This window comes from Pseudomonas sp. A-B-19 (genome assembly GCF_019947515.1).
Taxonomy (GTDB): domain Bacteria; phylum Pseudomonadota; class Gammaproteobacteria; order Pseudomonadales; family Pseudomonadaceae; genus Aquipseudomonas.
This window is the reverse complement of the sequence record NZ_JAGYGN010000040.1, coordinates 1-43,928: the sequence shown is the minus strand read 5'-3', so window position 1 is coordinate 43,928 and position 43,928 is coordinate 1. Positions and strand designations below refer to the sequence as shown.

Annotated in this window: 45 protein-coding genes; 28 read left to right on the top strand and 17 right to left on the bottom strand. The window is 59.9% G+C overall.

The annotated features are described in order from the left end of the window. The first annotated feature begins 104 nt into the window (after positions 1-104). The 7 genes from KGA81_RS28175 to KGA81_RS28145 all read left to right on the top strand — a co-directional run bounded on the left by KGA81_RS28175 (position 105) and on the right by KGA81_RS28145 (position 7,782). On the top strand, positions 105-1,031 hold the full coding sequence (locus tag KGA81_RS28175) for a carbohydrate ABC transporter permease (RefSeq protein WP_411736579.1): 927 nt from the start codon (positions 105-107) through the stop codon (positions 1,029-1,031). Positions 1,032-1,039: 8 nt separating this feature from the next. Next, the gene (locus KGA81_RS28170) at positions 1,040-1,870 is read left to right on the top strand and encodes a carbohydrate ABC transporter permease (RefSeq protein ID WP_223550631.1); all 831 of its coding nucleotides are present in this window, start codon (positions 1,040-1,042) and stop codon (positions 1,868-1,870) included. 124 nt (positions 1,871-1,994) lie between these two features. After that, entirely contained in the window at positions 1,995-3,098 is a 1,104-nt protein-coding gene (locus KGA81_RS28165; protein ID WP_223550629.1) for an ABC transporter ATP-binding protein, read from the top strand. A gap of 16 nt (positions 3,099-3,114) precedes the next feature. After that, complete coding sequence (locus tag KGA81_RS28160) at positions 3,115-4,587, top strand: mannitol dehydrogenase family protein (RefSeq protein WP_223550627.1); 1,473 nt, start codon at positions 3,115-3,117, stop codon at positions 4,585-4,587. A gap of 184 nt (positions 4,588-4,771) precedes the next feature. Continuing rightward, positions 4,772-6,268, top strand: coding sequence for a xylulokinase (xylB, locus tag KGA81_RS28155; protein ID WP_223550625.1), 1,497 nt, complete (start codon positions 4,772-4,774; stop codon positions 6,266-6,268). Between the two features lie 13 nt (positions 6,269-6,281). Further along, positions 6,282-7,226 (top strand): carbohydrate kinase family protein, encoded by a 945-nt coding sequence (locus KGA81_RS28150; protein WP_223550623.1) that lies wholly within the window; start codon positions 6,282-6,284, stop codon positions 7,224-7,226. A 289-nt stretch (positions 7,227-7,515) separates the two neighbouring features. Beyond that, on the top strand, positions 7,516-7,782 hold the full coding sequence (locus tag KGA81_RS28145) for a DUF2790 domain-containing protein (RefSeq protein WP_223550621.1): 267 nt from the start codon (positions 7,516-7,518) through the stop codon (positions 7,780-7,782). A 97-nt stretch (positions 7,783-7,879) separates the two neighbouring features. Here KGA81_RS28145 and KGA81_RS28140 read toward each other — a convergent pair whose 3' ends face one another. Then, positions 7,880-8,146 (bottom strand): DUF1652 domain-containing protein, encoded by a 267-nt coding sequence (locus tag KGA81_RS28140; RefSeq protein ID WP_223550619.1) that lies wholly within the window; start codon positions 8,144-8,146, stop codon positions 7,880-7,882. 281 nt (positions 8,147-8,427) lie between these two features. On the opposite strand from KGA81_RS28140, the gene eco reads away from it, so the two are divergent. After that, entirely contained in the window at positions 8,428-8,910 is a 483-nt protein-coding gene (gene eco, locus KGA81_RS28135) for a serine protease inhibitor ecotin (protein WP_223550617.1), read from the top strand. Between the two features lie 51 nt (positions 8,911-8,961). Here eco and ilvA read toward each other — a convergent pair whose 3' ends face one another. The 4 genes from ilvA to lpxO form a co-directional block, all read right to left on the bottom strand. Beyond that, the gene (gene ilvA, locus KGA81_RS28130) at positions 8,962-9,975 is read right to left on the bottom strand and encodes a threonine ammonia-lyase, biosynthetic (RefSeq protein WP_223550615.1); all 1,014 of its coding nucleotides are present in this window, start codon (positions 9,973-9,975) and stop codon (positions 8,962-8,964) included. A gap of 207 nt (positions 9,976-10,182) precedes the next feature. Beyond that, positions 10,183-11,346, bottom strand: coding sequence for a PQQ-dependent sugar dehydrogenase (locus tag KGA81_RS28125; RefSeq protein WP_223550612.1), 1,164 nt, complete (start codon positions 11,344-11,346; stop codon positions 10,183-10,185). Positions 11,347-11,415: 69 nt separating this feature from the next. Continuing rightward, entirely contained in the window at positions 11,416-11,763 is a 348-nt protein-coding gene (locus KGA81_RS28120; RefSeq protein ID WP_223550610.1) for a hypothetical protein, read from the bottom strand. Positions 11,764-11,908: 145 nt separating this feature from the next. Further along, on the bottom strand, positions 11,909-12,808 hold the full coding sequence (gene lpxO, locus KGA81_RS28115) for a lipid A hydroxylase LpxO (protein WP_223550608.1): 900 nt from the start codon (positions 12,806-12,808) through the stop codon (positions 11,909-11,911). Between the two features lie 376 nt (positions 12,809-13,184). On the opposite strand from lpxO, the gene KGA81_RS28110 reads away from it, so the two are divergent. Together KGA81_RS28110 and KGA81_RS28105 are read left to right on the top strand one after the other, a co-directional pair. After that, positions 13,185-14,771, top strand: a complete 1,587-nt coding sequence (locus tag KGA81_RS28110) for an ABC-F family ATPase (RefSeq protein WP_223550606.1) — start codon at positions 13,185-13,187, stop codon at positions 14,769-14,771. Between the two features lie 296 nt (positions 14,772-15,067). Then, the gene (locus tag KGA81_RS28105; RefSeq protein WP_223550603.1) at positions 15,068-16,255 is read left to right on the top strand and encodes an MFS transporter; all 1,188 of its coding nucleotides are present in this window, start codon (positions 15,068-15,070) and stop codon (positions 16,253-16,255) included. Positions 16,256-16,264: 9 nt separating this feature from the next. On the opposite strand, the gene KGA81_RS28100 is transcribed toward KGA81_RS28105, so the two are convergent. Continuing rightward, positions 16,265-17,302, bottom strand: a complete 1,038-nt coding sequence (locus KGA81_RS28100) for an alpha/beta hydrolase family protein (protein ID WP_223550601.1) — start codon at positions 17,300-17,302, stop codon at positions 16,265-16,267. 167 nt (positions 17,303-17,469) lie between these two features. Next, a complete protein-coding gene (locus tag KGA81_RS28095) occupies positions 17,470-18,081 on the bottom strand; it encodes an FMN-dependent NADH-azoreductase (protein WP_223550599.1) in 612 nt (203 codons plus the stop codon). Between the two features lie 131 nt (positions 18,082-18,212). Between KGA81_RS28095 and KGA81_RS28090 the strand changes: the two genes are divergently transcribed. Next, positions 18,213-19,121, top strand: a complete 909-nt coding sequence (locus KGA81_RS28090; RefSeq protein ID WP_223550597.1) for a LysR substrate-binding domain-containing protein — start codon at positions 18,213-18,215, stop codon at positions 19,119-19,121. After that, complete coding sequence (locus KGA81_RS28085) at positions 19,118-19,477, top strand: MmcQ/YjbR family DNA-binding protein (RefSeq protein ID WP_102700747.1); 360 nt, start codon at positions 19,118-19,120, stop codon at positions 19,475-19,477. The genes KGA81_RS28090 and KGA81_RS28085 overlap by 4 nt, the downstream gene beginning before the upstream one ends. Before the next feature lie 11 nt (positions 19,478-19,488). Here the strand turns inward: KGA81_RS28085 and KGA81_RS28080 are convergent, their stop codons facing one another. Both KGA81_RS28080 and KGA81_RS28075 read right to left on the bottom strand, forming a co-directional pair. Beyond that, a complete protein-coding gene (locus KGA81_RS28080; RefSeq protein ID WP_223550594.1) occupies positions 19,489-19,917 on the bottom strand; it encodes a DUF1294 domain-containing protein in 429 nt (142 codons plus the stop codon). Then, a complete protein-coding gene (locus KGA81_RS28075; protein WP_108217505.1) occupies positions 19,914-20,744 on the bottom strand; it encodes an undecaprenyl-diphosphate phosphatase in 831 nt (276 codons plus the stop codon). The genes KGA81_RS28080 and KGA81_RS28075 overlap by 4 nt, the downstream gene beginning before the upstream one ends. 295 nt (positions 20,745-21,039) lie before the next feature. On the opposite strand from KGA81_RS28075, the gene pnuC reads away from it, so the two are divergent. The 8 genes from pnuC (at position 21,040) to KGA81_RS28035 (ending at position 27,295) form a co-directional block, all read left to right on the top strand. Continuing rightward, positions 21,040-21,603: a nicotinamide riboside transporter PnuC gene (gene pnuC / locus KGA81_RS28070; RefSeq protein WP_223550591.1), complete on the top strand. Its 564-nt coding sequence runs from the start codon at positions 21,040-21,042 to the stop codon at positions 21,601-21,603. Then, the gene (locus KGA81_RS28065; RefSeq protein ID WP_223550589.1) at positions 21,600-22,124 is read left to right on the top strand and encodes an AAA family ATPase; all 525 of its coding nucleotides are present in this window, start codon (positions 21,600-21,602) and stop codon (positions 22,122-22,124) included. Before pnuC ends, KGA81_RS28065 begins: the two co-directional genes overlap by 4 nt. Before the next feature lie 356 nt (positions 22,125-22,480). Further along, positions 22,481-22,918, top strand: a complete 438-nt coding sequence (locus KGA81_RS28060; protein ID WP_223550587.1) for a hypothetical protein — start codon at positions 22,481-22,483, stop codon at positions 22,916-22,918. A gap of 1 nt (position 22,919) precedes the next feature. Next, positions 22,920-23,498 (top strand): adhesin, encoded by a 579-nt coding sequence (locus tag KGA81_RS28055; protein ID WP_223550585.1) that lies wholly within the window; start codon positions 22,920-22,922, stop codon positions 23,496-23,498. A gap of 64 nt (positions 23,499-23,562) precedes the next feature. Then, positions 23,563-24,417: a heme utilization protein gene (locus tag KGA81_RS28050; RefSeq protein ID WP_223550583.1), complete on the top strand. Its 855-nt coding sequence runs from the start codon at positions 23,563-23,565 to the stop codon at positions 24,415-24,417. Positions 24,418-24,478: 61 nt separating this feature from the next. Then, entirely contained in the window at positions 24,479-25,159 is a 681-nt protein-coding gene (locus KGA81_RS28045) for a C39 family peptidase (protein WP_223550581.1), read from the top strand. A gap of 26 nt (positions 25,160-25,185) precedes the next feature. After that, the gene (locus KGA81_RS28040; RefSeq protein WP_223550579.1) at positions 25,186-25,953 is read left to right on the top strand and encodes a hypothetical protein; all 768 of its coding nucleotides are present in this window, start codon (positions 25,186-25,188) and stop codon (positions 25,951-25,953) included. Positions 25,954-25,999: 46 nt separating this feature from the next. Next, the gene (locus KGA81_RS28035; RefSeq protein WP_223550577.1) at positions 26,000-27,295 is read left to right on the top strand and encodes a hypothetical protein; all 1,296 of its coding nucleotides are present in this window, start codon (positions 26,000-26,002) and stop codon (positions 27,293-27,295) included. A gap of 56 nt (positions 27,296-27,351) precedes the next feature. Here the strand turns inward: KGA81_RS28035 and KGA81_RS28030 are convergent, their stop codons facing one another. Further along, the gene (locus tag KGA81_RS28030; RefSeq protein ID WP_223550574.1) at positions 27,352-28,677 is read right to left on the bottom strand and encodes a sigma-54 dependent transcriptional regulator; all 1,326 of its coding nucleotides are present in this window, start codon (positions 28,675-28,677) and stop codon (positions 27,352-27,354) included. Between the two features lie 342 nt (positions 28,678-29,019). Here KGA81_RS28030 and KGA81_RS28025 point away from each other — a divergent pair, with 342 nt between their 5' ends. The 3 genes from KGA81_RS28025 (at position 29,020) to nhaB (ending at position 32,444) form a co-directional block, all read left to right on the top strand. After that, the gene (locus KGA81_RS28025) at positions 29,020-29,286 is read left to right on the top strand and encodes a hypothetical protein (protein WP_108217494.1); all 267 of its coding nucleotides are present in this window, start codon (positions 29,020-29,022) and stop codon (positions 29,284-29,286) included. A 287-nt stretch (positions 29,287-29,573) separates the two neighbouring features. Beyond that, positions 29,574-30,863 (top strand): hypothetical protein, encoded by a 1,290-nt coding sequence (locus KGA81_RS28020; protein ID WP_223550572.1) that lies wholly within the window; start codon positions 29,574-29,576, stop codon positions 30,861-30,863. A 78-nt stretch (positions 30,864-30,941) separates the two neighbouring features. Then, positions 30,942-32,444 carry a sodium/proton antiporter NhaB gene (gene nhaB / locus KGA81_RS28015; RefSeq protein WP_223550570.1) on the top strand — a complete coding sequence of 501 codons (1,503 nt, stop codon included), beginning with the start codon at positions 30,942-30,944 and terminating at the stop codon, positions 32,442-32,444. Positions 32,445-32,596: 152 nt separating this feature from the next. Here the strand turns inward: nhaB and zwf are convergent, their stop codons facing one another. Next, complete coding sequence (gene zwf / locus KGA81_RS28010; protein WP_223550567.1) at positions 32,597-34,111, bottom strand: glucose-6-phosphate dehydrogenase; 1,515 nt, start codon at positions 34,109-34,111, stop codon at positions 32,597-32,599. Next, positions 34,108-35,088 carry a phosphogluconate dehydrogenase (NAD(+)-dependent, decarboxylating) gene (gnd, locus tag KGA81_RS28005; RefSeq protein WP_223550565.1) on the bottom strand — a complete coding sequence of 327 codons (981 nt, stop codon included), beginning with the start codon at positions 35,086-35,088 and terminating at the stop codon, positions 34,108-34,110. The genes zwf and gnd overlap by 4 nt, the downstream gene beginning before the upstream one ends. Before the next feature lie 272 nt (positions 35,089-35,360). Between gnd and KGA81_RS28000 the strand changes: the two genes are divergently transcribed. Both KGA81_RS28000 and KGA81_RS27995 read left to right on the top strand, forming a co-directional pair. Beyond that, entirely contained in the window at positions 35,361-35,543 is a 183-nt protein-coding gene (locus KGA81_RS28000) for a DUF6026 family protein (protein WP_223458176.1), read from the top strand. 186 nt (positions 35,544-35,729) lie between these two features. After that, the gene (locus KGA81_RS27995) at positions 35,730-35,939 is read left to right on the top strand and encodes a hypothetical protein (protein ID WP_223550563.1); all 210 of its coding nucleotides are present in this window, start codon (positions 35,730-35,732) and stop codon (positions 35,937-35,939) included. An 82-nt stretch (positions 35,940-36,021) separates the two neighbouring features. Here KGA81_RS27995 and KGA81_RS27990 read toward each other — a convergent pair whose 3' ends face one another. The 3 genes from KGA81_RS27990 to zapE all read right to left on the bottom strand — a co-directional run bounded on the left by KGA81_RS27990 (position 36,022) and on the right by zapE (position 38,346). Further along, the gene (locus tag KGA81_RS27990; RefSeq protein WP_223550561.1) at positions 36,022-36,513 is read right to left on the bottom strand and encodes a GNAT family N-acetyltransferase; all 492 of its coding nucleotides are present in this window, start codon (positions 36,511-36,513) and stop codon (positions 36,022-36,024) included. 117 nt (positions 36,514-36,630) lie between these two features. After that, positions 36,631-37,212 carry a DinB family protein gene (locus KGA81_RS27985; RefSeq protein WP_223550559.1) on the bottom strand — a complete coding sequence of 194 codons (582 nt, stop codon included), beginning with the start codon at positions 37,210-37,212 and terminating at the stop codon, positions 36,631-36,633. Positions 37,213-37,227: 15 nt separating this feature from the next. Continuing rightward, on the bottom strand, positions 37,228-38,346 hold the full coding sequence (gene zapE, locus KGA81_RS27980) for a cell division protein ZapE (protein WP_223550556.1): 1,119 nt from the start codon (positions 38,344-38,346) through the stop codon (positions 37,228-37,230). 159 nt (positions 38,347-38,505) lie between these two features. Here zapE and KGA81_RS27975 point away from each other — a divergent pair, with 159 nt between their 5' ends. Then, positions 38,506-39,558: an aldo/keto reductase gene (locus tag KGA81_RS27975; RefSeq protein WP_223550555.1), complete on the top strand. Its 1,053-nt coding sequence runs from the start codon at positions 38,506-38,508 to the stop codon at positions 39,556-39,558. Between the two features lie 114 nt (positions 39,559-39,672). Here the strand turns inward: KGA81_RS27975 and speB are convergent, their stop codons facing one another. Next, the gene (speB, locus tag KGA81_RS27970; protein WP_223550553.1) at positions 39,673-40,632 is read right to left on the bottom strand and encodes an agmatinase; all 960 of its coding nucleotides are present in this window, start codon (positions 40,630-40,632) and stop codon (positions 39,673-39,675) included. Between the two features lie 21 nt (positions 40,633-40,653). Further along, positions 40,654-41,745, bottom strand: coding sequence for a polyamine ABC transporter substrate-binding protein (locus KGA81_RS27965; protein WP_223550551.1), 1,092 nt, complete (start codon positions 41,743-41,745; stop codon positions 40,654-40,656). Positions 41,746-41,846: 101 nt separating this feature from the next. Between KGA81_RS27965 and KGA81_RS27960 the strand changes: the two genes are divergently transcribed. Both KGA81_RS27960 and KGA81_RS27955 read left to right on the top strand, forming a co-directional pair. Further along, complete coding sequence (locus tag KGA81_RS27960; protein ID WP_223550549.1) at positions 41,847-42,740, top strand: LysR family transcriptional regulator; 894 nt, start codon at positions 41,847-41,849, stop codon at positions 42,738-42,740. Between the two features lie 164 nt (positions 42,741-42,904). After that, positions 42,905-43,928: enoyl-CoA hydratase/isomerase family protein (locus KGA81_RS27955; RefSeq protein ID WP_223550547.1), on the top strand; the 1,024-nt coding region annotated here is incomplete at its 3' end.

Below are 43,928 nucleotides of genomic sequence, written 5' to 3'. Positions count from 1 at the left end.
GAGACAGATGGAGTGTCAGTTGACACCGTCGTGCCTGGCACTCCATCGCGAGCAAGCTCGCTCCTACAGGGATCTTCATTATTCGTTCCAATCGGTTTAACACCATGAATACATCAACTGCCAAAGCTCACATGGACATTGCCCAACCGCTGCGCAAAAGCCGCGTGAGCAATCCCGGCTGGTTTCTGGTCAGCCCTTCGGTAGCGCTGCTGCTGTTGTGGATGATCGTGCCGCTGGGCATGACCCTCTACTTCTCGATGATCCGCTACAACCTGCTCAATCCGGGTGAAAACGAATTTGTCGGGCTGGAGAACTTCTCTTATTTCCTGACGGACTCGGGCTTCCTGCCCGGCGCCAGCAACACGCTGTTGCTGGTGGGCAGCGTGCTGCTGATCAGCGTGGTGTTCGGCGTGCTGATCAGTGCGTTGCTGGAGGCCAGTGAGTTTTTCGGTCGCGGCATCGTGCGGGTGCTGCTGATTTCGCCGTTTTTCATCATGCCCACGGTGGGCGCGCTGATCTGGAAGAACCTGATTTTCCATCCGGTGTCGGGGATTCTCGCCTACGTCTGGAAGCTGTTCGGCGCGCAACCGGTGGACTGGCTGGCGCACTACCCGCTGCTGTCGATCATCATCATTGTCTCGTGGCAATGGCTGCCGTTCGCCATCCTGATCCTGATGACCGCCATGCAGTCCCTCGACCAGGAACAGAAAGAAGCCGCGCGCCTGGACGGCGCCGGGCCCATCGCGATTTTCTGGCACCTGACATTGCCACACCTGGCGCGGCCGATTGCGGTGGTGGTGATGATCGAAACCATCTTCCTGCTCTCGGTCTTCGCCGAGATCTTCACCACCACCAACGGCGGCCCCGGCTACGCCTCGACCAACCTCGCCTACCTGATCTACAACCAGGCGCTGGTGCAGTTCGACGTCGGCATGGCCTCGGCGGGCGGCTTGATCGCCGTGGTCATCGCCAACATCGCCGCGATCATTCTGGTGCGAATGATCGGCAAAAACCTGACCGACAAAGCCTGAGGCCTGCCATGACTCTTCAACAATCCCGTCGTTTGCAAAGCCTTCTGCTCGGTACGTTGGCCTGGGCCATCGCGATCCTGATTTTCTTTCCGATCTTCTGGATGGTACTGACCAGTTTCAAAACCGAAATCGGTGCCTTTGCCACGCCGCCGCAGTTCATCTTCACACCGACGCTTGCGAACTACCTGCACATCAACGAACGCAGCGATTACTTCAGCTTTGCCTGGAACTCGGTGGTGATTTCCTTCAGCGCCACGGCCCTGTGCCTGCTGATCGCGGTGCCGGCGGCCTACTCCATGGCGTTCTACGAAACCCAACGCACCCGAGGCACGTTGCTGTGGATGCTCTCGACCAAGATGTTGCCGCCGGTGGGCGTGCTGATGCCGATCTACCTGCTGGCCAAGAGTTTCGGGCTGCTCGATACGCGCATTGCACTGATCGTCATCTACACCCTGATCAATCTGCCGATCGTGGTCTGGATGATTTACACCTACTTCAAGGACATCCCCAAGGACATACTCGAAGCCGCGCGCCTGGACGGCGCAACGCTGGCCCAGGAAATGCTCCGGGTGTTGCTGCCCATCGCCAAGGGTGGCCTGGCCTCCACGGTGCTGCTGTCGCTGATCCTGTGCTGGAACGAGGCCTTCTGGTCGCTGAACCTGACCTCATCGAAAGCCGCACCGCTGACCGCGTTGATCGCCTCGTACTCAAGCCCCGAAGGGTTGTTCTGGGCCAAGTTGTCGGCGGTGTCGACCCTGGCCTGCGCGCCGATCCTGATCTTCGGCTGGATCAGCCAGAAACAACTGGTACGCGGCCTGTCGTTCGGCGCCGTGAAATGAATCGAAAGCAAAAGATCGCAGCCTGCGGCAGCTCCTACACAGGACGGCCGGCGGTCCCCCTGTAGGAGCTGCCGCAGGCTGCGATCTTTTGATCTTAAAAAACAACAAACGGAGGCCCATGATCATGGCCAACCTGAAAATCAGGAATCTGCAAAAAGGCTTCGAAGGCTTTTCCATCATCAAGGGCATTGACCTGGAAGTGAATGACAAGGAATTCGTGGTCTTCGTCGGCCCGTCGGGCTGCGGCAAATCCACGTTGCTGCGGCTGATCGCAGGGCTGGAAGAAGTCAGCGGCGGCACCATCGAACTCGATGGCCGCGACATCACCGAAGTGAGCCCGGCCAAGCGCGACCTGGCGATGGTGTTCCAGACCTACGCCCTGTACCCGCACATGAGCGTGCGCAAGAACATGTCGTTCGCCCTCGACCTCGCCGGCGTGGCGAAAGCCGAAGTGGAGAAAAAGGTCAGCGAAGCGGCGCGCATCCTCGAACTGGGGCCGATGCTGGAGCGCAAACCCAAGCAACTGTCCGGTGGCCAGCGCCAGCGCGTGGCAATTGGCCGCGCCATCGTGCGCAACCCGAAAATCTTCCTGTTCGACGAACCGTTGTCCAACCTCGATGCCGCCCTGCGCGTGCAGATGCGCCTGGAGCTGTTGCGCCTGCACAAGGAACTGCAAGCCACGATGATCTACGTGACCCACGATCAGGTCGAAGCGATGACCATGGCCGACAAAGTTGTCGTACTCAATGGTGGGAAAATCGAGCAAGTCGGCTCGCCGCTGGACCTCTATCACCAGCCGGCCAACCTGTTTGTCGCGGGGTTTCTGGGCACGCCGAAAATGGGCTTTCTCAAAGGCAAGGTCACACGCACCGACAGCCAGAGCTGCGAAGTACAACTGGACGCCGGTACCCGCATCAGCCTGCCCTTGAGCGGCCGGCATCTGAGCGTCGGGAGTGCGGTAACGCTGGGCATCCGCCCCGAGCATCTGGAACTGGCCAAACCCGGCGACTGCACCTTGCAGGTCACCGCCGATGTCAGCGAGCGCCTGGGCAGCGACACCTTCTGCCACGTCCTGACGTCGTCCGGCGAAGCCCTGACCATGCGTGTTCGCGGCGATCTGGCCAGCCGTTATGGCGAAACCCTGGGCCTGCACCTGGATGCGCAACACTGCCATTTATTCGATGCCGATGGCGTGGCACTGACCCGCCCGTTGCGCGTTGCTGCCTGATTTCAGAGAGCCTGCGATGAAACTGAACAAACTGAACCTCAACCGCCTCGCGCCTGAAGTGGTCCTGCCCGCCTACGCGTTGGGCGATACCCGCCAAGGCATCGCGCACATCGGCGTCGGCGGTTTCCATCGCGCCCATCAGGCGTTTTACACCGATGCCCTGATGAACACCGGAGAAGCGCTGGACTGGGCAATCTGTGGTGTCGGCCTGCGCGCCGAGGACCGCCGCGCCCGTGACGATCTCAAGGAGCAGGACTACCTGTTCACCTTGTTCGAACTTGGTGATAACGACGACACCGAGGTGCGGGTGATCGGCGCCATTCGCGACATGTTGCTGGCTGAAGACGACGCCCAGGCGCTGATCGATAAACTGGCGAGTCCCGAGATCCGTATCGTCTCGCTGACCATCACCGAAGGCGGTTACTGCATCGACGACAGCACCGGCGAGTTCATGGCGCACTTGCCGCAGATCCAGCATGACCTGGCGCACCCGAATGCGCCGAAAACCGTGTTCGGTTTCCTCTGTGCCGCACTGGCCAGGCGTCGCGCCGCCGGCACAGCAGCTTTCACCCTGATGTCCTGCGATAACCTGCCGCACAACGGTGCCGTCACCCGTAAGGCCCTGCTTGCCTTCGCCGCCTTGCACGACGGCGAACTGCGCGACTGGATCGACGCCAACGTCAGTTTCCCCAACGCCATGGTCGACCGCATTACACCGATGACCAGCACTCGGCATCGCCTGCAACTGGCCGACCAGCATGGGCTGGACGATGCCTGGCCGGTGGTCTGCGAACCCTTTGTGCAATGGGTGCTGGAAGACAAGTTCGTCAACGGTCGCCCGGCCTGGGAAAAGGTTGGCGTGCAGTTCACCGACGACGTCACGCCCTACGAAGAAATGAAGATCAAGCTGCTCAACGGCAGTCATCTGGCGCTGACGTACCTGGGATTCCTGAAGGGTTACCGCTTTGTCCATGAGGTCATGAACGACCCGCTGTTCGTGCGCTACATGCGCGCCTACATGGACCTGGATGTGACGCCGCAGTTGCCGGCGGTGCCGGGAATCGACCTGACCGAGTACAAGGACACCCTGGTGACGCGCTTCTCCAATCAGGCGATTGCCGATCAACTCGAACGGGTGTGTTCGGACGGCTCGTCGAAGTTTCCGAAATTCACCGTGCCGACCATCAACCGCTTGATCGCCGATGGCTGCGAGACCAAACGCGCAGCGTTGGTGGTGGCGGCGTGGGCGCTATACCTCAAGGGAGTGGATGAACATGGCGAGACCTATTCGATACCGGACCCGCGCGCGGCGTTCTGCCAGGCGCTGGTGACCGATGACGCGCTGATTACCCAGCGTTTGCTGGCGGTCGAGGAGATTTTTGGTACGGCGATTCCCCGCTCGCCGGAGTTTGTCGCGGCGTTCGAGTGGTGCTGCAACAGTTTGCGCGAGCTGGGGGTGTCGCGGACTCTGGAACGAGTTTTGGCGTAAGTCCTGCGGTGGAGCTGCTGCCGTCTTCGCGGGCAAGCCCGCTCCCACAGGGGGCTTCAGCGGACGCAAGTTTTGTGTTCAACAACAAACCCTGTGGGAGCGAGCTTGCTCGCGATGGCGGCTGGACAGTCAGTAGAGATACTCAATGCTCAACGATATCGACCCGACGATCCAAGGATCCTGCATGACAACCCGACAACTCTTCCTCGGCATCGACTGTGGCACCCAGGGCACCAAGGCCATCATCCTCGACGCAGCCAGCGGTGCGGTGCTCGGCCAGGGCGCCGCCAGCCACAGCCTGATCAGCGGCGCCAATGGCCGCCGTGAACAGGACACCCAGCAGTGGCTGGAAGCCTTCGCCACGTCCACCCGCCGCGCGTTGCTCGCGGCCAGGGTCGATGGCCAGGCGATCCTCGGCATTGGCGTGTCCGGCCAGCAACATGGCCTGGTGCTGCTCGACGATCAGGGCAAGGTGCTGCGTGCGGCCAAGCTCTGGTGCGACACCGAAACCACCCCGGAAAATGACCGCCTGCTGGCCCATCTGGGCGGCGAAAAGGCTTCGCTGGAACGCCTCGGCGTAGTCATCGCGCCGGGCTACACCCTGTCCAAACTGCTATGGACCAAAGAGCAGCATCCGGAGGTGTTTTCCCGCATCGCCCGCATCCTGCTGCCCCACGACTACCTCAACCATTGGCTCACCGGTCGCAGCTGCAGCGAGTACGGCGATGCCTCGGGCACCGGGTATTTCAATGTGCGTACGCGCCAGTGGGATTTGCAATTGTTGCGTGACATCGACCCGAGCGGACGCCTGCAAGCCGCCCTGCCGGAGTTGATCGATGCCCACCAGGCAGTCGGCACGATTCTGCCGGGGATCGCCGAACACCTGGGCATCAACCCGCGGGCACTGGTGTCCAGTGGTGGCGGCGACAACATGATGGGTGCCATTGGCACCGGCAACATCCAGCCCGGGGTAATCACCATGAGCCTCGGTTCGTCGGGTACGGTGTACGCCTATGCCGATCAACCGAACGTCGCCCCGCAAGCGGCGGTTGCCACGTTCTGTTCTTCGAGCGGTGGCTGGCTGCCTTTGATCTGCACCATGAACCTGACCAATGCCACCGGCCTGATTCGCGACCTGCTGGACCTCGACATCGATCAGTTCAATGAGCTCGTTGCCCAGGCGCCGATCGGTACCGAAGGCGTTTGCATGCTGCCGTTTTTCAACGGCGAGCGGGTGCCTGCCCTGCCCCATGCCAGCGGCAGCCTGTCAGGCCTGACCATGTCCAACCTGACCCGGGCCAATCTGTGCCGTGCGGTGGTCGAAGGCACGACGTTCGGTTTGCGTTACGGACTGGACCTGCTACGCAGCAATGGCTTGCAAAGCCGCAGCATTCGGCTGATCGGCGGTGGTTCCAAAAGCGCGGTGTGGCGGCAGATCGTCGCCGACACCATGAACACCCCGGTGATCTGCACCGAACAAAGTGAGGCCGCGGCCCTCGGTGCGGCGATCCAGGCGGCCTGGTGCGTATCCCGGGCAAACGGGCACGACGGCAGCCTGGCGGACTTGTGCGAGCGCTGCGTCAAACTCGACCCGGCCAGTGAAACCCTGCCGGGCGCCAACAATGTGCAAGCCTGCCAACAGGCGTATGAACGCTATCGACAGCATGTCGTAACCCTTTGAAGAGTGAACAACTATGTACCTGGTGTGTGGCGAAGCGCTGTTCGATTTTTTCAGTGAAAACGACGCCAGCGGTCTGGCGTCCAAAGTGAACTTCAAAGCCATTGCCGGTGGTTCGCCGTTCAATGTGGCGGTGGGCTTGCGCCGATTGGGCGTTGACGCGGCGCTGTTGGCCGGGTTGTCCACCGACTACCTGGGCCGTCGCCTGCTGCAAGTGTTGCAGGATGAAGGCGTGCGCCAGGACTTCCTGGTGGATTTCTCCGCGCCAACCACCCTGGCGATGGTCGCGGTCGGGGCCAATGGCTCGCCGCAGTACAGCTTCCGTGGCGAGGGCTGCGCGGACCGACAATTGCAACCGGAGCACCTGCCGGCACTCGGGCCAGAGGTACGCGGCCTGCATATCGGCTCGTTTTCCCTGGTGGTGCAGCCGATTGCCGACACCCTATTGGCCCTGGTGCGCCGGGAAAGCGGCCAGCGCCTGATCAGCCTCGATCCGAACGTGCGCCTGAATCCGCAGCCGGACATTGACCTGTGGCGTAACCGGGTCGCGACGCTGGTGGAGCTGGCTGACCTGATCAAGGTCAGCGACGAGGACCTGCATCTGCTGTATCCCGACCAGGATCCGGCGCGGGTGATCGAAGGCTGGTTGCAGCACCGTTGTCAGCTGGTGTTCCTGACCCGGGGTGGCGAAGGCGCCAGCGTATTCAGCCGGGCTCACGGTTCGTGGTCGGCTCCCGCCTGTGCGGTAAAAATCGCCGACACCGTGGGCGCGGGCGATACTTTTCAGGCCGCGCTGATCACTTGGCTATCCGAACAGCAACTGGATTCGGTAGAGGGTGTGAAGCAACTTGGCCGCGAGCAGATCGACCGCATGCTGAAGTTCGCGGTCCAGGCGGCGGCGCTGACGTGCAGCAAGACCGGGCCGGATTTGCCTTATCGGCAGCAACTGGATTTGCGCTGAATTCGAGGGTCTCATCGCGAGCACGCTCGCTCCCACAGGGTTTCGGGTCGTTCACAACATTTGTGTCGACGCTCCGGCATTGTGGGAGCGAGCTGGCTCGCGATGGTCTTAACTGATACACAGGATCGCGCGTCCGCGACAGACGGCGTTCAGCCGGGTTAACCCTCGTTTAACCGTGCGGTCCAACACTTCACTGGACCGCACGCCCTCAGACTGTTCTGACGCCCAGTGCGGCAGGTTCGACAAGCCACACATCGAACTGACTTTCCGTCCGCACCGGAGATCGCTGATGAACACTCGCACCCTGCTGGTTACCGCCGCCCTCGCCTGCACCGCGTTTGCCGGTCTGGCTCAGGCCAATGACACCACTGACTCTCAAGCCGTGCCCTATCACTACGGCATGCCATTGCATGTCAGCAAAGTGATTTCACTGACCGAGCCGGACACCCTGGAGTGCAAAGTGGTAGATGCCGAGATGAAGTACATCGATGACACGGGAAAACCCGCAGAAATTACCTACCGCAAACTGTCCGACGCCTGCGAAAACCAGAGCTGACCGAAAAGTCTGATTTTCTGGCGGTTGCCGTTGAACTGGCGCTGGGCCTGGCGCTCTTCCAGACCCGGCGCCTGTCCGTGGAACTCGAAACCGCAGGTTAAAGCGCTTTGCCCAGCATCGAGTGTGGCTCGACCTCTACGTGCTGCTGTCTGGCGCGCAGTTGGGCAATCAACTCGTTTATTTCCCGACAGCCATTGAGCCCGGAGGCATCGATGCCAGTGACCAATAGATCGAGCTGATCGGTTTGCCCGTCTGCATAGACCTTGACGGTCATCGACAGATCCGGTGACAAGGTGCACTGGCAGCGCTTGGGTAGAAAACTGCTTTCGATGATGTTGCGAAGTTCCAAGGCAGAAAGAAACATGGCGACCTTCTCCTTTGTGAGACTGCCAATGATGGTCAATGCTCGCTCATGTGAAATCCCGGCAAGCTTCAAGACAGCTACAGCATAAAACATGCCCTGGATTTCGCTGCGCAGCTCATCGGCAATTCAAGGGTTTAGGCAAGTCACCCGTGAAACCTGTCATGCAGTTTGCAAAAAGCCCCCTTTGTGACCGTGCAATTTGCAGGCTGGGCGCTGCGGGTTTGCTTTCACTGCACACGGCAGTGAGAATGCCGCCCTTCACTTCAGGCAAGGAGGCAACCATGAGATCTTTGACTACGCACGCGACACTCGGACTATTCGCGCTCGGACTGACGGGCCTGGCACACGCAGCCAAACTCGAAGACATCGCGCCCTATCCGAAGGCCGAAAGCGGGTTTACCCGCCAGGTGATCCACCTCGTGCCACAGGCCCGGGAAAAAGACTTCCAGGTCGAGATCCTGGCCGGCAAGATGATGACCGTCGACTGCAATAACCCGCGTCTGGGCGGCATTCTCGAGGAGAAGAACCTCGAGGGCTGGGGCTACCCGTTCTATCGCCTGGAGAACGTCATTGGCCCGATGAGCACGCTGATGGCCTGCCCGGACGGCACGCGCAAACAGGATTTCGTACCGGTGGTCGGTGACGGCTTCCTGCTGCGTTACAACAGCAAGCTGCCGCTCGTGCTGTACGTACCCAAGGGCATCGAAGTGCGCTACCGGATCTGGTCGGCGTCGAACAAGGTCGAGAAAGCCGTTCAGGAATAACCCGGCCATCCGGCGGACCCTTTTAGCGCCCGCTGTCGGCCTGCCCGGGTGTCATGCCGGAGCGCCACTCAACGCAGCTCGCTCGGCCACATGCCCCAGGCTGTCGAAATTGATGTTGGCACCCGAGTCGATGGCGACCAGGGTCTGCCCCAAGGCACCGGTCTGCGCGACGTATTTCTTGATCCCGGCCACCGCCAGCGCACCGGAAGGTTCGGTGATCGAGCGGGTATCGTCGTAGATATTCTTGATCGCGGCACAAAGCTCGTCGTTGCTGACCGTCACCACCTCATCGACGCAGAACCGGCACACCTCAAACCCGTAAGCGCCGATCTGCGCCACCGCCACCCCGTCGGCAAAGGTGCCGACGCTGGGCAGGATCACTCGCTCACCAGCCAGCAACGCGGCTTGCAGGCATGCGGAATGCTCCGACTCGACGCCGATGATGCGCACCTCCGGTCGCAGGTATTTGACGTAAGCGGCGATGCCTGCGATCAGCCCCCCGCCTCCCACCGGCACGAAGATCGCATCCAGCGGCCCTTGATGCTGGCGCAGGACTTCCATGGCCACCGTGCCTTGCCCCGCGATCACCTGCGGGTCGTCGAAAGGCGAAACAAAGGTGCGACCGGATTCCTCGGCCAGGTCCAGCGCATAGGCCAGGGCAAACGGAAAACTTTCGCCATGCAATACCGCATCGGCACCGCGACTGCGCACCCCGATGACCTTCAATTGAGGTGTCGTGCAGGGCATGACGATGGTGGCATCGATTCCCAACTCCCTTGCCGCCAGCGCTACGCCCTGGGCATGATTGCCGGCAGAAGCCGTGACCACGCCACGAGCCTTTTGCGCTTCGCTCAGTTGCACCAGCTTGTTGTAGGCGCCGCGGATCTTGAAGGAGAAGGTCGGTTGCAAGTCTTCGCGCTTGAGCAGGACCTGATTGCCCAAGGCTTCAGACAAGGCCGGCGCCGCTTGCAACGGCGTGCGCACGGCCAGTTCATACACCGGCGCGGCAAGGATTTTTTTGACGTAGCGTTCAAGCAGGGCTTGCTGGTCGGTTGTAAAGCTCATGGTCGTCTCCTGACATTGATCGGGGCCCGGGAGACAGAAAGTAAGAACCCGCCTCAAGGGCGGGTTGGGTGCTGCAGTCGTGAGCTAGCCCGCCAAATGAGGAATGGCGGTAATAATGCTTGGCTGGCAGCGCGATACAGTGGAAGTCATGGCTAGAAATTAGCCGGGCGGTGGTGGCAAGTCAATGGCAAATTTTTGTAGATGCCTTTAGTCAGCCGGCAACTTCAACCCGACTTTATAAACACCACCGTTCTCCTCATCGGTCAACACATACAAATAGCCGTCCGGCCCCTGCCGCACATCGCGAATGCGTTTTTTCAACTCCCCGAGCAAGCGCTCCTCGTGCACGACCTTGTCGCCATCGAACTCCAGGCGGATCAGTTCCTGGCTGGCCAACGCGCCGATAAACACGTTGCGCTGCCAGGCCTTGAAACGTTCGGCATCGTAGAACGCCATGCCACTCAGGCCGGGGGATTTTTCCCAGACATGGTTCGGGGCAACGGTGCCTTCGACGGTATCACCCCTGGCTTCGGGAATCGGTAGACCGGAGTAGTTGATGCCATGGGTCGCCAGCGGCCAGCCGTAGTTTTTGCCACGCTCGATGATGTTGATTTCATCGCCACCCCGGGGGCCGTGTTCGTTTTCCCACAGCGTGCCGTTCCACGGGTTGAGCGCCGCGCCTTGCGGATTGCGCTGCCCGTAGGACCAGATCTCCGGGCGCACGTTGGCCTGGCCGACAAAGGGGTTGTCCTTGGGCACCGTGCCGTCCGGGTGTATCCGCACCACCTTGCCCTGCAGTTTGTCGAGGTCCTGGGCGGTCGGGCGGTCGTTGTTTTCCCCCAGGGTCACGAACAGATAGCCGTCGCGATCGAACACCAGCCGCGAGCCGAAATGGTTGCCCACCGAGAGCTTGGGCTCCTGACGCAGGATCACGTGGAAGTCCTTGAGCGCCGTCATATCGTCGGAGAGCCGGCCGCGCCCCACCGCAGTACCGGCCTTGTTGGCCTCACCACCCCCTTCGGCATAGGACAGATAGACCGTCCGGTCCTGATTGAAATCCGGTGACAACGCCACGTCCAGCAAGCCGCCCTGCCCCTTGGCCCAGACCGTTGGCACGCCATCGAGCGGTGCTGACAGCTTGCCGTCGGCGGTCACCCATCGCAGGTTGCCGGGTCGTTCGGTTACCAGCATGCCTTTACGGTCCGGCAGGAATGCCAGGGCCCATGGGTGCTCCAGCCCCGTCACGACGGGGATGACCTCGAGGGTGCCTGCTTCGCTTTTCATCGTCTGGGCGGGCGCGGCAAGCACAGGAACAGTGGCGCTGATCAATACGCTGGCGCAGAGGATTGCCAACAGTTTTTTGCGCAACATGCAGGATTCCTTTTCCGATGGACATGAGGTTTGGTGAAAAGTAGCGGGCAGAGGTGTGATGCCTGCTACTCAACGGTCGTTGGTGCCGGTGTCTCGCGGGGCAGGATTGGGAATGAATGTCGGTGGACTGGCGGGAGCGGGCCGGTCGGGATAGCGATTACCGATGCCACCGTTGTCCAGCGTCGGCGAGCGCTGGACCGGCATGGTATTGGGTCCGCGTATGGCCGGGGCGCCGGGTTGAGTGCCTTGCATGCTGTTGGGGTTGGCCCGGTGGATCGGACTGTTGTAAGGGTTGTTGTCGGTGCGGCCCGGCAGGTTCTGGGCCAATTGCCACGAAACAGAGGCATCGGCCTGGGCCAGTGGGCCCAATACGCTACTCAGGGCCAGCGCAATGGCGCCAAACACGTATCGGTTCATGGGGTGCCTCTCTACGTCGCGTGGATAAGGTCTTCGATACCACGCTACGCCCGGGGTTCGGTTTTGTTAACAAAAACCTCCCCGGCAAGATGTAACAGGCTGGATGTTTCGGCCTCATCGTCGGAACGCCGCCCGAATACACCTTTCAAATCAGAATAAAGACCACCAGCAGCCCGGCAAAGATCGACCACTTTGCAAGGTAGTAAAGCGTGCGATTGCGCTTTTTCAGTTGCTTGCCGTGCAGGCGAACCTTGTAGATCCTGCTGAACAGCCGGTTGAGCCCGCCGGTCCTGTCGCCCGCCTCGTTCGGCGCGCCTGCCGCCGACATGACCGTGCGGCTGAACCAACGATTGAATGCCGCAGCCCACCGATACTTCATCGGCCGCTCGACGTCGCAGAACAGGATGATGCGATTGTGCTGCGTGGTGTTCTCTGCGTAATGAATGTAGGTCTCATCGAACATCACCGCCTCGCCATCGCGCCAGTGGTAGTTCTGCCCATCGACATTGATGTAGCAGCCGGCAGCGTTGGGTGTTTCCAGGCCCAGGTGATAGCGGTAGGAACCGGCATACGGGTCGCGGTGGCGCACCAGCCTGGAGCCCGGTGGCAACTCGGCGAACATCGCCGCCTTGATCGAGCCAATGCCTTGCACCAGTTCCGTGGTGCGCGGGCAGAGCTTCATGGCCGATGGGTGACTATCGCCGTACCACTTGAGATAGAAGCGCTTCCAGCCGGTCTTGAAAAACGAGTTGAAACCGACGTCGTCGTATTGGTTCGAACGCTTGATTTCCCCGGCGTGAAGCAGATTCCGGCCTTCGGCACGGATTTCTTCCCAATGCGCCTGCAGCGGGCTCAGGTCGGGAAAGTCGGCCGGGTCGAGATAAGGCTTGCTGGGGATTTTCGAAAACAGATAAAGAAAGCAATTGATCGGTGCCAGAAACGTCGAGTGATCACTCAACTGGCGGCCCAGCTTGTGGCGCACCTGACCGCGCAGGTGGACATACGCAATGGAGACAACGTAGATAACGGCAATGATGAGTTTCACGGAAATAGTCACAGGTCGGAAATAAACAAACTGCACCCTCCCGGGTCTTGTGCAGCGACTGATTACGAAACAGCGGCCCGGTAGTGCCATCGAGCCTTGCCGATGGTCGGTTTTCGGCTGACGGATGGCATTTTAGCCACAGTTTGTAACCAATAGTTAACCTGCAACTGCGAAAATGTGTCCGCAAAATCCGCCAAGACGTTGCCGTGGTCTCAACGCTCTATCGCTTAAAGAGCCAGACCAGTACAATTGCCGCCAAACTTTACGTGCCTCTTTCGCTGACGACGGGAAAACCCGCTTTCAGCGCACTTTGATTCGGGTCAAGCGCGGCAATGCCGCACCCCTGGCTACTCTGAATGCTTCGCAGGAAAAACCTTTGATTTCTACAGCTAACATCACGATGCAGTTCGGCGCCAAGCCGCTCTTCGAAAACGTTTCGGTCAAGTTCAACGGTGGCAACCGTTACGGTCTGATCGGCGCCAACGGTTGCGGCAAGTCGACCTTCATGAAGATTCTCGGCAATGACCTCGAGCCGTCCGGCGGCCAGGTCATGCTGGAACCGAACGTGCGCCTGGGTAAATTGCGCCAGGACCAGTTCGCCTACGAAGAATTCACCGTGATCGACACCGTGATCATGGGTCACGAAGAGCTGTGGAAGGTCAAGGCCGAGCGCGACCGCATCTACTCGCTGCCGGAAATGAGCGAAGAAGACGGCATGGCCGTGGCCGAGCTGGAAACCGAGTTCGCCGAAATGGACGGCTACACCGCCGAATCCCGTGCCGGTGAACTGCTGCTGGGCCTGGGTATTCCTCTGGACCAGCATTTCGGCCCGATGTCCGAAGTGGCTCCGGGCTGGAAGCTGCGGGTGTTGCTGGCCCAGGCACTGTTCTCCGATCCGGAAGTGCTGTTGCTCGACGAACCGACCAACCACCTGGACATCAACACCATTCGCTGGCTGGAAACGATCCTCAAGGCGCGTAACAGCACCATGATCATCATTTCCCACGACCGTCACTTCCTCAACAGCGTCTGCACTCACATGGCCGACCTGGACTACGGTGAGTTGCGCCTGTTCCCGGGCAACTACGACGAGTACATGACCGCGGCGACCCAGTCCCGCGAGCAACTGCTGTCGGACAACGCCAAGAAGAAAGCCCAGATCTCCGAACTGCAAACGTTCGTCAGCCGCTTCTCGGCCAACGCCTCGAAAGCCAAGCAGGCCACTTCCCGCGCCAAGCAGATCGACAAGATCCAGCTGGCCGAAGTCAAGCCATCGAGCCGCGTGAGCCCGTTCATCCGCTTCGAACAGACCAAGAAACTGCACCGCCAGGCCGTGACCATCGAGCAGATGTCCAAGGGCTTCGATGGCAAGACCCTGTTCAAGAACTTCAGCTTCACCGTCGAAGCCGGCGAGCGCGTGGCGATCATCGGCCCGAACGGTATCGGCAAGACCACCCTGCTGCGCACCCTGATGGGTGAGCTGACCCCGGACGCCGGCTCCGTGAAATGGACCGAAAGCGCGGAGCTGGGCTACTACGCTCAGGACCACGCCCACGACTTCGAAGACGACGTCAGCCTGTTCGACTGGATGGGCCAGTGGACCCAGGGCGAGCAGATCATTCGCGGCACCCTGGGCCGCATGCTGTTCTCCAACGACGAGATCCTCAAGTCGGTCAAGGTCATCTCCGGTGGTGAGCAAGGCCGCATGCTGTTCGGCAAGCTGATCCTGCAAAAGCCCAACGTGCTGGTGATGGACGAACCGACCAACCACCTGGACATGGAATCCATCGAGTCGCTGAACCTGGCGCTGGAGAACTATCCGGGCACGCTGATCTTCGTCAGCCACGACCGTGAGTTCGTATCGTCCCTGGCCACCCGCATCATCGAGTTGAGCCCTAATGGCGTAACCGACTTCAGCGGCACCTACGACGACTACCTGCGTAGTCAGGGTGTGGTGTTCTAAGGCAACTACAGGCCTTTAGTTGCAAGCTTCAAATGAAAAGCCCTGTCCTGGTGACGGGGCTTTTTGCATTCCGGGCCAAGGTTTCTTGTTGGTGCATGAATAATCGCGAGCAAGCTCGCTCCCACAGGGGAGTGCATTCCAAATGTGGGAGCGACGGTGCGGCGATCCGACTTGCTCGCGATGAGGCCATGAAGAACAGCGATAATGTCACGGCAAAAAGTAGTTAGCCTGCTTTCTTTTATCCCACCGCCACGCCATGATGCAGTTCTCCCACCGCCGCCAGCGAACGAGCCCTCATGTCTGTGCAGCAAGCTGCCCCGCAAAGCGCCATGGCGATCACCCTGCAGATCGTCTCCATCGTCTTCTATACCTTCATCGCCTTCCTCTGCATCGGTTTGCCGATTGCGGTACTGCCGGGTTATGTCCACGAGCAGCTCGGGTTCAGCGCTATCGTCGCCGGGCTGACCATCGGCTCGCAATACCTCGCCACCCTGCTCAGCCGGCCCATGGCCGGGCGCATGTCCGACAACGTGGGCACCAAGCGCGCAATCATCTATGGCTTGTCGGGGATTGTGCTCAGCGGCGTGCTGACCTTGCTGTCGACCCTGCTGCAAGGCTTTCCGTTGCTCAGCCTGCTGATTCTGATCGCCGGGCGCCTGTTGCTGGGGATCGCCCAGGGATTGATCGGCGTCGGCACCATCAGTTGGTGCATGGGCCAGGTCGGCGCCGAGCATACCGCGCGGTCGATTTCCTGGAACGGCATCGCGTCCTATGGGGCGATTGCCATCGGTGCACCACTGGGCGTGGTCATGGTGCAACAACTGGGTTTCGCCAGCCTCGGCATCGCTCTGTCGCTGCTGGCCCTGGCCGCACTGTTGCTGATTCGCAACAAGCCCTCGGTGCCGGTGGTACGCGGTGAGCGTTTACCGTTTTGGGCGGTATTCGGACGCATAGCGCCGTTTGGCGCCAGCCTGAGCCTGGCGTCCATTGGCTACGGCACCCTGACGACCTTTATCACCTTGTATTACGTCAATCGTGGCTGGACCGGCGCGGCCTACTGCCTGAGCGTGTTTGGCGTGTGTTTCATTCTGTCGCGACTGCTGTTCATTCGCGCCATCAGCCGATTCGGCGGGTTCACGTCGGCCATTGCCTGCATGTGCATCGAGACGCTCGGCCTGGTGCTGCTGTGGCTGGCACCTTCGACCGCGTATGCGCTCATTGGCGCCGGCCTGACCGGGTTCGGCCTGTCCCTGGTGTACCCGGCGCTGGGTGTGGAGGCCATTAAACAGGTGCCTGACTCCAGCCGCGGTGCGGGCTTGAGTGCTTACGCGGTGTTTTTCGACCTGGCGCTGGCCATCGCCGGCCCATTGATGGGCGCAGTGGCGCTGAACCTGGGGTATGTGTGGATTTTCTTCAGTGCGGCGTTGTTGTCGATGACGGGCCTCGGGCTGACGTTACTACTCAAGCGCCGCAGCCCCCTGTAGGAGCGCCCATTACTGATCGGCAGTCTGCATCCCCGCCCGAGTCGCCCTGCCCAGGGTGCGCGAGAAGAAACTTCCAGCCTCGGAAATCAGATTGCGGTGAATGTCTTGCCGATCGACGCCGTCGGCATCGGTGCACAGCGCGGGCATGATCACGATCTGCTCGTCATTGCACGGCGCCATGAACACGAAGTGCCCTGCCCCGGCCAGCAGCTTGAAGTCAGGCGCAGTCGGCAGTTTGCGCGCCAGCGCCGCGGCGTTCTTGTCGACAGCCACCAGCTTGTCGCCATCGCCGCTGTAAAGCAGTACCGGCACATGTACATCGGCCAGGGTGTGGCGGCCGAACTTCAGGCTCAACGGCGCCATCAGCATCAAGGCGTGGACGCGAGGATCGGCCACCGGTTGCAGGTCGTCGCGGTCGACAATCAGTTCACCCTGGGTATTGCAGGCATCGCGGTCATCCGGCCGCTCCTGGCAGTAACGGCGCAGGCGATCCAGGTCCGGGGTCGCACCGGACAGAATCAATGCGGTCTCGCCACCGGCCGAGTAACCGATGACCCCCACTTGGTCGGCATTGACGAACGGCGACAGCATACGGTCGCCCAAGGTAGCGGTAATGGCTTCGGAAATCTGGATCGGCCGGCCGTAGAGGTTACTCAAGGTACCGAGTCGGCTGTGGTCCCTGGAGTTGTCACCGGGGTGAATCACCGCCACCACGACAAAACCCTTTCGCGCCAGCGACGTGGCGAGATCGTGCAAGGCCAGTGGGGTGCCGGTGTTACCGTGGGACAGCATCAGCATCGGGAACCGGCCAAGGGCGACTCTGGTGTCCTCCCCGGCTTCGACGGTGTAACCCTCGAGCTTGCTGGTGTGCTCCCAATCACTGGACGGATAGAAGGCGATGGCGCGCATCGGCTGCAGGTCCAGTGGGTCGAGAAAAGTCATCTCATGGAAGCCGACGCTCCAATGAGGATGCGGCGCAGGCGCGGCGTGCACTGAATTCAGGCTGCTGAGCAGGCAAATCAGTAAACTTGCACAAAAACGCACCATGGGATGCCCCACCTGTTACCGGACTTGAGACGTAAGCCCTGGATAGCATAAGTCAGGCCACAATCTGAAACCACCAGAAACAAAAAACTCCGTAGCTGGTACTTGCGTAACCAGAATACAGAGTTTTTTGGGGCTGTACCGGAACGGTTGAGTTCTTTACGCAAGCCTTACGCGGCGGCGAACAATTGCTCGCTGATTTGCGCATGGGCGGCACTCATGGCTTTGTTGCGCACCTCGTCACCGTAAGCCAGGCCTTCGGCACGGACGATTTCGATGTCGGTGATGCCGATGAAGCCGAACAGCACCTTCAAATACTCTTCGTGGGCAACACCGGTCGCCTGACCGGCGTGCATGCCACCGGAAGTCGAAACGATCACGATTTTCTTGCCACCGCACAGGCCTTCAGGGCCGGCTTCGGTGTAACGGAAGGTCTGACCGGCAACGGCGATGCGGTCGATCCACGCTTTCAGTTGAGTCGGGATGGTGAAGTTGTACATCGGTGCGGCAATCACCACGGCATCGGCAGCCAGGAATTCGGCCAGGGTCGAGGCGCTCAGTTCGGCTTCATGCTGTTGTGCGGCGTTGCGCAGTTCAGCGGTGGTGCCGGCGGCGACCAGGGTAGTGGCGGAGAAGTGGCTGATGGCGTCGGCGGCCAGATCGCGGTAGGTCACCACGGCAGTTGGCTCGGCGGCTTGCCAGGCCTTGACGACTTCACCGCTCAGCTGACGGGAAGCCGAGTTGTCGCCCAGGATGCTCGAATCGATATGCAGCAGTTTCATGTGGGATCTCCAAGTGAGGATCGCCCACAAGGGCGATCTGATGGGACTAATCTTACAGACGAAACCAATAGCTGATTAGACGGCAATAATGCGATAGTTCGTCTCACAGATAGAACAATCAGGCTCACATCATGCAAGACCTCAACGACCTGTATTACTTCGCCAAAGTGGTGGAAGCCGGTGGTTTCGCGGCCGCCGGGCGTTTGCTGGGCATCCCCAAGTCACGACTGTCACGGCGCATCGCCGAACTGGAAGAACGCCTTGGCGCGCGATTGCTGCAACGCACCACCCGACAGCTGAAACTGACCGCGGTGGGTGAGCGTTACCTCAGGCACTGCCAGGCGATGCTGCTGGAGGCGGAAATGGCCGACGAGGCCGTCGCCAGCATGTCCAGCGAGCCCCGCGGGCGTTTGCGGGTGTCCTGCCCGGTCGGGCTGGCCCACGAAATATTGCCGGGAGTGATCAGCGACTTTCTGGAAAACTTTCCGCAAGTCCAATTGGAGGTGATGCTGCTCAACCGGCGGGTCGACCTGGTGAACGAAGGCATTGACGTGGCCCTGCGTGTGCGCGATCTGGGCGACGAAGACCCGCTGCTGGTCACCCGCCGCCTGCGCCAGGCGCAGATGCTGATGGTCGCCAGCCCCGGCTTTCTCGTTGGCCGTGAGATCAGCCATCCCGAGGATCTGAAAAGCCTGCCGGTGCTCGGTGCCCTGGAAGCCGACCGCCTGGTGCACATCCGCCTGCTGGATCAAACGGGCAAAAGTTGTGAACTTGCCCTCGAGGCCCGGCTGGGCATCGATGACTTTATCGTGCGCAAGGCCAGCACCCTCTCCGGTCTGGGCTTTACGATGCTGCCCATGATGTATTGCGAACAGGAACTGGAAAACGGCTCGCTAGTACAACTGCTGCCCGAGTGGTCGTTGCCCGGTGGCTGGCTGCAAGCGGTGTATCCTCATCGGCGCGGGGTGATGCCGGCGGTACGCGCCTGGATCGACCATTTGGTCGAATCCTTCAATGCCTGTGGGGAACGATTGTTATGAAAGCCGGACGGATGAGCGAAGAGGATGTCGCGAAGTTTTGCCTCGCCCTGCCGGGCGCGCGGGAAGACTATAAATGGGGCGGCGTACGGGTGTTTTCGATTGCCGGGAACAAGATGTTCGCGTTGCAGGGCCTGCGGGGTGATTCCCTGGCCTTCAAGGTCGACAAGGATCTGTTTCTCGGCCATTGCGACCGCCCGGGGATTCATCCGGCGCCTTATCTGGCGCGCGCCCAGTGGATCATCATGCAAACGCCCTACCCGCTCGGTAGCGAAGAGCTACAGGGATTGCTGCAGCGTTCGCACCAGTTGGTGGTGAGCAGACTGCCAAAGCGCACTCAAGTCGGCCTGTTGCTCTAGGGCCGTCCTCATTAGAACAAGACGAACAGGTGTGCGCCGAGGAACAGGTGGTCGATCCAGAACACCTGGTGCAGTAGCACGATGATCCAGAACACCAACTGGTACGAGACTTTGCGGGTTTTGTGCCGAAACGCTTGCTGGGCCAGCAAGGCACCGGGCCAGCCGCCGGCGAACTCCAGCGCATGCAGGACATTCTCCGGCGTCCGCCATTGTTCGGCGCGGGCCTTGCGCTTGTCGCTCCAGTACAGAAAAAACGTCACGACGCTGACGATGCCGTAGGCCGCCAGGGGAATCAGCGAGACCCCGTGCAGCCATGACGACACCGAACCCGACAGCGGCAACGCGCACAGGATTGCGAACACCAGCCACTTCAGCCGTGAATGGCGGATCTGTCCCCCGGGCTCGCGCCCGGGGTTATTGCGCGCGCTTGAGTCACTCACGGCTTGACCGCGCTCCAGTCGACCCAACCGAACTGCCAGGTCGCCAGGATGATCAGGCCGAACACAATGCGATACCAGGCAAACGCCGCATAGCTGTGGTTGGCGATGAACTTGAGCAGCCCGCGGACCGCGATCATCGCGAAGACGAACGCAGTGACGAAACCGATCGCGAACACCGGGAAGTCCGCCGGGACAAACAGGTGGCGGTATTTATAGCCCGAATACACGGCTGCGCCGACCATGGTTGGCATCGCCAGGAAGAACGAGAACTCGGTAGCGGTCTTGCGCGACAGGCCGAACAGCAACCCGCCGATGATCGTCGAGCCCGAGCGCGAAGTACCCGGAATCATGGCCAGGCATTGGGCGAAGCCGACTTTCAGGGCATCTTTCCAGGTGATGTCATCCACTGTTTCGGCGTGGACTTCATGCTGACGGCGCTCGGCCCACAACATGATGATCCCGCCCACGACCAGCGCCGTCGCCACGGTGATCGGGTTGAACAGGTATTCGTGGATCAAATCGGCGAAGATCACGCCCAACACCACGGCCGGCAAGAACGCGATCAACAGGTTCGCGGTAAACCGCCGGGCACCCGGCTGGGTCGGCAGACCGATGACCACGTCGAAGATCTTGCGGCGAAACTCCCACACCACTGCCAGGATGGCACCCAGCTGAATGATGATGTTGAACGCCATCGCCCGCTCGCCCCCGAAGCCGAGCAAGTCGGCCACGATGATCTGGTGGCCGGTACTGGAAATGGGCAGGAATTCGGTCAGCCCTTCTACAACCCCAAGAATCAATGCCTGAAAGGCGGTCCAAAGATCCATCAATCCCCCAAAAGGCTATGCGCATCGGCATGCCCCGTTAGTATTTTTCAAAAGCCTTAATTGCGATCAGCGTAGCTGAAGCCCCGCGCATCAAGGATCACCACAGAACCGTAAAAATCCTGTGAAAAAACAATCCTGATTCGGGTTTATCCGCGCGGGGCCGAAATCCTACCAGACAAGTCCGATTGGCGCTGCCGCGTTATCGCGCACCAATGAAGTACACCCTGCGCCACGGGATTCTCGACGCCGATCCGGTTACAATCCGTGCCCTTTTCGATTTTCCCAAGGAGCCGCCATGTCCGGGCTTGAACTGTTTGCCGCCGCCCTCGGTGTCATTGCCGTCTGGTTGACCGTCAAACAGAACCCCTGGTGCTGGCCTATCGGCCTGGTCATGGTGCTGCTCTATAGCTGGATCTTTTTTGAGGTGAAGCTGTATTCGGACATGCTGCTGCAAGTCGTCTATGCCGCCTTGCAGCTTTACGGTTGGTGGCAGTGGACACGCAGTGGTGAAACGACCCATGGCCGCGAAGTCAGTCGGCTCGACACTCGGTCCGTGGCGTTGAGCCTTGTCATTGGCGCACTCGGCAGCCTGTTGCTGGGGGCGGCCATGGTCCGCTGGACCGACGCGGCCCAACCCTGGCTCGATGCGGCGCTGACCGGATTCAGCCTGGTGGCGCAGGTCTGGATGGCGCAAAAACGTGTCCAGTGCTGGCCGCTGTGGATCGCCCTGGATGTGATTTTCGTCGGATTGTTCATCTATAAAGGCCTGTACCTGACCGCCACCCTGTACGGGTTGTTCACCGTGATCGCCGTGCAGGGCTGGCGCGAATGGCGCACCGATCCGGCATTGCGCGCATGAAAGTCCTGGTACTCACAGGCCCCGAATCCAGCGGTAAAAGCTGGCTGGCGGCCGAGTTGCAACTGCATTTCGGCGGGGCTCTGGTCGACGAGTACGTGCGCTGGTTCATCGAGCAGAATCCGCGGGACACCACCTTGGCCGACATTCCGGACATCGCTCGCGGTCAATTGGCATGGGAAGACCAGGCGCGGGCGCAACAACCGTCCTTGCTCATCCTCGACACGCACCTGCTGAGCAATATCCTCTGGAGCCACACCCTGTTTGGCGACTGCCCCGCCTGGATTGAACAAGCGCTACTGGCCCGGCATTACGACTTGCACTTGCTGCTGTCGCCGGAACACGTCGACTGGACGGATGATGGCCAGCGTTGCCAGCCCCTGTTGAGTGAGCGCCAGGCATTTTTCGAGCAGACCCTGGCCTGGCTCGAGCGCCACGCACAACCGGTTCAAGTACTGCAGGGAGATTGGGCCGAACGCCGATTCCAGGCACTGGACGCGGTGACCCGAATGCTCAGCGCCTGACCGGCCTTTGGGGCAATTTCCCCACCATCCCCCCCTACCCCGGGGAAAAAGTGTCCGATCCTGAAACACCCTACCTGCCGCAAACCGCCCATCTCAGCGCCCCTCACCGGTTGATCATCGGGTTTGTCAAAAAATTGATACAACATCACTGAAACCCTTGTTCCAGAGCGGTCCATCCGCATTTACGGGCTGCCTGCGCGGGATTTCGTCTCAGTATTGAAACATCCTCGACAAAAGGTATCCGGGCAACATCCATAAGCCATTGAATCCCCACGAAATTCAAATACCGGCACAGCTTTCGCTCTGTCCTTCACACAGCCAACCAGAGCCAGCCTACATGAGAAGGAAAGAGCGTCGTGGGGATACTCAATAAAAAAGCCTTGACGTGCCTGCTGCTCATCGCGAGCGCTGCAGGCACGTTTTTCAGTTTCGACGCTCAAGCCGAAGGCAACGGCGTCATCGTGCTTGATCGCTCCATTCACCCGACCCCCATCGGTCGCAGCGGCGGCAGAGATCCTGACCCCAACACCCTCAATGCCAACCCATCGGCCCGCGTCACCGGCGAACTCAGCGACGCCGACATTGCCGGGGTCACCACCGGAACGGCCTTTCGCCACAGCAACGGGCAAAGCCTGGGTGGCGTGCAAGGCCTCAACGTCGTCACCAACCCCAACGGTATGCCCGGCATGTCCGTCGGCCACGGTGGTGGCAGTGGCAGCGCGATTTCCGCAACCATCAACCGCGCCATGAGCGGCGGCCTCGGCTCGCTGGGCAGAATGGCGGGAGGCCAATGAGATGAGTCGGTCCCTGCTGTTACTTGCCCTGTTCGGCTGCACCGGCGTAATGGCCGATTCGGGCGTCAGTTCGGTGAACAACGCCACCCTCCAGGATTCCGGTGCTCAATACCGCGGCAACTTCAACGTCAACCAGGCAACTGGTGATCAACAGCAGCAGGCCAACGTTCGCGCGATCGCCATAGACACCCAGGCCGGTGCGAGCACCAGCGTCCGGCAGAAAATCACCACGCCAGCCAATCCGTCGATGGATGCGACGGCCACTATCGGCGGCAGCTCTTTCAGTAATGGCAACGGAGTACTGGGCGTCAACCAGGGCGCCGGGGCCAACAACCAGATGGCCAACGCCATGCGCGTCAGCATCAGTGCTGCACCGCAAGCCATTGACGATAGCGCCCTTTCTCAACAGAACGTGGCGCTGCTACCGAACCCGGGAGCAACTGGCACCCCAAACGGCAGTCGCCAGGTCGTCACAAGCGACCAGGCCTTCACCGGCAGCCGGGGAGTGATCCAGGTGAACCAGAGTGCCGGGGTGGGGAACCGACTGGCTAACACCCTGAGCATCCGGGTCGCTGACTGACCCAAACACAGTGCGATCAGGAAAGTACCAACACTTGAGCAACCAAGAAGCACGGAGAAACACCATGAACCCGACAACGGCTCTCAGACCACTGGCTTTCGCTCTGGCAGCAGTGATGGCAATCGCAGCACAAGCCGGCGGTCTTGATGAAAATCAGGGTAATGGTCAGGGCAATGGACCTGGCAACAATCATCAGCCTGAAGGCCCGACCCTGGAACAAATCCTGCAAATTACAGCAGGCGCCGGGGCCGCCGTAATGGACTCCCAGGGCAGCAGTGACAACTCCGTATTGAACCAAGGCACCCTGAACGACGCAAAAGTCGATAGTTCCCTGAACAACTCCAACGGCAACATGGGCGCCAACGTTGCAGCCGGTGACGGCAACCAGCAAGACAACGCCGCCGCCCTTGCCACGGCTGACGAAAGCTTCATCTTCGGCACCGCCGTCGCCGTCTCCAGCGCGACTCAGAGGAGCAGCGGCAACACCGTCAAGAACCACTCCAACACCAACAACGCTACGCTCAATAACGCCGGCAATAGCGGTTCCGGCAACATTGGCATCAACGTGACCGCCGGCAACTTCAACCAACAGAAAAACAACCTGGCGATTGCCGTTTCGGGCGGACGTGTAGCACAAGCGGCGGCTGCGGCCAACCAAGGCACGTCCGGGATGAACGTCACCAACAACGGCAATACCACGACTGATTTCGTCACCGTGGGTGTATTCGGTCTGGCTGGTGTAACCACTCAACAAGTGATGACGCCAGATGGCTGGAAACCCCCTGTAACCAACAATACTTCGATAACAGGCTCGATGAATAACTTCTCCGGCAACGGCGGAGCCAACGTATCGTCCGGCGCGGGCAACCAGCAAAGCAACTCGCTGTCCATCGCCGCAGGCTGCAAGGCTTGCCAGTAATCGTGATTGCAATGAAAACACCGGCGACCGGGCTTTTCCACAGTCACAAGGCGTACCGATCATGCGTAAGACTGCCCTTTTCGCCCTGCTCTGCCTGTCTGCCCTGACCCAGGCTGCACAGATGCCGGTTGCCGCCCTGCCGGGTGGCGTGCTGGTGTACAAGCACGTGCAGAGTTTGCGTGAGCGCAAGTTCAGCGACATCGTCGAACAGAAAACCGATTTCAGCTGCGGCGCCGCCGCGTTGGCAACGATACTGCGCCAGGCCTATTGGCTCGATGTCGATGAGGAGCACATCATCAAGGGCATGCTGGTCACCGCAGACCAGGACATAGTGCGTACCCAGGGTTTTTCGATGCTGGACATGAAGCGCTACATAGAGCGCATCGGCATGCGCGCCCGGGGCTACAAGATCCCGCCGGAAAGACTCGATGCAGTGACGATTCCGGTAGTGGTGCTGATGGAAATTCGCGGTTACAAGCACTTCGTGGTGTTGCAGCGAGCGGACAAGCACTGGGTCTACATCGGCGACCCGGTACTTGGACACAAGCGCTACGCCCATGATGACTTTGTCAAAGGCTGGAATGGCATTATCTTCGCGATCGTCGGTCCCGGTTACGACAAGACCAACGCGTTACGCAGTCCACCGGAACCGCTGACAGCCAAGAACAAGATGGATAACTTCAACCCGGTCAAAGATGCCGAATTGATGGATTTTGGTTTCATACAGAGCGACTTCTTTTAATCGCCAACAAAATGATAGGGAGCAGGATGCTCCGGGAGCAGCAAATGAAAACCTCGTATTGGGTGGTCGCGGCCTGTCTGGCAGCGAACACTTCAGGTTTTGCTGATGAGTTCAGGCCCATCGAAATCAAGGACCAGGAACTGGCCGAGCTGCGTGGCCGGTATGTGATGCCGGGGCGGGTCATCAGCTTCGGTGTCGTCATGAGCAGTACCTGGCGCAATGCCAGTGGTGATCTGATCGGGGCATCCACGTCGATGCAAATTCAAGCCGCAACGGTCAAACCCCAGCTCTATGTTTCAACCATCAAGCAATCCGGTCATGGCGACTCGCCCAAGTCGGGCAGCGGTAACGTGACGGGGGGCGCTGCCCTGAGCACTTCCCGGGGCATAACCCAGGTCACACGGGCTGCAGGCGATGGCAACAGCGCAAACAACGACATCGCCATCAACGTCAAAGAGGCCGGCACGGCCCCGACACTGGTGCCGAGCCAGGGCCAGGGCCAGGCGCTGATCGCCGGTCAAACCATTACCGGCAGCAATGCCGCAGGCAGTGTCGCCGTTTCCGCGACGAGCGGCGGCGTTCAGATGGCCATTACCGCCAACAACAACCAGGGCTCAAGCCTGCAACAGGTCGCCCAGGGCGGGTTGCTGCAAAACACCCGGTTGCTGGGCAGCAGCAATGTGGTCGACAACATGACTCAACTCAACGTAGTGCTCAACAATAATGGCCCGAGCGCGAGCGTACTCGACTGCAACCTCAACCAACTCGCCGCATTACGGACCATGGGCTATTGAACTACGCTGAGTCTGAACCATTGGGCACAAATGGACGGCTTATTCCATGTACCGATCAGTATCACTGCGTGCAGTTGTCTGCTTGAGTGCCCTACTCCCCGCGGCAATGTTGCAGGCAGCACCTGACCCGGAAATGGAGGCGCTCAAACGCGAGCTTCTGGAGTTGAAACAGCGCTACGAAGTCCAGCAAAAGGCCATGGCGGTACTGGAACAGCGAATCCGCCAGGTTGAGGACCAACCCGCTGCTCCTCCCCCTAAACGCCTGGCCAAGTCTCCGGCGGACCTTAAGGGCAATCCTAACGTCGCCACCGGCACCGGTGTGGCGGCCGCATCCGGAGGCAGCGGGAGCTCGTATGGACAATCGCTGGCCGATGACTCACAACCGGCGCAAAGCGTTTCAAACCTGTATGACGAGGCCAGCGGATTCTTCGGCGGTGGCAAATTCAGCTTCGAAACCGGGATTACCTACTCCCGGTACGATACCCGCCAACTGATCCTCAACGGCTTTCTCGCCCTGGACTCGATCTTTCTGGGCGCCATCAACCTGGACCGGATCAAGGCCGACACCTGGACGCTTGACCTCACCGGCCGCTACAACTTCAACAATCGCTGGCAGTTCGACCTGAACGTGCCGGTGGTCTACCGTCAATCCACCTACCAGTCCGGTGGCGGCAATAACGGCACCGCCAACGTCACGACAGAAGATACCGTCAAAGAAGACCCGACCCTGGGTGACGTCAACTTCGGTATCGCCTACAAATTCCTCGACGAGTCGGTCAACACTCCGGATGCCGTGGTGACCTTGCGCGTCAAGGCGCCGACCGGCAAAGATCCGTTCGGCATCAAGCTGGTTCGGGTGGCCGATAACTCCAACCTGGCCGTACCTGAATCCTTGCCTACCGGTAATGGCGTCTGGTCGATTACGCCAGGGATCTCGCTGGTCAAGACGTTCGATCCGGCGGTGCTGTTCGGCAGCCTGTCCTATACGCACAATCTGGAGGAGTCTTTCGATGACATCAGCTCCAACCCGGCGGTCAAGACACCGGGCAAAGTTCGCATTGGCGACAGCTTCCAGATTGGCGCCGGTATTGCGTTCGCCCTGAACGAAAAGATGAGCATGTCGTTTTCAGTCTCTGACCTGGTACAACGCAAAAGCAGGCTCAAGGAAGATGGCGGGGATTGGCAGTCGGTGGTCTCCAGCGATGCCAACGCCGGTTACTTCAACATCGGCATGACCATTGCGGCCACCGATAACCTGACTATCGTACCCAACCTGTCCATCGGCATGACGGACGATGCCCCGGACTTTCAGTTCAGCCTGAAACTTCCTTACTACTTCTGACCCGAACAAACCCCGCAACCATTTCAATCGCAGCTTTTTTTGTTCGAGGCTGCGGTTCAGCGAATATGGTGCTTGTGCAACAACCGGTAGAAGGTCGGTCGCGACACCCCCAATACTTTGGCGGCGACACTCAGGTTATCGCTGTGGCGGCTCAATACATCGCACAATGCCTGGCGCTCGGCCCGGCTCTTGTATTCTTCGAGGGTGCCCATCGGCGCGACGATTGTATGCGCACTGATCAACCCCAGATCACGGGCCTCGATCTGCCGGCCTTCGGCCAACACCAGCCCGCGACGAACGCGGTTGGCCAGTTCGCGAACATTGCCTGGCCAGTCGTGTTTGCCCATGGCAATCAATGCGTCTTCGCTGAAGCTGCGTGGGCGGCGCCCGGTTTCACGGCTGTAGAAATGGGAGAAGTGATTGGCCAGCAACGCCAGGTCGCCATGGCGCTCGCGCAGTGGAACGGTCGCCACTTGTAGTACGTTCAAGCGGTAATACAAGTCTTCGCGAAAGCGTCTCTTCTCGATGGCGGCTTCAAGGTCGACATTCGTTGCAGCCAGAACCCGCACATCCACAGGAATCGGCTGACTGCCGCCGACCCGCTCGATGTGTTTTTCCTGGAGGAACCGCAACAGATTGGCCTGCAACTCCAGCGGCAGGTCACCGATCTCGTCGAGAAACAGAGTGCCACCGTTGGCGGCTTCTATCCGTCCGACCTTGCGTTGGTGCGCGCCGGTAAATGCGCCTTTCTCATGACCAAACAGCTCGGACTGGATCAAGTGTTCGGGGATCGCCCCGCAATTGATCGCGATAAAAGGTTTGCTGTGACGCTGGGACAGACGATGCAAGGTGCGTGCGACCAGTTCCTTGCCAGTGCCGCTTTCACCGCGAATCAACACCGGAGATTCGGTCGGAGCCAGCTTGTTCAACAGTTTTCGCAGTTCACGGACAGGTTTGCTGTCTCCCAGCAATTCATGCTCGGGCTGGTCAACATGGACCGTGCCCTGCCCGCGCAACCGCGCCATGCCAAACGCCCGGCCCAGCGTGACCTGAACCCGAGACACATCGAATGGCAAGGTATGAAAGTCAAAAAACCACTCGCAGACAAAGTCGCCGACATTTTGCAGCCGTAGCACTTCCTGATTGAGTACGGCTATCCACTCGGTGCCACTGCGGCTGATCAATTCCTTGACGGCTTCCGGGTGCTCAAGGTGAGAGGGCTGCAAGCGCAGCAAGCCCACGTCACAGGTTCGGTCAGTGGCGTTCGCCAGCGTGCAGCTATCAACGTCCCAACCGATAGCGCGCAATCCAGGAAGCAGACGATAGCAATCGTCACAGGGGTCCACCACCAATAAACGTCGTAAAGCAGGCGCATCGCTCATGACTGTTCCTTGGCGCCAAAATTAAGAAATTTTATTAAAAACAGTCATTTGGCATACCTGACTGTAACATTAGCAAGAATTTGACACGGCCTTGTACTGTTTGACTATAGAGACGCTATAAAACCGGTTATAACTTGCAATGACGTTAGCGACCTGGCGGCTCTTTCCTTTCATTGCGCTTTCAATACCAGCCTCAATCTTTAGCCTATAAAATAAAGTGGAAATTTCTTTTGATTGTGTGTGACCCAACCCCCGGTTGCGGGCATCAGTACAAGTAACCAGCCGAACGGTAAGCCCAACCGACGGCACATCACTTGATTGGGCATACAGAGAGAAGACCCTATGAACGCCCCGCTGCGTATCAACGAAGCACTTCTGATTGCCGACCGCGCATTCAAACCATTCAAATGCGTGGCCTGGGCCCCACAAGATGGCAATGGCGAACTCAGCCTGACCGTTATCGACCGCACCAGCACCAGCATTGGCCGCAAGCAGATCCCAAGCAGTGCCTACTCCGACCCGGAACAACTTGAACGTCTGCTGGAACAGGCCCGCGCCGAGTTGAGCGAGGAAGGTTACACACTGCAGTCCTGGTCGATGCCGCACTGATCGTTTTGCGGATTGCTCCGGGGTAATCCGCACCCTCTCCCCTGCCATTAGTCGGGTTGATCGCTCTCTGCGATCCGCACTGATTTTCCGCATACATTCGAACTTTTGCGCACCCGGTAGTTTGCAGGCTTGCCAATGGTACGAAAAGACACTGTTGTGGCACACAACGACGCTCCGTCTGTTAGTTCTCACCGTTGTGCATCTCATCATTCAGGGATTGAATGTTCTCCTTACATAGTCGCCGCCCAAACTTCTGGATCGGGACGACTCGCAAGGAGATGCGGTGCATGTCAAACCAGTCCGCTTTTGCCTTCTCCGCTTCCCGGAACACCCCCGGGACCCTCGATACGACGTTTGCCGCCAACGGCAAAACCCAGGTGTATTTCGTCGACAGCCTTTCCAGCCTCGCCAATGATATTGCGATCGATGCCCAGGGCCGCTTGCTGGTAGCCGCAAAAGTCGACATGGCCGATGGCAGCCGCTTTGGTCTGGCCCGCTTGCTGGAGGATGGATCGGCAGACCTTGCGTTCGGCAAGCAAGGCAGTGTCATCGGCCAATTCGAACCGGGGTTCGAAGCCATGGGCGCCAAGGTCCTGATCCTGCCCGACGGCAATATCCTGTTGGCCGGCCTGCAATACGTAAATGCACACCGCACGCTCCCGGCCCTGGCATTGCTGGATCAAGACGGTCACCTGGTTCGAAGCTTTGGCGATAATGGCCGCCGTGTCGTGCGATTGCCTGGTGGTTTGTCCCTGGGCATGCGCGATAAATGGCTCCCTCCCGGTGTGCCAGGCGCTGAAGCCTGCGATGTCGACGTACAACAAGACGGCCGGATCCTGATCCTGGCCAACCATCACTACGAACTGGCTGATCACGTCGGCCTGTTGATCCGCCTGGATGTCCAAGGCTCGCTGGACGGCTCGTTCAATGGCAGCGGCTTCGTGGTGGTCAGGCACCTGCTGATGAATACCTGGCTCAGCAGCCTGACGGTACAACGCGATGGCCGAATCCTGGTCGGTGGATCGATCAACTTTCCTGAAGAAGGCTTGCTGGCACGCTATCACGCGGACGGCCGCCTCGACGACCGTTTTGCCGTGGATGGATTCATGACCTTCAAGGCGCAAGGGCATCGCGCCCGTGTCAGTCAGGTGGTCCAGCAAAACGAAGGCGACATCCTGTGTTTTGGCAGCAGTTGCGAGCCGATGCACTGCCTGACCTTCAAAATGCGCAGCAATGGCCGACCCGACAATCATTGCAACGGCGGAAAACCACAGCGGCTGCAAATCGGTCACAGCGGATGCCAGTGGATTGCTGCGCAGTTACTGCCCGATGGCTGTGTGCTGACAGCGGGTGCAACCATCGGCGGCGTTGAAGCAGACTTCATACTCGGGCGATACCTGCCCAACGGCCATCCCGATCGCCGCTTTGGCAAAGGCTGCGGGTGTACGCGTACTCGCCTGGGCCCCAGCCCGGATACCGCCACCTGTGTCACGGTGCAGGCCGATGGAAACATCGTGGCGGGCGGCTATTCGCTGCAGGGCGGTTACAAGGCAGTCGTCGCGCGCTTTCTGGGCTGACCCGATGCGTTATTCCTGCGCTTGATCTTCTCGCCCGCTTACGGCAACTTGCGCGCTTCTTAAAACAAGGAGCAGCCGATGTCCGGTTCAATGGCCCAGGCGTTCGCGCACAACTTTCTCGGAAACTCGCCCCGTTGGTATAAGGCCTGCATCGTCGGTTTTCTGATTCTCAATGCCCTGGTGCTGTGGACCGTGGGCCCGGTGGTGGCCGGCTGGCTGCTGGTGCTCGAGTTCATCTTTACCCTGGCCATGGCGCTCAAGTGTTATCCGCTGATGCCCGGCGGCCTGTTGTTGATTGAAGCCCTGCTGCTGAAGATGACCACGCCACAGGCGCTGTACGACGAGTTGCTGCACAATTTCCCGGTGATCCTGCTGCTGATGTTCATGGTGGCCGGTATCTATTTCATGAAGGACTTGTTGCTGTACCTGTTCTCGCGCCTGCTGTTGGGGGTTCGTTCCAAGGCCCTGCTGGCCCTGATGTTCTGTTTCTTGTCGGCCTTTCTGTCGGCGTTCCTCGACGCCTTGACCGTGACCGCCGTGATCATCAGCGCCGCCGTAGGCTTTTACTCGGTGTATCACCGCGTCGCCTCGGGTAACGATCCGCGTCAGGACAGCGAGTTCAGCGACGACAAGCAACTGCCCCCCCTGCATCAGGGTGATCTCGAACAGTTCCGCGCCTTTCTGCGCAGCCTGCTGATGCACGGTGCCGTGGGCACCGCTCTGGGCGGTGTCTGCACGCTGGTCGGTGAACCGCAGAACCTGCTGATCGGTCATGAAATGGGCTGGCACTTCTCCGAGTTCTTTACTCAGGTTGCGCCGGTATCCCTACCGGTACTGGTTGCCGGACTGGTGACGTGCATTCTGCTGGAAAAGCTGCGCTGGTTCGGATACGGCACGCTGCTGCCGGATAACGTGCGCGCGGTACTGGCCAACTACGCCGCCGAAGACAATGCCGAGCGCACCACACGCCAACGTGCAGCGCTTCTGGTGCAGGGCTTTGCCGCATTGATTCTGATTGTCGGGCTGGCGTTTCACATCGCCGAAGTGGGTTTGATCGGTTTGATGGTCATCGTGTTGATCACCGCCTTTACCGGTATCACCGACGAACACCGCCTGGGCACGGCGTTCAAGGACGCCATGCCATTTACCGCATTGTTGGTGGTGTTTTTCGCCGTGGTCGCGGTGATTCACGATCAGCAACTGTTCACCCCGCTGATCCACTGGGTGCTGACGCTGCCGGCGGGCCAACAACCGGGCATGCTGTTCATTGCCAACGGCCTGCTGTCCGCCATCAGCGACAACGTATTCGTGGCAACCATCTACATCACCGAAGTGAAGCGTGCCTTCATGGCGGGTGAGATGACCCGTGAGCATTTCGAGACGCTGGCCATTGCAATCAATACCGGCACCAACCTGCCTAGCGTGGCGACGCCCAACGGTCAGGCAGCGTTTCTGTTCTTGCTGACTTCAGCGATTGCGCCGCTGGTACGCCTGTCTTACGGACGGATGGTCTGGATGGCGTTGCCGTACACCGTGGTGATGGGCCTGCTCGGGTGGTATGCGGTGAGCTACTGGCTGTAACTGCCGGAGCAGTTGATCTGTGTCGAACACGAAACCTGTGTACACCCTCGAACATTGTGGGAGCGAGCTTGCTCGCGATGAGGCCGGCACATCCAGCATTGATGTTGACTGCCCCACCGCTATCGCGAGCTCGCTCCCACAGGAGATGCGTGTTATCCGAGGCGGTGCCAGACGCGACCATCACGGGTGAGCAGCTCTTCCCCGGCCTTGGGACCGTTTTCCCCGGCGGCATAGCTCTGCACGCTGGAATCGAGCTGCCAGGCATCCAGGAACGGTTGCACCGCGCGCCAGCCGTTCTCGATGTTGTCGGCACGCTGGAACAGAGTCTGATCGCCTGTCAGGCAATCGTAGATCAGGGTTTCGTAGCCGGTGGACGGCTGCATCTCGAAGAAGTCCTTGTAGGCAAACCCCAGCTCGATGTTGTCCATCTTCAGGGCCTGACCGGGACGCTTGGCCAACAGATCGAACCACATGCCTTCGTTGGGCTGGATCTGAATGCGCAAATAGGTCGGCTGCAACTCGTCGACCTCGGTATCGCGGAACTGCGCATAGGGCGCCGGTTTGAAACAGATGACGATCTCGGTGTCACGCACGCTCATGCGTTTGCCGGTACGCAGATAGAACGGCACGCCGACCCAGCGCCAGTTGTCGATCATGACCTTGAGGGCCACATAAGTTTCGGTATTGCTGTCAGGGGCGATCTTGTCTTCCTGGCGATAGCCCGGTAGTGCCTTGCCGTCAATCTCACCTGCCGTGTATTGACCGCGTACCGAGTTGGCGCGGGCCTCCTCCACCGTCCAGGGCCTGATCGCGCCGACGACCTTGGCTTTCTCGCCGCGCACCGCATCGGCGCCAAACGCTGCAGGAGGCTCCATCGCCACCATCGCCAGCAACTGGAACAGATGATTGGGCACCATGTCCCGCAGGGCGCCGGTGTGCTCATAAAAACTGCCGCGGGTTTCCACGCCGACGGTTTCGGCGGCGGTGATCTGCACATGATCGATGTAGTGATTGTTCCAGAACGCTTCGAACAGGCTGTTGGAAAAACGGCTGACCAGAATGTTCTGCACGGTTTCCTTGCCCAGGTAATGATCGATCCGGTAGATCTGCTTTTCTGTCATCACCTTGAGCAGGCAGGCATTCAAGGCCTCGGCCGTTTGCAGGTCGGAGCCGAAGGGTTTTTCGATCACGACCCTTCTGAACGCCTCGGGAGTCTCCTCCAGCAAGCCGGCAGTACCGAGGCGGCGTGCCACTTCACTGAAGAATCGCGGTGCGGTAGCCAGGTAGAACACCGCATTGCCGGTTCCGCTGTCGGCGATTTTCGCCGCCAGCGCTTGATAAGTGCTGTCGTCCAGGAAATCGCCCTGGACGTAGCTGATGCCTTTGGCGAGTCTGGACCAGACCGCTGGATCAAGGGTGTGCTCACCCTTGCCAGACATCTCGTTTCGAATGAAATCCTCGAGCTTTTGCGCAAAGCCTTCATCGCTGATGGCGTTGTGGTCAACACCGATGATCCGCAGTCCATCCCCGAGTAGCCCGTTGCGCTTGAGGTTATACAGCGCCGGCACCAACAGACGCTTGACCAGGTCACCATGGGCGCCAAACAGGAACAGCGTCGTCGGTGGTGCGGGCTCAGCCTTGGATTTCCTGCGGATCGCATGGGTCATTTTTTCGAGGTCTCCACATGGCCGCCGAAGCCGAAGCGCTGGGCCGAGAGAACCTTGTCGCCAAAGGTCCCTTGCCCACGCGAGCGGTAGCGAGAGAATAGCGAATTCGACAGCACCGGCACCGGTACCGCTTGCTCCATGGCGGCTTCGATGGTCCATTGTCCTTCACCGCTGTCGGCCACGGACCCGGAGTAACCGTCGAGTTTTGGATCGCTGGCCAGGGCGTCGGCAGTCAGGTCCAGCAACCATGAAGACACTACGCTGCCACGGCGCCAGACTTCGGCGATGTCCGCCACGTTCAGGTCGAAACGCTGGTCTGGCGGCAGACTCTCGCTGTTTTTGGTCTTGAGGATGTCAAAGCCTTCGGCGAAGGCCTGCATCATTCCGTACTCGATGCCGTTGTGGATCATTTTCACGAAATGCCCGGCGCCCGCGGGACCGGCATGAATGTAGCCACGCTCGGCACGATCGTCGTCGGACTTGCGGTCCCTGGTGCGCGGAATGTCGCCCAGGCCCGGGGCCAGGGTTGCGAACAGCGGGTCGAGGCGCTTGACGGTCTCGGCATCGCCGCCAATCATCATGCAGTAACCGCGGTCCAGGCCCCAGACGCCGCCGGAGGTACCGACGTCGATGTAGTGCAGGCCTTTTTCCGACAGGGTTTTCGCCCGGCGGATATCGTCCTTATAGAAGGTGTTGCCGCCGTCGATGATGGTGTCGCCGGCATCGAGCAAGGTGCTCAGGGTGTCGATGGTTTCTTCGGTCGGCGCGCCGGCCGGCAGCATGACCCACACGGCACGCGGCCTGTCCAGGCCAGCGACCAGCGCTGGCAGATCGGTGACGCCCGTGGAGCCTTCTGTGGCCAGGGCTTCGACAAAGGCGGTATTGCGGTCAAAAACAACGGTGGTGTGCCCGTTGAGCATCAGGCGCCGCGCAATATTGCCGCCCATGCGGCCCAGTCCAATAATCCCGAGTTGCATGTACTGATGCTCCCTACTACAAATAAAAGTGTGTCAAAGGTTATAGCCCAACGCGACTCATGAGGTTAGTCCAGAGCGTTGGCGTGAAGTTTCCGGGCATTGTGCCCGATCCTGATGGATAACGTCGGGAATCAAGCCGAAGACACAACGACCATGAAAAATAAAAAAGTTCCCTTCAGGGGCAAAAGAAATCAAAATTGGCGCCGATAGTAGATCAGCCGTTGTTTTCGAGGCGGTTCTACAGTTGAGACACGCCATTTGCGAGGTGAGCAATGGGCACAGTACACACCGCACTGCCAGCACAAACCCTTTACGTCACTATCCGTCGCGATGAATTGCGCCAGTTGAAAGACGAACGCGATCAATTGAAACAGGAGCTGGCGCAGTTGCGACTGCTGCTGCAAGGCAATCAGGTGCAGCCCCTGGCTGTGACGCAACGCGCCCCACTCGCCTGACCCCTCCTTTCAAGCGGGAGCAGTCTGCACTGCTTCCGCACCGGCTCATGCCCTCCCACCCTCGGCAAAGAAGACTGTTGGTGAAGCTGATTCCCATTTAACGGATTCGGCGGATAATGCCATTTCGACACTGCTTCATTGATTCATGGACGAAAGGCATCCGACATCTGTAGTGGGAGGCAAACCATGAAACGCACCACATTGATCCTCGCCGGCCTGATGGCTTTGGGCGCATCCAGCGCTTTTGCCGAAGGTGGAGCCGAACGCATGCGCTATTACTACGAAAGCCTGCGACTGGCCCAGCAACAAGCCTTGGGCCACCCCATCCAGAGCACTGAGCTGTGGGTGCCCGACGATCAAACCGCACAAATGACTGAAACCTACAGGCCGAAATAACCCATAGGCCTCTGACTGCGGCTCTACAATCGGAAAAGACTGTCGGGCGTCCTGATGGACGCCCATTTTTTTGGCTGTTGAGTCAGAGGCTCTTGGTCCAGAACAGCATCCGTCCGTGGGCCGGGTCGAACATGCCAGCAGCGAAACCGGCTTTTTCATAGGAACCCTGCGCCACGGCATTGCCCTCCAGCACTTCCAGGGTGAGCTTGCAGCAGCCACGCTGACGGGCGATGTCCTCGACCTTTTGCAACATTTTCTGGCTCAAGCCCAGGCCGCGAAATTTTTTCACCACCGACACATCATGCACATTGACCAGCGGCCGGCAGGCAAAGGTCGAGAATCCCTCGAAGCAATTGACCAGCCCGGCCGGCTCCCCCCCGACAAAGGCCAGCACACTGAAAGCGTGGGGGCGCCTGGCGAGCTCTGCCGGGAGTTGCGCCAGTACATGGGCTGGCAACGGCTGGCCGCCCCCCATCGGGTCCTCGGCGTAGTGGTTCAACACCAGACAAATAGCCTCGGCATGCACCGGATTGGTGTAACTGGCCTGAAGCACAAGAATTTCTGCGGAGTCCATTTCCATCCTCGATCACACATGAAGTAGCCTCCAGCATGTATTTCACGCTGAAGTGCCGGCTGACCATAGCGCGAGCACCATAGTGCCGACAATCGCAACCGCAGAAATCTCTGGTGCTCAAGCGCCCCAGATCAAGGCTTCGGTCCATCCCAGCTCGGCAAAGTCCTGGGCGCGCAAGTGCGACTCACCGGCGCAGAAAAACTCGTCGAGTTGCGGCGGCTTGACCGAGGTGCCACTGAGCATGGCGTGAACCTGTCCTCGATGATGGATCTGGTGTTCGAACAAATGGGACAGCAGGCGCAAACGGCTGTCGTGCTGTGGGGTGTCGCGGGCGATGGTCACGATTTTACCGAGGTCGGCGTCGCGCATCTGCTCGCAGTAGGCGATCAGCCGACGGTCGACGTGGGCCTGTTCACGAACGAGATCCGACGCCGCGAGACAGGGCTCGTCTTCCTTGAAAAACACCTGGCAATCGGGATGCGGATCGTCGCTGCGCAATTCGCGCTCCAGGGCGTCCACATAGAACCAGTCACAGGTGAGGATGTGATTGAGGGTGGCGCGGATCGTGGGGAAGAAACTGACCCGCGGGGCGCTCAGTTCCTGCTGGCTCAACTGACACCAGGCCTTGGCCAGTCGGTGATTGGCCCAGGCGTTCTGATAAGCCATGGTCAGCAAATGGTGCGACAGGGGCTGATTCATGTTCGCTGCTCCCGATCAAACTTCGGCAAACCGTTGCAGTTGCATTTCCTGTAATCGACTCAGGGTGCGACGGAACGGGAACTCCAGATATCCCTCGGTGTAAAGCGATGCCATTGGCACCCGCGCTTCAATGTACAGCGGCACCTTGCGGTCGTAGCATTCGTCCACCAGGGCGATGAAGCGTCGCACACCGTCGTCATGCACCGACAACTGTGGCAACTCGCGATCCCCCGCTTCCACCCGCTCGACACCGTCCTCGGTGCCACGGGCAATGCGCCCGGCGCGTTTCTGCGCACTGAGGTTGGGCACCTCACTCAACAGAATAGCGCTGTAGGTGTCGCACAGGGCGATGAAGTCCATGGCCGCGAAAGGTTGCTCGCACAGCGCGGCGTAACGGGTCCAGAGCACGGCCGGGCTGGCCTTGATCACCTCAAGGGAGCGGTAACCGACCCTGACCGACTCACTCGACACTGACTGGCCAACGCTCAACGTCTGGAACACTTCACCCAAAGCGCCGGGTTTATCGGGGTCGGCCACCCAATAACGTTGCGACTCGGCCCCCGGATGCAGGCGATGGTCTTCCCCGCCATCCACTGCAATCACTTGCATATGCTGCTTGATCGCCGCAATGGCAGGCAGGAAGCGGTCACGATTGAATCCGTCGGCGTACAACTGGTCCGGCGGCAGGTTGGAGGTGCAGACCACCACCACGCCCTGCTCGAACATCACCTGAAACAGGCGCCCGAGAATGATCGCGTCGCCGATGTCATTGACGAACAGCTCGTCGAAACACAGTACGCGAACCTCCTCGGCCAATTCTCGGGCCAACGCCTTGAGCGGATCGGCGGTGCCGGTCAGTTGAAACGAGCGTTGGTGCACCCAGCCCATGAAGTGGTGAAAGTGCTGGCGCCGCGCCGGTACTCGAAGACTTTGGTAGAACTGGTCCATCAACCAGGTTTTACCCCGCCCCACCGGCCCCCACAGGTATACGCCGGAAATGGGCGAACGGCCTTCATGCAGCGCTTCGTGGCATTTTTGCAGCGCCCACACGGCATATTCCTGGGCCTCGTCCTGGACGAAGCCCTTTTGTTCAATGGCGTGCTGCCAAGCGCTTAAGGGGGAATCGATAGTCATGGGCGGCAGTATGCCATTGCGCATGGAAAACGCGACCGGTGATCGGCGGTTTTGTGCAGGAAGGAAAAGCACCTTGACGCACTAGATTACCAGCATCATATTTTATAGATGTCGCAAACAATCTATTAAACCCTGTCGCCAGCCCCCTGGAGTCATCCCATGCATTACAAAGTCTTCGGTCGTAAAACCGGCTTGCGTGTTTCCGAACTGGCGCTGGGTGCCGGTAATTTCGGTACCGGTTGGGGCCATGGCGCCGAGCGTGACGAAGCAAAACGCATTTTTGAGGGTTATCGGGAGGCCGGCGGAAACTTCATCGATACCGCCAACGGCTATCAGGGCGGGCAGTCCGAGGCCATGCTCAGCGAATTCATCGCCGCAGAACGGGATAGCCTGGTCATCGCCACCAAATACACCCTCGGCACTACACCTGCGGCCGGCGTTTCCCACACTGGCAACAGTCGCAAAAACATGGTGCGCGCCGTCGAAGAAAGCCTTAAACGCCTGAGGACCGATCATATCGACCTGTTCTGGGCCCACATGAGCGATGGCGTCACGCCCATGGAGGAGATCCTGCGCGGCTTCGACGACCTGGTCAGTGCTGGCAAGATTCATTACGCCGGGCTGTCGAACTTCCCTGCGTGGCGCATCGCCCGCGCCGACCTGCTGGCGCAGATACGTGGCTTTGCACCGATTGCGGCGATTCAGGTCGAGTACAGCCTCGCCGAACGCACCGCAGAACGTGAACAATTGCCGATGGCCGAAGCCCTGGGCCTGGCCGCGACCCTGTGGTCGCCGCTGGGTGGCGGCTTCCTGACCGGGAAATACCGCAACACTGAAGGGGACAACCGCGCGAACAAGCTGGGCGTGTTGATTCATGCTGAAAAAAGCGCCCGCGAAACCGCTCTGCTCGATACCTTGATCGACGTCGCTGCAGAACTGGACGCCAGCCCGACCCACGTGGCCATCGCCTGGTTGCGGGAACAGGCCAAACGCTCGACCACGGCGCTGATTCCGATCCTCGGCTCCCGGACTCGTGAACAGCTGGACGCCACGTTGGGGGCGCTGAATGTGCAGTTGAGTGTTGAGCAATTGGCACGACTCGATGGCGTCAGTGACGTGGCCAAGGGCGTGCCGCACGAATCCATTTCCGGTTCGTCCGCACGGTTCAGCGGCGGTCAGATCCTCGACCTGCCAATCATTCCGGTGGCCTGACACCCCTCAAAACCGTAGGAGCGAGCTTGCTCGCGATGAGGCCATGCCAGCCAACTGAGATGTTGAATGCTAGACCGCCATCGCGAGCAAGCTCGCTCCCACAGGATTTGTGTACTACATCTCGACCTTATGCCTGACCGCATACAGACACAGCATCTCCATCGCCAGTGTCGCCGCCGCCAGTGACGTGATCTCTGCGCTGTCATAAACCGGCGCCACTTCCACCACGTCCATGCCCACCAGATTGATCCCGCGCAGTCCGCCGAGAATCTCCAGCGCCTGCACCGTGCTCAGGCCGCCACAAACTGGCGTTCCAGTGCCCGGGGCGAACGCAGGATCGAGGCAGTCGATGTCGAAGGTCAAGTACACCGGGTTGTCGCCGACCCGCGCCCGAATCGCCTCGACGATCGCTTCGCAACCACGGCGATGTACCTGCCGCGCGTCGAGCACCTGAAAGCCTTGATGATCATCGTTGGTGGTGCGCAAGCCGATTTGTACCGAGCGTGACGGATCGACCAGCCCTTCCCTGGCCGCGTGCCAGAACATGGTGCCGTGGTCGATGCGCTTGCCCTCTTCGTCCGGCCATGTATCGCTGTGGGCGTCGAAGTGGATCAGCGACAACGCCCCGTGCTTGCGGGCATGGGCCTTGAGCAGCGGATAGGTGATGAAATGGTCGCCGCCGAAAGTCAGCATCGCCGTGCCGGCATTGAGGATGCGTTCAGCGTGGGCCTCGATGCATTCCGGTGTCGATTGCGGCGAGCCGAAATCGAAGTCGCAATCGCCGTAGTCGATCACCGCCAGGTGATCGAACGGGTCGAAGGTCCATGGCCAGTGCCGTTCCCAGGCAATCCCGGCCGAGGCGGCGCGAATGCCCCGAGGTCCGAAGCGTGCGCCGGGGCGATTGCTGGTGGCGGTGTCGAACGGCACACCGCTGACAGCCACGTCGACGCCGCGCAAGTCACGGCTGTAGCGCCGACGCATGAAGCTGGTAATACCGGCGTAGGTACTTTCGGCGGCCGTGCCGTAAAGGCTGTCACGAGTAAGGGCTTGATCGTTCTGCATAGGGACGTCCATTTGAGGCTCCTTCATTTCTGGTTATTGGCGGCTACGGAAAGTGGTCCACAAACGGGTGCGCTGGCGCATGTCCTTGAGGCTCATGCTGCGGTCGGCATACAGCCGATCACGCACGTCAACCAGTGGGTAGATGTCCGGATCGGTGCGCACGGCTTCATCCACCAGCGGCGTGGCAGCCTGATTCGCCGTGGCGAAGAACAACGTATTGGTCAGTGCCGCCACGGATTCGGGACGCAACATGAACTCGATAAAAGCGCGGGCGGCCTCGGGGTGCGGTGCATCCTTGGGAATCGCCAGGTTGTCCTGCCACACGAGGGTGCCTTCCTTGGGGATCCGGTAGGCAATTTCATAGGGTTTGTTGGCCTTGCGCGCCTGATCGGCGGCCATGCTCGCGTCACCGTTGTAGGTCAATGCCAGACAAACGCTGCCATTGGCCAGGTCGCTGATCTGCCGTCCGGTAGCGACGTAAAGCACGTTCGGCTGTAACTGATGCAGTAAGACCTCGGCGGCTGACAGATCATTCTTGTCAGTGCTGTAGGGATCTTTACCCAGGTAATGCAGCGCCAGCCCGATCACCTCCTGGGGCGAGTCGAGAATGGCGATGCCACAGTCCTTCAACTTGCTCGCATACTCGGGTTTGAACAGCATATCCAGGCTGTTGAGCGGCACATCCGGCAAACGCTGCTTCACGGCTTCGACGTTCATGCCTAATCCCAACGTGCCCCAGGTATAAGGCACGCCGTAGCGGTTGCCCGGATCGACCGCGGCGAGCTTTTCCAGCAAATCCGGATCGAGGTTGGCGTAACCCTTGAGATCCTTGTGGGGAATCGGTTTCAACGCCCCGGCCGCGAGCCCCCGGGCCAGCACGCTGGAGGACGGTACGACCACGTCATAACCACTGCCGCCGGTGAGCAACCTGGTTTCCAGCACCTCAGAAGAATCGAAAGTGTCGTAGCGCACATGGATACCCGTCTCCTGCTCGAACCGTTGCAGGGTTTCGGGGGCCACGTAATCGGCCCAACTGTACAGATTGACCACCTTGTCCTCAGCCTGGGCCGAAACAGCGACGGCGAGCAACAGCGCGGGTAAACACAGCTTGAACATGGGAGCCATGACGAACACCTGACCAGAAGAAGTGGTTGCAGGATGCGTCGTCGGATACATTGGTGAAATATCAAGTTAATTAACCTGACTTTATGACGGAGTAATGTTTGATGCTCGGCCAACTGCATGATCTGGATCTGCAATTGTTGCGGCTGTTCGTCAGCGTGGTGGAGTGCGGCGGCTTCAGCGCAGCCCAGGGCGAGCTGGGGTTGAGCCAGTCGAGCATCAGCCAGCAAATGGCCAAACTGGAAACCCGCCTTGGCTATCGCTTGTGCAGTCGCGGCAAGGGCGGATTCAGGATCACTCCCAAGGGCGAGCAATTGCTCAGCGCCACCCGTGGACTGTTCCAGTCCATCGAAGCCTTCCGTCATCAATCCAACGGCGTGGCCGGACGCCTGATCGGCGAAGTGCGTCTGGGCCTGTCCGAAGCCCTGGATCAATCGGTGCTGCAACGGGTGGCCGAAGCAATCCGGCGCTTCCGTGAGCGGGACGAGTCGGTGCGTATCGAGCTGATCAGCGCCATGCCCGGCGAGATGGAACGCCTGCTGCTGCAACAGCGGCTGGACCTGGCAATTGGCTACTTCTCGCAAGTACAAAGTGCGTTTGACTACCGCGAACTGTTCATTGAAACCCAGCACCTGTATTGCGCCCCCGGCCATCCACTGTTCACCAACGCGAACCCGATCGATCAGGACCTGCAGGCCAGCGACCGGGTCGATCACCCCTACCGTTTCCTGCGCAGTGACGAACCCTTTCAGGGCAAGCGGTGTTCGGCACGTTCGGAGCAGGTCGAAGGCACCCTCGCCTTCATCCTTTCCGGCAAGCATGTCGGTTATTTGCCCAGCCACTTTGCCCGTGGCTGGGAAGACAAAGGTTTGCTCAGGGCCGTGCGTCGCGGCGACATGAGTTTCGATGTCGCGTTTCATCTGGCCCGGCATCGGGCTCAGGTGGCCGGCGAGGCGCAGAAGGCGTTCGAAGAGGATCTGCTGGCGGCGTTTGCCTGAATACGTGTTGGTCTACGCTGAAACAGTGCCGGTCATCACCATGCAAAAATGCACAGATAACCTGCACTTATCCGGGTTGTACAAGGCAAATTTGCACTGATACGATCCGTCATCGCTCGCGCGCGAGCATCTCGATAAAGAACAATAAAAGCAGGGAGTTAGTGATGACTGCTCAGGTTACTTCTCCAGGGACTCAGTCCATGGACGCCACGCAAAACGAAGTGCTGGCCGAGGTTCGCAACCACATTGGTCACCTGACCCTCAACCGCCCCGCCGGCCTCAATGCCCTCACCCTGGACATGGTGCGCAGCCTGCAGCGCCAGCTCGACGCCTGGGCCCAGGATTCGCGAGTACATGCCGTGGTCCTGCGCGGTGCCGGGGAAAAAGCCTTCTGTGCCGGCGGCGACATTCGCTCGCTGCATGACAGTTTCAAAAGCGGCGACACCTTGCACGAAGATTTCTTCGTCGAGGAGTACGCCCTCGACCTCGCGATCCACCATTACCGCAAACCGGTGCTGGCCCTGATGGACGGTTTTGTCCTCGGCGGCGGCATGGGCCTGGTGCAAGGCGCAGACTTGCGCGTGGTCACCGAAAAAAGCCGTCTGGCGATGCCGGAAGTCGGCATCGGCTACTTCCCTGACGTCGGTGGCAGCTACTTCCTGCCGCGTATTCCCGGTGAACTGGGGATCTACCTCGGCGTCAGCGGCGTACAGATTCGTGCCGCCGACGCGCTGTATTGCGGGCTGGCGGACTGGTATCTGGAAAGCGACAAGCTGGGCGCCCTGGACGAGAAACTTGACCAACTCCAATGGCACGACACGCCGCTCAAGGACCTGCAAGGCCTGCTGGCGAAATTCGCGGTGCAGCAACTGCCTGATGCGCCACTGGCGACGTTGCGTCCGGCCATCGACCACTTCTTCGCCCAACCCGATGTGCCGAGTATTGTGGAGCAACTGCGCCAGGTCACGATCGCCGACAGCCATGAATGGGCCGTCACCACCGCCAACCTGCTGGAAACCCGCTCGCCGCTGGCCATGGCCGTGACCCTGGAAATGCTCCGTCACGGACGCGAACTGCCCCTTGAGCAATGTTTCGCCCTTGAACTGCATCTGGACCGCCAGTGGTTCGAGCGCGGCGACCTGATCGAAGGCGTGCGCGCCTTGCTGATCGACAAAGACAAGACACCCC

Excerpts from the sequence above, each read along its gene's own strand:
- KGA81_RS28125 (WP_223550612.1), bottom strand. The coding sequence starts at position 11,346 with ATGTTGCGCAAAAAACTGTTGGCAATCCTCTGCGCCAGCGTATTGATC.
- KGA81_RS28035 (WP_223550577.1), top strand. The coding sequence starts at position 26,000 with ATGTACCGATCAGTATCACTGCGTGCAGTTGTCTGCTTGAGTGCCCTA.
- zapE (WP_223550556.1), bottom strand. The coding sequence starts at position 38,346 with ATGACTATCGATTCCCCCTTAAGCGCTTGGCAGCACGCCATTGAACAA.
- KGA81_RS27975 (WP_223550555.1), top strand. The coding sequence starts at position 38,506 with ATGCATTACAAAGTCTTCGGTCGTAAAACCGGCTTGCGTGTTTCCGAA.
- KGA81_RS28100 (WP_223550601.1), bottom strand. The coding sequence starts at position 17,302 with ATGGTGCGTTTTTGTGCAAGTTTACTGATTTGCCTGCTCAGCAGCCTG.
- KGA81_RS28000 (WP_223458176.1), top strand. The coding sequence starts at position 35,361 with ATGGGCACAGTACACACCGCACTGCCAGCACAAACCCTTTACGTCACT.
- KGA81_RS27985 (WP_223550559.1), bottom strand. The coding sequence starts at position 37,212 with ATGAATCAGCCCCTGTCGCACCATTTGCTGACCATGGCTTATCAGAAC.
- KGA81_RS28025 (WP_108217494.1), top strand. The coding sequence starts at position 29,020 with ATGAACGCCCCGCTGCGTATCAACGAAGCACTTCTGATTGCCGACCGC.
- KGA81_RS28175 (WP_411736579.1), top strand. The coding sequence starts at position 105 with ATGAATACATCAACTGCCAAAGCTCACATGGACATTGCCCAACCGCTG.
- KGA81_RS28120 (WP_223550610.1), bottom strand. The coding sequence starts at position 11,763 with ATGAACCGATACGTGTTTGGCGCCATTGCGCTGGCCCTGAGTAGCGTA.
- KGA81_RS28085 (WP_102700747.1), top strand. The coding sequence starts at position 19,118 with ATGAAAGCCGGACGGATGAGCGAAGAGGATGTCGCGAAGTTTTGCCTC.
- xylB (WP_223550625.1), top strand. The coding sequence starts at position 4,772 with ATGACAACCCGACAACTCTTCCTCGGCATCGACTGTGGCACCCAGGGC.
- KGA81_RS28105 (WP_223550603.1), top strand. The coding sequence starts at position 15,068 with ATGTCTGTGCAGCAAGCTGCCCCGCAAAGCGCCATGGCGATCACCCTG.
- KGA81_RS28040 (WP_223550579.1), top strand. The coding sequence starts at position 25,186 with ATGCTCCGGGAGCAGCAAATGAAAACCTCGTATTGGGTGGTCGCGGCC.
- KGA81_RS28030 (WP_223550574.1), bottom strand. The coding sequence starts at position 28,677 with ATGAGCGATGCGCCTGCTTTACGACGTTTATTGGTGGTGGACCCCTGT.
- KGA81_RS27990 (WP_223550561.1), bottom strand. The coding sequence starts at position 36,513 with ATGGACTCCGCAGAAATTCTTGTGCTTCAGGCCAGTTACACCAATCCG.
- speB (WP_223550553.1), bottom strand. The coding sequence starts at position 40,632 with ATGGACGTCCCTATGCAGAACGATCAAGCCCTTACTCGTGACAGCCTT.
- ilvA (WP_223550615.1), bottom strand. The coding sequence starts at position 9,975 with ATGAGCTTTACAACCGACCAGCAAGCCCTGCTTGAACGCTACGTCAAA.
- KGA81_RS28020 (WP_223550572.1), top strand. The coding sequence starts at position 29,574 with ATGTCAAACCAGTCCGCTTTTGCCTTCTCCGCTTCCCGGAACACCCCC.
- zwf (WP_223550567.1), bottom strand. The coding sequence starts at position 34,111 with ATGACCCATGCGATCCGCAGGAAATCCAAGGCTGAGCCCGCACCACCG.
- KGA81_RS28045 (WP_223550581.1), top strand. The coding sequence starts at position 24,479 with ATGCGTAAGACTGCCCTTTTCGCCCTGCTCTGCCTGTCTGCCCTGACC.
- KGA81_RS28165 (WP_223550629.1), top strand. The coding sequence starts at position 1,995 with ATGGCCAACCTGAAAATCAGGAATCTGCAAAAAGGCTTCGAAGGCTTT.
- KGA81_RS28090 (WP_223550597.1), top strand. The coding sequence starts at position 18,213 with ATGCAAGACCTCAACGACCTGTATTACTTCGCCAAAGTGGTGGAAGCC.
- KGA81_RS28150 (WP_223550623.1), top strand. The coding sequence starts at position 6,282 with ATGTACCTGGTGTGTGGCGAAGCGCTGTTCGATTTTTTCAGTGAAAAC.
- KGA81_RS28160 (WP_223550627.1), top strand. The coding sequence starts at position 3,115 with ATGAAACTGAACAAACTGAACCTCAACCGCCTCGCGCCTGAAGTGGTC.
- KGA81_RS28065 (WP_223550589.1), top strand. The coding sequence starts at position 21,600 with ATGAAAGTCCTGGTACTCACAGGCCCCGAATCCAGCGGTAAAAGCTGG.
- KGA81_RS27965 (WP_223550551.1), bottom strand. The coding sequence starts at position 41,745 with ATGGCTCCCATGTTCAAGCTGTGTTTACCCGCGCTGTTGCTCGCCGTC.
- KGA81_RS28170 (WP_223550631.1), top strand. The coding sequence starts at position 1,040 with ATGACTCTTCAACAATCCCGTCGTTTGCAAAGCCTTCTGCTCGGTACG.
- gnd (WP_223550565.1), bottom strand. The coding sequence starts at position 35,088 with ATGCAACTCGGGATTATTGGACTGGGCCGCATGGGCGGCAATATTGCG.
- KGA81_RS27995 (WP_223550563.1), top strand. The coding sequence starts at position 35,730 with ATGAAACGCACCACATTGATCCTCGCCGGCCTGATGGCTTTGGGCGCA.
- KGA81_RS28140 (WP_223550619.1), bottom strand. The coding sequence starts at position 8,146 with ATGTTTCTTTCTGCCTTGGAACTTCGCAACATCATCGAAAGCAGTTTT.
- pnuC (WP_223550591.1), top strand. The coding sequence starts at position 21,040 with ATGTCCGGGCTTGAACTGTTTGCCGCCGCCCTCGGTGTCATTGCCGTC.
- KGA81_RS28055 (WP_223550585.1), top strand. The coding sequence starts at position 22,920 with ATGAGTCGGTCCCTGCTGTTACTTGCCCTGTTCGGCTGCACCGGCGTA.
- KGA81_RS28050 (WP_223550583.1), top strand. The coding sequence starts at position 23,563 with ATGAACCCGACAACGGCTCTCAGACCACTGGCTTTCGCTCTGGCAGCA.
- KGA81_RS28145 (WP_223550621.1), top strand. The coding sequence starts at position 7,516 with ATGAACACTCGCACCCTGCTGGTTACCGCCGCCCTCGCCTGCACCGCG.
- KGA81_RS28075 (WP_108217505.1), bottom strand. The coding sequence starts at position 20,744 with ATGGATCTTTGGACCGCCTTTCAGGCATTGATTCTTGGGGTTGTAGAA.
- eco (WP_223550617.1), top strand. The coding sequence starts at position 8,428 with ATGAGATCTTTGACTACGCACGCGACACTCGGACTATTCGCGCTCGGA.
- KGA81_RS27960 (WP_223550549.1), top strand. The coding sequence starts at position 41,847 with ATGCTCGGCCAACTGCATGATCTGGATCTGCAATTGTTGCGGCTGTTC.
- nhaB (WP_223550570.1), top strand. The coding sequence starts at position 30,942 with ATGTCCGGTTCAATGGCCCAGGCGTTCGCGCACAACTTTCTCGGAAAC.
- KGA81_RS28095 (WP_223550599.1), bottom strand. The coding sequence starts at position 18,081 with ATGAAACTGCTGCATATCGATTCGAGCATCCTGGGCGACAACTCGGCT.